This is a genomic window from Nocardioides sp. (assembly GCF_036274455.1).
In the GTDB taxonomy this organism is placed as follows: Bacteria; Actinomycetota; Actinomycetes; order Propionibacteriales; family Nocardioidaceae; genus Nocardioides.
Genome location: NZ_DASUFR010000054.1, coordinates 1 through 51,824, shown reverse-complemented (window position 1 = coordinate 51,824; position 51,824 = coordinate 1). Strand labels below are relative to the sequence as shown.

54 protein-coding genes and 1 tRNA gene are annotated in these 51,824 nt (G+C 72.0%); 17 read left to right on the top strand and 38 right to left on the bottom strand.

Going from position 1 to position 51,824, the window contains the following annotated elements; genetic code table 11:
* Positions 1–199 precede the first annotated feature (199 nt).
* The 5 genes from VFV89_RS05225 to VFV89_RS05205 form a co-directional block, all read right to left on the bottom strand.
* Positions 200–273, bottom strand: a tRNA-Met gene (locus VFV89_RS05225).
* 43 nt (positions 274–316) lie between these two features.
* The gene (locus VFV89_RS05220) at positions 317–3,373 is read right to left on the bottom strand and encodes a UPF0182 family protein (RefSeq protein ID WP_329704851.1); all 3,057 of its coding nucleotides are present in this window, start codon (positions 3,371–3,373) and stop codon (positions 317–319) included.
* On the bottom strand, positions 3,366–3,947 hold the full coding sequence (locus VFV89_RS05215; RefSeq protein WP_329704850.1) for a PPA1309 family protein: 582 nt from the start codon (positions 3,945–3,947) through the stop codon (positions 3,366–3,368). Before VFV89_RS05215 ends, VFV89_RS05220 begins: the two co-directional genes overlap by 8 nt.
* Positions 3,947–5,032, bottom strand: coding sequence for a YlbL family protein (locus VFV89_RS05210; RefSeq protein WP_329704849.1), 1,086 nt, complete (start codon positions 5,030–5,032; stop codon positions 3,947–3,949). Before VFV89_RS05210 ends, VFV89_RS05215 begins: the two co-directional genes overlap by 1 nt.
* Before the next feature lie 44 nt (positions 5,033–5,076).
* Positions 5,077–5,295 (bottom strand): hypothetical protein, encoded by a 219-nt coding sequence (locus VFV89_RS05205; protein ID WP_329704848.1) that lies wholly within the window; start codon positions 5,293–5,295, stop codon positions 5,077–5,079.
* Positions 5,296–5,326: 31 nt separating this feature from the next.
* On the opposite strand from VFV89_RS05205, the gene VFV89_RS05200 reads away from it, so the two are divergent.
* The gene (locus tag VFV89_RS05200) at positions 5,327–5,788 is read left to right on the top strand and encodes a molybdenum cofactor biosynthesis protein MoaE (RefSeq protein WP_329704847.1); all 462 of its coding nucleotides are present in this window, start codon (positions 5,327–5,329) and stop codon (positions 5,786–5,788) included.
* Positions 5,789–5,851: 63 nt separating this feature from the next.
* A complete protein-coding gene (locus tag VFV89_RS05195) occupies positions 5,852–7,159 on the top strand; it encodes a zinc-dependent metalloprotease (protein WP_329704846.1) in 1,308 nt (435 codons plus the stop codon).
* Here VFV89_RS05195 and VFV89_RS05190 read toward each other — a convergent pair.
* The 3 genes from VFV89_RS05190 to VFV89_RS05180 all read right to left on the bottom strand — a co-directional run bounded on the left by VFV89_RS05190 (position 7,156) and on the right by VFV89_RS05180 (position 9,898).
* Entirely contained in the window at positions 7,156–7,698 is a 543-nt protein-coding gene (locus VFV89_RS05190) for a M48 family metallopeptidase (protein ID WP_329704845.1), read from the bottom strand. The genes VFV89_RS05195 and VFV89_RS05190 overlap by 4 nt on opposite strands.
* A 10-nt stretch (positions 7,699–7,708) precedes the next feature.
* Positions 7,709–8,755 (bottom strand): PHP domain-containing protein, encoded by a 1,047-nt coding sequence (locus VFV89_RS05185; protein ID WP_329704844.1) that lies wholly within the window; start codon positions 8,753–8,755, stop codon positions 7,709–7,711.
* 348 nt (positions 8,756–9,103) lie between these two features.
* Positions 9,104–9,898 carry an enoyl-CoA hydratase/isomerase family protein gene (locus VFV89_RS05180; RefSeq protein ID WP_329704843.1) on the bottom strand — a complete coding sequence of 265 codons (795 nt, stop codon included), beginning with the start codon at positions 9,896–9,898 and terminating at the stop codon, positions 9,104–9,106.
* 237 nt (positions 9,899–10,135) lie between these two features.
* Here VFV89_RS05180 and VFV89_RS05175 point away from each other — a divergent pair, with 237 nt between their 5' ends.
* On the top strand, positions 10,136–10,294 hold the full coding sequence (locus VFV89_RS05175; RefSeq protein ID WP_329704842.1) for a DUF5679 domain-containing protein: 159 nt from the start codon (positions 10,136–10,138) through the stop codon (positions 10,292–10,294).
* Between the two features lie 153 nt (positions 10,295–10,447).
* Positions 10,448–11,284 (top strand): TOMM precursor leader peptide-binding protein, encoded by an 837-nt coding sequence (locus VFV89_RS05170; protein WP_329704841.1) that lies wholly within the window; start codon positions 10,448–10,450, stop codon positions 11,282–11,284.
* A 146-nt stretch (positions 11,285–11,430) separates the two neighbouring features.
* Here VFV89_RS05170 and VFV89_RS05165 read toward each other — a convergent pair whose 3' ends face one another.
* The 5 genes from VFV89_RS05165 to VFV89_RS05145 form a co-directional block, all read right to left on the bottom strand.
* Positions 11,431–11,592: a hypothetical protein gene (locus tag VFV89_RS05165; RefSeq protein WP_329704840.1), complete on the bottom strand. Its 162-nt coding sequence runs from the start codon at positions 11,590–11,592 to the stop codon at positions 11,431–11,433.
* A gap of 306 nt (positions 11,593–11,898) precedes the next feature.
* Positions 11,899–12,096, bottom strand: coding sequence for a hypothetical protein (locus tag VFV89_RS05160; RefSeq protein ID WP_329704839.1), 198 nt, complete (start codon positions 12,094–12,096; stop codon positions 11,899–11,901).
* A gap of 63 nt (positions 12,097–12,159) precedes the next feature.
* Positions 12,160–12,498 carry a WhiB family transcriptional regulator gene (locus tag VFV89_RS05155; RefSeq protein ID WP_329704838.1) on the bottom strand — a complete coding sequence of 113 codons (339 nt, stop codon included), beginning with the start codon at positions 12,496–12,498 and terminating at the stop codon, positions 12,160–12,162.
* 155 nt (positions 12,499–12,653) lie between these two features.
* The gene (locus VFV89_RS05150) at positions 12,654–12,857 is read right to left on the bottom strand and encodes a hypothetical protein (RefSeq protein ID WP_329704837.1); all 204 of its coding nucleotides are present in this window, start codon (positions 12,855–12,857) and stop codon (positions 12,654–12,656) included.
* A gap of 156 nt (positions 12,858–13,013) precedes the next feature.
* On the bottom strand, positions 13,014–15,047 hold the full coding sequence (locus VFV89_RS05145) for an ATP-dependent DNA helicase UvrD2 (RefSeq protein WP_329704836.1): 2,034 nt from the start codon (positions 15,045–15,047) through the stop codon (positions 13,014–13,016).
* Positions 15,048–15,179: 132 nt separating this feature from the next.
* Between VFV89_RS05145 and VFV89_RS05140 the strand changes: the two genes are divergently transcribed.
* Positions 15,180–15,422 (top strand): mycoredoxin, encoded by a 243-nt coding sequence (locus VFV89_RS05140; protein WP_329704835.1) that lies wholly within the window; start codon positions 15,180–15,182, stop codon positions 15,420–15,422.
* A 19-nt stretch (positions 15,423–15,441) separates the two neighbouring features.
* On the opposite strand, the gene VFV89_RS05135 is transcribed toward VFV89_RS05140, so the two are convergent.
* A complete protein-coding gene (locus tag VFV89_RS05135; RefSeq protein ID WP_329704834.1) occupies positions 15,442–15,909 on the bottom strand; it encodes a MarR family winged helix-turn-helix transcriptional regulator in 468 nt (155 codons plus the stop codon).
* Between the two features lie 64 nt (positions 15,910–15,973).
* On the opposite strand from VFV89_RS05135, the gene VFV89_RS05130 reads away from it, so the two are divergent.
* Complete coding sequence (locus VFV89_RS05130) at positions 15,974–16,342, top strand: cupin domain-containing protein (RefSeq protein ID WP_329704833.1); 369 nt, start codon at positions 15,974–15,976, stop codon at positions 16,340–16,342.
* A gap of 6 nt (positions 16,343–16,348) precedes the next feature.
* Here the strand turns inward: VFV89_RS05130 and nudC are convergent, their stop codons facing one another.
* Positions 16,349–17,257, bottom strand: coding sequence for an NAD(+) diphosphatase (nudC, locus tag VFV89_RS05125; protein ID WP_329704832.1), 909 nt, complete (start codon positions 17,255–17,257; stop codon positions 16,349–16,351).
* Positions 17,258–17,339: 82 nt separating this feature from the next.
* Between nudC and deoD the strand changes: the two genes are divergently transcribed.
* Positions 17,340–18,044, top strand: a complete 705-nt coding sequence (deoD, locus tag VFV89_RS05120) for a purine-nucleoside phosphorylase (RefSeq protein ID WP_329704831.1) — start codon at positions 17,340–17,342, stop codon at positions 18,042–18,044.
* A gap of 65 nt (positions 18,045–18,109) precedes the next feature.
* Complete coding sequence (locus VFV89_RS05115) at positions 18,110–19,168, top strand: FAD-dependent oxidoreductase (RefSeq protein ID WP_329704830.1); 1,059 nt, start codon at positions 18,110–18,112, stop codon at positions 19,166–19,168.
* Between the two features lie 33 nt (positions 19,169–19,201).
* On the opposite strand, the gene VFV89_RS05110 is transcribed toward VFV89_RS05115, so the two are convergent.
* Genes VFV89_RS05110 through VFV89_RS05100 form a run of 3 tightly spaced genes read right to left on the bottom strand, consistent with a single transcriptional unit; the run spans position 19,202 to position 26,193 of the window.
* A complete protein-coding gene (locus VFV89_RS05110) occupies positions 19,202–22,399 on the bottom strand; it encodes an ATP-dependent DNA helicase (protein ID WP_329704829.1) in 3,198 nt (1,065 codons plus the stop codon).
* Entirely contained in the window at positions 22,396–25,617 is a 3,222-nt protein-coding gene (locus tag VFV89_RS05105) for an ATP-dependent DNA helicase (protein WP_329704828.1), read from the bottom strand. Before VFV89_RS05105 ends, VFV89_RS05110 begins: the two co-directional genes overlap by 4 nt.
* A gap of 12 nt (positions 25,618–25,629) precedes the next feature.
* Positions 25,630–26,193, bottom strand: a complete 564-nt coding sequence (locus VFV89_RS05100; RefSeq protein WP_329704827.1) for a DUF3558 family protein — start codon at positions 26,191–26,193, stop codon at positions 25,630–25,632.
* Positions 26,194–26,330: 137 nt separating this feature from the next.
* Here VFV89_RS05100 and VFV89_RS05095 point away from each other — a divergent pair, with 137 nt between their 5' ends.
* Positions 26,331–26,897 carry a hypothetical protein gene (locus VFV89_RS05095; protein WP_329704826.1) on the top strand — a complete coding sequence of 189 codons (567 nt, stop codon included), beginning with the start codon at positions 26,331–26,333 and terminating at the stop codon, positions 26,895–26,897.
* Positions 26,898–26,906: 9 nt separating this feature from the next.
* Here VFV89_RS05095 and VFV89_RS05090 read toward each other — a convergent pair whose 3' ends face one another.
* From VFV89_RS05090 to VFV89_RS05055, 8 genes are all read right to left on the bottom strand, one after another.
* Positions 26,907–27,572: a lysophospholipid acyltransferase family protein gene (locus VFV89_RS05090; protein WP_329704825.1), complete on the bottom strand. Its 666-nt coding sequence runs from the start codon at positions 27,570–27,572 to the stop codon at positions 26,907–26,909.
* A 252-nt stretch (positions 27,573–27,824) separates the two neighbouring features.
* The gene (locus tag VFV89_RS05085) at positions 27,825–28,163 is read right to left on the bottom strand and encodes an MGMT family protein (RefSeq protein ID WP_329704824.1); all 339 of its coding nucleotides are present in this window, start codon (positions 28,161–28,163) and stop codon (positions 27,825–27,827) included.
* Positions 28,160–28,678: a hypothetical protein gene (locus VFV89_RS05080; protein ID WP_329704823.1), complete on the bottom strand. Its 519-nt coding sequence runs from the start codon at positions 28,676–28,678 to the stop codon at positions 28,160–28,162. Before VFV89_RS05080 ends, VFV89_RS05085 begins: the two co-directional genes overlap by 4 nt.
* Before the next feature lie 8 nt (positions 28,679–28,686).
* A complete protein-coding gene (locus VFV89_RS05075) occupies positions 28,687–29,976 on the bottom strand; it encodes a DUF58 domain-containing protein (RefSeq protein WP_329704822.1) in 1,290 nt (429 codons plus the stop codon).
* Positions 29,977–29,994: 18 nt separating this feature from the next.
* Positions 29,995–30,984, bottom strand: a complete 990-nt coding sequence (locus tag VFV89_RS05070; protein ID WP_329704821.1) for a MoxR family ATPase — start codon at positions 30,982–30,984, stop codon at positions 29,995–29,997.
* Positions 30,981–31,457: a hypothetical protein gene (locus VFV89_RS05065; RefSeq protein WP_329704820.1), complete on the bottom strand. Its 477-nt coding sequence runs from the start codon at positions 31,455–31,457 to the stop codon at positions 30,981–30,983. Before VFV89_RS05065 ends, VFV89_RS05070 begins: the two co-directional genes overlap by 4 nt.
* Positions 31,458–31,461: 4 nt before the next feature.
* The gene (locus VFV89_RS05060; protein WP_329704819.1) at positions 31,462–32,214 is read right to left on the bottom strand and encodes a DUF4129 domain-containing protein; all 753 of its coding nucleotides are present in this window, start codon (positions 32,212–32,214) and stop codon (positions 31,462–31,464) included.
* 152 nt (positions 32,215–32,366) lie between these two features.
* A complete protein-coding gene (locus VFV89_RS05055) occupies positions 32,367–33,275 on the bottom strand; it encodes a hypothetical protein (RefSeq protein ID WP_329704818.1) in 909 nt (302 codons plus the stop codon).
* Positions 33,276–33,384: 109 nt separating this feature from the next.
* Here VFV89_RS05055 and VFV89_RS05050 point away from each other — a divergent pair, with 109 nt between their 5' ends.
* From VFV89_RS05050 to VFV89_RS05035, 4 genes are all read left to right on the top strand, one after another.
* Positions 33,385–34,542, top strand: a complete 1,158-nt coding sequence (locus VFV89_RS05050) for a CoA transferase (protein ID WP_329704817.1) — start codon at positions 33,385–33,387, stop codon at positions 34,540–34,542.
* Positions 34,527–35,192: a class I SAM-dependent methyltransferase gene (locus VFV89_RS05045; RefSeq protein ID WP_329704816.1), complete on the top strand. Its 666-nt coding sequence runs from the start codon at positions 34,527–34,529 to the stop codon at positions 35,190–35,192. The genes VFV89_RS05050 and VFV89_RS05045 overlap by 16 nt, the downstream gene beginning before the upstream one ends.
* A gap of 129 nt (positions 35,193–35,321) precedes the next feature.
* Positions 35,322–36,035 carry a hypothetical protein gene (locus VFV89_RS05040; protein WP_329704815.1) on the top strand — a complete coding sequence of 238 codons (714 nt, stop codon included), beginning with the start codon at positions 35,322–35,324 and terminating at the stop codon, positions 36,033–36,035.
* On the top strand, positions 36,032–37,408 hold the full coding sequence (locus VFV89_RS05035) for a glutamate decarboxylase (RefSeq protein ID WP_329704814.1): 1,377 nt from the start codon (positions 36,032–36,034) through the stop codon (positions 37,406–37,408). Before VFV89_RS05040 ends, VFV89_RS05035 begins: the two co-directional genes overlap by 4 nt.
* A 681-nt stretch (positions 37,409–38,089) precedes the next feature.
* Here VFV89_RS05035 and VFV89_RS05030 read toward each other — a convergent pair.
* Together VFV89_RS05030 and VFV89_RS05025 are read right to left on the bottom strand one after the other, a co-directional pair.
* On the bottom strand, positions 38,090–39,193 hold the full coding sequence (locus VFV89_RS05030) for a ring-opening amidohydrolase (protein WP_329704813.1): 1,104 nt from the start codon (positions 39,191–39,193) through the stop codon (positions 38,090–38,092).
* Positions 39,194–39,227: 34 nt separating this feature from the next.
* Positions 39,228–40,163 (bottom strand): carbamate kinase, encoded by a 936-nt coding sequence (locus tag VFV89_RS05025; protein ID WP_329704812.1) that lies wholly within the window; start codon positions 40,161–40,163, stop codon positions 39,228–39,230.
* A gap of 115 nt (positions 40,164–40,278) precedes the next feature.
* On the opposite strand from VFV89_RS05025, the gene VFV89_RS05020 reads away from it, so the two are divergent.
* Complete coding sequence (locus tag VFV89_RS05020; protein WP_329704811.1) at positions 40,279–40,650, top strand: VOC family protein; 372 nt, start codon at positions 40,279–40,281, stop codon at positions 40,648–40,650.
* Positions 40,651–40,666: 16 nt separating this feature from the next.
* Here the strand turns inward: VFV89_RS05020 and VFV89_RS05015 are convergent, their stop codons facing one another.
* The 4 genes from VFV89_RS05015 to VFV89_RS05000 all read right to left on the bottom strand — a co-directional run bounded on the left by VFV89_RS05015 (position 40,667) and on the right by VFV89_RS05000 (position 43,239).
* Positions 40,667–41,104 carry a nuclear transport factor 2 family protein gene (locus VFV89_RS05015; RefSeq protein ID WP_329704810.1) on the bottom strand — a complete coding sequence of 146 codons (438 nt, stop codon included), beginning with the start codon at positions 41,102–41,104 and terminating at the stop codon, positions 40,667–40,669.
* A complete protein-coding gene (locus VFV89_RS05010) occupies positions 41,094–42,062 on the bottom strand; it encodes a zinc-binding dehydrogenase (RefSeq protein ID WP_329704809.1) in 969 nt (322 codons plus the stop codon). Before VFV89_RS05010 ends, VFV89_RS05015 begins: the two co-directional genes overlap by 11 nt.
* Entirely contained in the window at positions 42,059–42,241 is a 183-nt protein-coding gene (gene dmpI / locus VFV89_RS05005; RefSeq protein WP_329704808.1) for a 4-oxalocrotonate tautomerase DmpI, read from the bottom strand. Before dmpI ends, VFV89_RS05010 begins: the two co-directional genes overlap by 4 nt.
* Positions 42,242–42,354: 113 nt before the next feature.
* Positions 42,355–43,239 carry a LysR family transcriptional regulator gene (locus VFV89_RS05000; protein ID WP_329704807.1) on the bottom strand — a complete coding sequence of 295 codons (885 nt, stop codon included), beginning with the start codon at positions 43,237–43,239 and terminating at the stop codon, positions 42,355–42,357.
* A gap of 65 nt (positions 43,240–43,304) precedes the next feature.
* On the opposite strand from VFV89_RS05000, the gene VFV89_RS04995 reads away from it, so the two are divergent.
* The 3 genes from VFV89_RS04995 to VFV89_RS04985 all read left to right on the top strand — a co-directional run bounded on the left by VFV89_RS04995 (position 43,305) and on the right by VFV89_RS04985 (position 45,463).
* Entirely contained in the window at positions 43,305–43,934 is a 630-nt protein-coding gene (locus tag VFV89_RS04995; RefSeq protein WP_329704806.1) for an RNA polymerase sigma factor, read from the top strand.
* Positions 43,927–44,670, top strand: a complete 744-nt coding sequence (locus VFV89_RS04990) for a hypothetical protein (protein WP_329704805.1) — start codon at positions 43,927–43,929, stop codon at positions 44,668–44,670. The genes VFV89_RS04995 and VFV89_RS04990 overlap by 8 nt, the downstream gene beginning before the upstream one ends.
* Before the next feature lie 61 nt (positions 44,671–44,731).
* Positions 44,732–45,463: a hypothetical protein gene (locus tag VFV89_RS04985; RefSeq protein ID WP_329704804.1), complete on the top strand. Its 732-nt coding sequence runs from the start codon at positions 44,732–44,734 to the stop codon at positions 45,461–45,463.
* Here the strand turns inward: VFV89_RS04985 and VFV89_RS04980 are convergent.
* Genes VFV89_RS04980 through nhaC form a run of 6 tightly spaced genes read right to left on the bottom strand, consistent with a single transcriptional unit; the run spans position 45,447 to position 51,638 of the window.
* A complete protein-coding gene (locus VFV89_RS04980) occupies positions 45,447–46,127 on the bottom strand; it encodes an SDR family oxidoreductase (protein ID WP_329704803.1) in 681 nt (226 codons plus the stop codon). The genes VFV89_RS04985 and VFV89_RS04980 overlap by 17 nt on opposite strands.
* Positions 46,124–46,930 carry an isocitrate lyase/phosphoenolpyruvate mutase family protein gene (locus VFV89_RS04975; protein ID WP_329704802.1) on the bottom strand — a complete coding sequence of 269 codons (807 nt, stop codon included), beginning with the start codon at positions 46,928–46,930 and terminating at the stop codon, positions 46,124–46,126. Before VFV89_RS04975 ends, VFV89_RS04980 begins: the two co-directional genes overlap by 4 nt.
* Positions 46,931–46,950: 20 nt before the next feature.
* Positions 46,951–47,427, bottom strand: a complete 477-nt coding sequence (locus VFV89_RS04970) for an META domain-containing protein (protein WP_329704801.1) — start codon at positions 47,425–47,427, stop codon at positions 46,951–46,953.
* Positions 47,427–48,680 (bottom strand): arginine deiminase, encoded by a 1,254-nt coding sequence (locus VFV89_RS04965; RefSeq protein ID WP_329704800.1) that lies wholly within the window; start codon positions 48,678–48,680, stop codon positions 47,427–47,429. The genes VFV89_RS04970 and VFV89_RS04965 overlap by 1 nt, the downstream gene beginning before the upstream one ends.
* A gap of 22 nt (positions 48,681–48,702) precedes the next feature.
* Complete coding sequence (locus VFV89_RS04960; RefSeq protein WP_329704799.1) at positions 48,703–50,160, bottom strand: basic amino acid/polyamine antiporter; 1,458 nt, start codon at positions 50,158–50,160, stop codon at positions 48,703–48,705.
* Positions 50,157–51,638: a Na+/H+ antiporter NhaC gene (gene nhaC / locus VFV89_RS04955; protein ID WP_329704798.1), complete on the bottom strand. Its 1,482-nt coding sequence runs from the start codon at positions 51,636–51,638 to the stop codon at positions 50,157–50,159. The genes VFV89_RS04960 and nhaC overlap by 4 nt, the downstream gene beginning before the upstream one ends.
* Positions 51,639–51,824 lie beyond the last annotated feature (186 nt).

Here is a 51,824-nt window from a genome sequence, read left to right as displayed (position 1 = left end):
GCTGATCGCCCCAGGCGGCCTGAATCAGAGGCTTCAGATTCCACTCCGCGCCACCGATGTCCGTCCGGTTCTAGGACCGTCGGACGACACACGCCACGGCGATGTCTGCGGACAAGTTGCGGACAAGGGGCTTGGGGACGCAGCAGAGGCCGCCTTCGGATCTCTCCGAAAACGGCCTCTGACCTGTGGTTTCTCTTTGTAGCGGGGGCAGGATTTGAACCTGCGACCTCTGGGTTATGAGCCCAGCGAGCTACCGAGCTGCTCCACCCCGCGTCGGTGATCCCAAGGTTACGGCACCGGTGGCGGGGACCCCAAATCAGGGCGACGGCGACGGACCGGAGCCCGACGGGGAGGCCGGCGCCGACGGCGAGCCGCCGTTCTCGAGGGCGATGGCCTGCTCGACCAGCCTCTGGGCCTTCTCGATGTGCTGCTGGTAGGACGCCAGGTCGCCGGCCTTCAGCGCCTGGTCGGCGGCGAGGAACTCCTGCTGGGCCTCGTCGAGGAGCTCCTGGACCGAGCCGGGCTCGGCGGTCGAGCTGGGCGAGCCCGACGGTCCGGTGGTCGGCGAGGGCGACGGCCCGGTGGTGGGCGGGGTCGACGGCTCGCTCTCCGGGCCGGACTGGGCGTCGGCGACCGCGCCACTGAGCGTGGTGTCGATGCCGACGCCGCCCTTGTAGAAGACCAGGACGTAGCGCAGGATCGGGAAGTTCGCCTCGTTCGCCGTGGCGAGCTTGGCGTAGACCGGCTCGACGTACATAAGCTCGTCGCCCACCGGCACCGTGAGCAGGTTCCCGTAGGTGACGTTGCTGCCGGAGCGGTTGAACTCCGCGAGCTTCTCCGAGACCCCCGGGTCGGACCTGACCGCGTTGGCGACCTGGCTCGGCCCCTGTTGCTGCTGGTCGATCACGTCGATCACGCGCATCTGGCCGTAGGTCGGCGAGGTCGCGTCGGAGTCGACCGAGACGTAGGCCGCGAGGTTGCTCCGCTTGTAGGGGACGAACGTCGAGGTGAGCGACCACGTCGAGGTCGTCGGGACCGGTGGTGCGTTCTCGGGGTTGTCCGGGGACGGCACCAGGCCCGGCGGCTGGGTCACGAACATGCGGTAGGGGGGCTGAAGGGCCTTCGTGGTCCCGGTCGGGTTCGGGTCCTCGGGGACGTCCCAGCGGTTGTTGTCCTGGAACCACGCCTGCGGGTCGGTGACGTGGTAGCGCGCGAACTGGAAGCGCTGGACCTTGAACATGTCCTCCGGGTAGCGCAGGTGGTCCATCAGGTCCGGAGGGATGTCCTCCCGGGGCTTCACGGTGCCGGGGAACGCCGACGACCAGGCCTTGAGAAGCGGGTCCTGGTCGTCCCAGGCGTAGAGCGTGACCGTGCCGTCGTAGGCGTCGACGGTCGCCTTGACCGAGTTGCGCATGTAGTTGATCTCGTCGGTCGGCAGCGTGCGCAACCCGGACTCGTCCTGCAGCGTGTCGTTGGTCATCGTCTTGAACGACTCGCGCTCGGACCCGGGGAACCGGTCGGTGGTCGTGTAGCCGTCGAGCACCCACAGGATCCGCCCGTCGACGATCGTCGGGTAGACGTCGTCGTCCAGGGTCAGCCACGGGGCGACCATCTTGACCCGTTCCTTCGGGTCCCGGTTGTAGATGACCTCGGAGCCGGAGGTGACCCGACCGGAGAGCAGGAAGTTCGTGCTCCCGAACTTGATCGCGTAGAGGAGCTGGCGGAACGTCGACCCGACCGGCACCCCGCCCTCGCCGGTGTAGGTCGTCGTCGGGTCGCTGGAGGAGTCATCGTCCTCGGTGGAGGCCGCCTTGGTGAGGTCGAGCTCGACGCTCGGCGAGTTCGGGCTGGCCTTGCCCACGACGGAGTAGCTCGGGCTGTGCTCCCCGAAGTAGATCTGGGTCTTGTAGTCGCCAACGGCCTTCGCGAGGTCGTCCTGGCCGGGCTGGTTGCCCTCCGCCCACACGGTCTTGTCGGTCAGCCCCTGGCCGCTGGTGGACACCTCCTGGTCGGCGCCGTTCCGCTGGTTGGCGTAGGCCGCGATGATGTCGTTGCCGTGGGTGTAGACGGTGTGCAGGTTGAGCCAGTTCTGCACCGAGCTGTCGAGCGCGCCCTGGTCGAGCTCGCGGGCGCCGAGGACCAGCGCCCGGTCGACGCCGTTGATCTTGTAGTGGTCGACGTCGAGCACGTCGGCCACGGAGTAGTAGCCACGCACCTGCTGGTTCTGCTGGAACGCCTGCCGCACCAGCTTGGGGTCGACCAGCGGGATCGAGGTGACGCTGGGGTTGGTCGTGTCGCCGACCACCGAGATCCGCTGCGAGGGCAGCTGGAACTCCTGGACGGTGTCGATGTCGTAGGCCGCTCTTGTCGCCTCGATGTTCTTCTCGATGAACGGCGCTTCCTTGTCCGACTCCGACGGCTTGACCTGGAACTGCTGGACGATGCCGGGCCAGATCAGCCCCAGGAGGATGGCGGAGAGGACCAGCAGCGCCAGGCTCACCGACGGCAGCATCCAGGTGCGACGCCAGACGTTGGCGAAGAACAGCACCGCACAGATCAGCGCGATGCCCATCAGGATCGCCTTCGCGGGCAGCACCGCGTTCTGGTCGGTGTAGGTGATGCCGGTGAGCAGCGACCCGGACTGGTAGGCGAGGTCGTAGCGGTCGAGCCAGTAGTCGACGGCCTTGGCGAGCACGAAGACGCCCAGCAGCACCGACAGCTGGGCCTGCGCGGCCCCGGACAGCCGGTCCCCCGGGGTCTGCAGCCGGATGCCGCCGTAGAGGTAGTGGACGACCGCGGCGGCGAGCAGCGCGACGACGCTGACCGCCATCACGAAGTCGACGAGGTAGTGGTACCAGGGCAGGTCGAAGACGAAGAAGCCGATGTCCCTGTGGAAGTACTCGTCCTCGCGCTGGAACGGCACGCCGTTGCGCCACAGCATGTAGGTGCGCCACTCGCCGGCGCCAGACGTGCCGGCGAAGATGCCGAGCAGCACGCCCAGGCCGGCGACCAGCCAGGTGCGGATCGGCGTCACGGCCTGGCGGTAGCGGTCGAGCCCGGTCTGTTCCGGCGACTGCGGATGGAACAGCGGCCGCATCCGGAAGGCGATGACCATGTTGGCGACCACCGCGACCGCCATCAGCAGCCCGAAGACGAAGAACAGGATGATCTTGGTCCAGAGCAGGCGGCTGTAGACCGCGCCGTAGCCGATGTCGCGGTACCACAGCACGTTGGTGTAGAAGTTCGCGAACGTCGTGAGCGCGAAGAAGGCGATCACGAGGACGACGGCGGTGATCACCAGCGCGCGCGAACGCCGCGACGGCGGGCGGGCGGGCGGTTCTTCCCGCTCCTCCTCGTCGAAAAGCTCACTCACGCGGGTCGTCCTCTGGTTCGTCGTCGACAGGCTCGAGCGTCGCGCCCAGGAGGGCGATCAGCTCGGGGACCAGGTCTGCGCCACCCACGACGGACTGGTCGTCGTCGTGTGCACGCAGCCGGAGGGCACAGTATGACGACCCGGTCCTAGTGACACCCACCACCATCCGGACCTCCTGCCGATCCGGGTGCTCGGCGGCGTACGTCGCGGCCTCGGCTGGGTCGTCAGGCATTGCGTCGTCGGCCGCCGGCGGCAGCACCAGCCGCTCGACCACGGCCGCGCAGCCGCTCACCTCCGGGCCCCAGGCGATCGAGGCCAGCGTCGACTCGAACCGGTCGGGCGGCAGCTGCTCCTGCTCGACCGGCGTCAGGGACCCCTGCGCGGACGCGTCGTCGAGCCCCATCGCCGATGCCAGGGCCGGCTCGCGGCGTACGAGCGCGGCCGTGTCGACCAGTGCGTAGAGCCGCCCGGGCTGGTCCCAGCCCGCCTCCGCGCTGTGCGACTCGATCTCGAGGACCGCCGCCGCCAGGGCGGGGTCCACGGCGGGGTCGAGGGTGGGTAGGTCGTTGTCCATCAGCAGCTCGGCAGCTTCGCGTCGTGGTCCTTGGCCCAGGTCTCGATCGCCGACCTCGCGGTGTCGAAGGTGTCGACCTTGACCAGCCGCATGTCGCCGTTGTGGGCGCCCTTGGCGTCGTCGCAGTTGTCGGCCGGGACGAGGAAGAGCTGCGCGCCGTCCTCGCGCGCGCCGACGATCTTCTGCTGGATGCCGCCGATCGCCCCCACCGTGCCGTCCGCCGCGATCTCGCCGGTGCCGGCGACCCGGCCGCCGCCGGTGAGGGGGCCCGGCGTGAGGGTGTCGTAGATCGCCAGCGAGAACATCAACCCGGCGCTCGGGCCGCCGATCCGCGGGTCGATGGTGACCGTCACCGGGAACGGCAGGATGAACCCCTGGCCCAGGAAGATGCCGAGCTGGGGCGAACCGGTGACCTTGACGACGCCGAACAGGTCGGTGCTGGGCTGCTCCGGCGTGAGGGGTACGTCGACCTCCTTGCCGTCGCGCAGCACCGTGAGCGTCACCTGCTGGCCCGGCGGGGTCGCCTTGATCGCACTGCGGAGCTCGTCGGAGGCCTTCGAGATGTCGTCACTGAGCGGGACGCCGTTGACCTTCCGGATCAGGTCACGCACCGCGAGCGCACCGTCGGCCGGCGAGCCGTCGCTGATCAAGGTCACCTCGAGCGAGGGAGTCACCGGGTAGCCGAGCGCCTTCTCCGCGACCGCCACGGCGGTGTCCTGCGAGGACACCATCTGGACCTGGCCCTCGTCGCGCACCTCGTCGGCGGTCTTGTCGTCGGGGTAGACCGCGTCCTTGGGGTAGACCGCGTCGTTGCGGTTGAGCCAGGCGGCCATCACCTCGAACAGGTTGAGGTTGCTGTCCTTGGGCGTGACCGAGACCGTCGTCATCCGGAGCTGGCCGTCGTCCCGGTAGGTCTTCTGGTCGCCGCCGACCTGGATGATCTCCTTGCCGTCCGGGGCGCCGAGGACGTCGATCGTCGGTCCGGGGGCATAGGTCGTGTAGGGCAGCGGCTTGAGCAGTGCCACCACCGCCAGCGCGGCAACGAGCACCACGGCCGCGGCCGCGGCCGGGGTGCGCTGGTTCATGCCGAAAACTCTCTCAAACCGGTGGTAGCCGGGCCGCGCGCAGGTCAGCCGCGGCGTACGGCGACACCGGTGGACCGCTCGCGACGGTGCGGGAGCGGGGCCTGCTTCCGGGTCGGCCGCGGCCGCTGCAGCGCAGCACCGAGGCGGCGCAGGGACTCCTCGCGGTCGACCTCGCCGCGAGTCTCCCGCCCCACCCAGCCGACCCAGGCCATCGCGACGAGCGTGACCACGACCGGCGGCACCAGCCAGAGCAGGATCTGCACCCTTGTGAGGGTAGGGACTAACTTGAGCGACATGTCGGAGCCCACGCCAGCGCGGACGCAACAGTCGGCCCAGTCGGCACTGAGGCTCGTCGACCTGCGCGAGACGCCGCTGGACGTGGGCGAGGTGGTCGCCGCGCTCGACGACGATGCTTCGGGCGGGCTGACGCTGTTCGTCGGCCGGGTCCGCGACCATGACGACGGCCAGGGCGTGCTCGGCCTCGACTACACCGCACACCCCTCCGCGCTCGACCGGCTGCGCGAGGTGTGCGAGAAGGTCGCCGCCGACTTCGACGTGCACGCACTGGCCGCCGTGCACCGGGTCGGCACCTTGGCCATCGGTGACGTGGCCGTGATCGTCGCGACGTCCTCGGCCCACCGCGGCACGTCGTTCGACGCCTCGAGGGCGCTGATCGACACGCTCAAGGCCGAGGTCCCGATCTGGAAGCACCAGCGGTTCAGCGACGGCTCCGAGGAGTGGGTGGGGTCTCCCTGAGCGGTCCCTGATTTCGCGCGCAGCGGATCTGGTTCTGACCGTGAGCCGCGTACGGTTGTCGGTATGGCAGACGAGCCCGAGGAGCCCCAGAACCCGTTCAAGGGCACTCCGTTCGAGCAGTTCTTCGCCCAGGGCATGGGCGGGCAGGGCATGCCCGACCTCAGCCAGCTCTTCGGGCAGCTGCAGTCGTTGCTCCAGCCCTACGACGGCCCCCTCAACTGGGACGTCGCCCTGGACCTCGCGCGCAAGACCGCGGCGCAGTCCCCCGACCCCACCCCCACCAGCGCCCAGCAGAACGCCGTCGCGGACGCGCTCCAGCTGGCCGACCACTGGCTCGACGACGCCACCGGCTTCCCCTCGGGTGTGACGTCGACGACGGCGTGGAGCCGGGCGGAGTGGATCGTCAACACGCTCGACGTCTGGAAGGTCCTCGTCGAGCCGGTCGCCCTGCAGTCGGTCGGCGCGCTCGGAGCCGCGCTGCCCGAGGAGGCGAAGGGCCAGGCCGGACCGATCCTCGGCATCCTCGGCCGCGCCATCGGCGCCCTCCTGGCGAACCAGGTCGGCTCCGGGCTCGGCACCCTCGCCGGTGAGGTGCTCTCGGTCTCCGACATCGGGGTGCCGCTGGCCCCGGCCGGCAAGGCCGCGCTCATCCCCGCCAACGTGGCGGCGTTCGCCGAGGGTCTCGACGTGCCGGCCGACGACGTGATGCTCTACCTCGCCCTCCGCGAAGCCGCCCACCAGCGTCTCTTCGCCGGGGTCCCGTGGCTGCGCGAGCACCTCGTCGGCGCGGTGACGGCCTACGCCGAGGGCATCGAGGTCAACGTCGAGGGCATCCAGCAGCGGGTGGAGGAGCAGATGCGCGGCATCGACCCCACCAACCCCGAGTCGATGCAACAGCTGCTCGAGGGCGGCATGTTCGAGCTGCCAGACTCCCCCGCCCAGAAGGCCGCGCTCTCGCGGCTCGAGACCACGCTCGCGCTGGTCGAGGGCTGGGTCGACGAAGTGGTGGGCCAGGCGACCGAGGGCCGGATGCCCAACGCCGGGAAGCTGCAGGAGGCCGTACGCCGTCGGCGGGCCGCGGGTGGCCCGGCCGAGCAGACCTTCGCGACGCTCGTCGGCCTCGAGCTCCGGCCGCGCCGGCTGCGCGACGCCTCCACGCTGTGGGGGTCGCTGCGCACCCGGCAGGGCACCGAGGCGCGCGACGGGGTGTGGATGCACCCCGACCTGCTGCCGACCGCCGCCGACCTCGACGACCCCCTCGGCTTCCGCGAGGGCGCCACCGCGCCGGAGTCGATGAGCGAGGACGACTTCGACGCCGCCCTGCGCGAGCTCCTCGAGGGGCCGAGCGGGGACGAGCCCGAGGGTTCCTAGACGAGCTCCTCGCCTGGCGGCGGGTCGACACGCGCGGCGGCCGACCAGCCCAGCAGGTAGCCCTTGGCGCGCTCGGACTGGGGGTAGCGGTCCACCCAGCTCCAGAACGCCGCGTCATGACCGGGCTCGATCAGGTGCGAGAGCTCGTGAACCAGCACGTAGTCGATCACCCACAGCGGCATTCCCTCGAGCCGCACCGACAGCCGGATGGTCCGGTCACCGGGGGTGCAGGAGCCCCAGCGCTGCTTCTGGTTCTGCACCCACCGCACCGAGCCGGGGACCGCGAGACCACCGAGGTAGCGGTCGTTGAGCATCAACGCGCGCTCCATCAGCTCCGCGTCGGTCAACGGCTCCTTGCTCTCGGACTTCAGGACCCGCGCCACCATCGTCTCGACCCACTCGGCCTCCTCCTTGCGGGTGAGCGAGGCGGGGACGAGCACGACGACCTTCTCGCCGTCGCGGTAGGCCGAGACCGTCCGCCGGCGCCGCTTGCTGCGCCGCACCTCGACCTCGGGTGCCGGCTCGGACGCCACCGCCATGGGACGAAATCTAGCCGTTGGCCCACTCCAGGAGCCGCTCCTTCGGCCAGGTGTTGACGATCCGGTCCGGGTCGATCCCGGCCTTCTCGGCCCGCTCCGCGCCGTACCAGAGGAAGTCGAGCTGGCCGGGCGCGTGGGCGTCGGAGTCGATCGAGAAAAGGCAGCCGAGGTCGCGGGCGAGCTCGAGCAGGTGGGTCGGCGGGTCGCGCCGCTCGGGGCGCGAGTTGATCTCGACGGCGGTGTTGCCATCGACGCAGGCGCTGAAGACGGCCGTGGCGTCGAACTGGGACTGCCCGCGCACACCGCGGGCGCCCATCACCATCCGGCCGGTGCAGTGCCCGAGCACATTGACCCGGGGGTTGCGGACGGCGGCCACCATCCGCCGCGTCATGTCCGCCTTGTCCATCTTGAGCTTGGAGTGGACGCTGGCCACGCGCAGGTCGAGCCGGTCGAGCATCTCGTCGGTCTGGTCGAGGCTGCCGTCGTCGAGGATGTCGACCTCGATGCCCTTGAGCAGCGTGAACGCGCCGTCCGCCCGGGACGACAGATGCTGGTTGACCGCGTCGACGACGACCAGCTGCTTCTTCAGCCGCTCGACGCTCAGCCCGTTGGCCACGGTCAGCCGCGGCGAGTGGTCGGTGAGGACCTGGTAGTCGTGGCCGAGCTCCATCGCGGTGAACGCCATCTCCTCGATCGGCGAGCCGCCGTCGGACCAGTCCGAGTGGGAGTGCAGGTCGCCGCGGAGCCTGGCGTGCATCTCGCGGCCCCCGTCGACGAGCGGGCCGCCGTGCTCGGCCTCGAGCGCGGCCAGCCGCTCCGGCAGCTCGCCCCGGGCCGTCGCGGTGATCACCTTGGCGGTGCTGGCGCCCACTCCCGGGATCTCGGTGATGGTCCCGGCCTCGACGCGCGCGCGGACCTCGTCCTCACCCAGGGGCAGGATCGCCGCGGCGGCGTTGCGGTAGGCCCTGACCTTGTAGGTCTCCTCGCGCCCCCGCTCGAGCAGGAACGCGATCCGGCGAAGCGCCGCGACCGGTCCACCGTCGTACGCCTCCGCCACACCAGTCACCCTAGGAGGCCGCGCCGACGAAATGTGGCGGGTCAATTTTCGTCCACAGCACGTGCACTCTCATTTGCGCAGGTCAGCACCGGAAACGGAGGCGGCATCCACCTGTTGTCCACAGTGTGGTGCACGCTCCCACGGCGTGTCCTCCACGTGTCCACCGGGTTGTCCACAGCTTTGTCCACACGGTCATCCACAGGGGCACCCCCCGAGGCATTGCCCCGGCCGGCGCCGAGTGCCTAGCGTTCCCCTCCAGACGAGGCCCCCGGGCCTGTCGGAGAAGATCCGCAAGGGGAAGGCGGGTCTCCACCGGCAGACACGGGGGCTCGTTTCACGTCGTGCTCGTCAGTGACCGCGGAAGGTCGGGGCGCGCTTCTCCTGGGCGGCGCGGATGCCTTCCTGGAGGTCGTCGGTGGCCAGGGTGATGGGCTGGGCCATCGCCTCCCACTGGAGCGCGGTCTCGAGGTCGCGGTGGCCGCCGTCGAGGAGTGCGAGCTTGGTGAGCCGGCTGGCGATGGGGGCGGTGGCGGCGATGCCGTCGGCGATCGCGAGGACGTCGGCGAGGAACCTCGCCGGGTCCAGGACCCGGGAGACCAACCCGATGCGGAGGGCCTCGTCGGCGTCGACGACCCGGCCGGTGAGCAGGAGGTCGCGCGCGTGCGCCTCGCCCACCACCTCGGGGAGCAGGAAGGTGCCGCCCATCCCCGCGTGCATGCCCAGCTTCACGAACGGCGCCCCCAGCCTGGCGCCGGCCGCGGCATAGCGCAGGTCGCAGGCGAGCGCCAGGCACAGCCCGGCGCCGATCGCGGCGCCGTTGACGGCCGCGATCGTCGGCACCTCGAGCGAGCGGATCGACAGCCAGGCCCGATAGAACGGCAGCATCCGGCTGCGGAGCTCCTCGACCGTGGCGTCGGGCTCGCTCGCGATCCAGGAGGTGTTGCCGCCCGAGCAGAAGGCCGAGCCCGCGCCGGTCACCACGACGGCACGCAGCGAGCGGTCCGCCGCCAGCTCGGCCACGGCGGCCACCCACGACGAGGTCATCTCGTCGGACATCGCGTTGCGCATGTCGGGGTTGTCGAGGGTCAGCAGGGCCACGCCGGCGGAGGGCCGCTCCAGCCTCAGGTGCTCGTAGGCGGACATGGGCGCACCCTACTGAGCCTCGTTCGCGGCCGCCCCGAGCGGATTCACCGGCCAATAGGCCTGACAAAGACCGAAATTCGGCGCGCCGAGCGCCTGACACGGGTTGAGGCGGGGTTGCAGTACGGTCGAAACGGCTCGAGGGCCTGTCCCGAGAGCCTCCGGCGGGCTTCCCCCTTCCCGGGGAACCGGAGAGTCCCCGCCGCGACGACCGAACGGAATACGAGCAAGGAGGCCGTCATGGCGGAGACCTGGAGCGGCGAGTTCTACTGCGTGAAGTGCAAGGAGAAGCGCGAGGCCTCGGGAGAGGTCCGGGTCAACGACAAGGGCACCCGGATGGCTCAGGCGTTGTGCCCCGTCTGTGGGACCAAGCTCAACCGCATCCTCGGCAAGGCCTGAGCAAGGCTCACCGCCACGACTTCGGCCTGCTGCCCCGGGCGGCAGCAGCGACTGCACACGACGGCGCCTCGGCTCCCAGCCGGGGCGTCGTCCCATGTCCGGGCCTGTGGAGAGCCGGCGACGCCCGGCCACGATCCGTGTGACCGTGGCCGGATGACCACCACCCCACCGAAGAACGCGCGGGGCGCGCGGACCCGCGCGACCTGGGCCCTGCGCCCCGGAGTGGGCCTGGCCCGGCGCGACGCCGGGCTCCTCCAGCTCGGCGTGGACCCGCCGTTGGCGGCGGTCGTTCCCGACTCCGACGCCGTCCGCCTCCTGCTGGTCGAGCTGGCGCACGGCGGCCCGCTCACCACCCTCGGCCCGCTCACCGCACCGATCCTCGATGCGTTGGTGGCCGCGGGGCTGGTCGTTGCCCACGACACCGACTCCGAACGTCGTGCGCGGCGCACCAGGTGCATGCTGCGCGTGGACGCGCCGGACGACGTACTGTCCGAGCTCGCCGAGCTCGTGGAGGCGGCCGGACTGCGGCTCTCCCCCGCCTCGTCCCGGGCGACAGCGGCGCTGCTGTGGACCGAGGGCGAACCCTCGCGAGACCGGGTCGACGGGTGGGTGCGGTCCGGCACGCCGCACCTGGTGGTGCGCGAAGGTGCCGGCGGAGTCGTGGTGGGCCCCTACGTCGTCCCGGGCCACACCGCCTGCCTGCGCTGCGTGGACGCCCATCTCGGGGAGCACGACCCGCGCCGGGCGCTCGTGGTCGAGCAGCTGGCGACCACCCCTCCCCTGCGGCCGGCGGTCCCGGACCCGGTGCAGCGCGCCCTGGCCGTCGCCTGGGCGGTCCACGACCTGGCCGCCGCGGTGGACGGCGACCCCCCGTCGACCTGGTCGGCCACCGTGGCGCTGGCGGCCCTGCCGCCGGTGGTCACGACCTACCGCCGGCACCTGCACTGTGGCTGCGCCTGGGGCGATGGGCTGGTCGAGCGGGTGGGGTGAGTGAGCACGGCCCGGTGGGGTTCGGTCCCGGCCTCAGTTGCGGAGCTTTCGACACGCTCCGTCGGAGCCGACCTCGTTCGTCGGTCGGCTCCGGTCGCTGCTCAACCACCATCGATCTGTCGGAGCTCGTTCCTCGCTCCGACCGATCACCAATACTCGCTGTCGAGCTTGCCCTCCATCGACCGGAGGTTCTCGCGGGAGCAGGTGTCACAGAAGGTCCGCGGCCGACCGTTCTCGACCGCGGTGCTCCACGTGAGCGTCTTGGCCTCATCGGTCTCCTGCCGCCCGCAGAAGTCGCAGGTCTTCACGGCTCGAACCTAGCGGGCACCGGGGCAGCGGTGACCTGTCAACCTCCATGCAGGCGGTGTGGTTGCCGATCCACCGCCGCCTCGGCGTGTCGGCGGGACAGCCCGGGGGGCGGTGACCTCTGAACGCCTGGACCGTGGCGACCGGTTGACAGCTCACCGCCGCCAAGAGCGGAGCGGGGAGTCACAAGAGCCTGAAATGCGCAGGAGCCGGGCACGACCATCGGTGGTCGTACCCGGCTCCTGGTTGGCACCCGCGATCAGGGTGTCCCTGCAGAGGGCCGCTGACGGCGGCATCCCATTCGGGTCTTACAGAGCGCGGGCGAGGGCGAGACGCGCCTGCTGCGCAGCCTGCTCGGCCTTGCGGCTGAGCCGGCGGGCGCGGACCAGCTGGTGGCCGCGCCGCAACTGTTGCGCCTCTCCCAGGCGCGCGGACATCTGCGCGCGCGCCAGGTTCTCGTTCATGAGATTCATCTCGGTGCTCCTGGTCTTGAAGGTCTGGCTCATTTGGTGTCTTGGTCTTTCTCGGAAAGGGACGCGGCCGTCGGATGACGGACGCCTCGTGGCTGCCTACGCGGCCACCTCGTTCTTGCGGGGGCGGCCACGCGGACGCTTGCGGGGGACGACGACTCCGTGGATGAAGAGCTGTCCACCCCAGACGCCCCACGGCTCACGGCGCTCGAGGGCGCCGTCGAGGCAGAGCGAGCGCACCGGGCAGTCGACGCACAGGGCCTTGGCGTACTCCACATCGCTCGGCGACTCGGCGAACCACAGCTCCGGGTCGTACACCCGGCACGGCAGTGTCGCCTCGTCCGCCTTGCCGGCCTTGTCGTGGAGGTTGCCCAGACTCGGCTGGTCGGCGCCAAGACCTCGTGAGTCCGCTGTGCGGTCGAGAACGCTGATGGTCATGTCCTGTTTCACCTCCTCTGCTCACCTTGATCGCGGATGTTCGGGTCATCTGGTCTGCGATGGGATCCCGGCGCGGTCTCTCTGGTTGTGAGAAACAGAAAGGCCGCGGATCCCTTGTCGGGTTCCGCGGCCTGGAGGCTGCCGATCAGTTGCTCTCAACTGGACGGTGGACTCCAGGCACTGGTCCCCGGGACGTAGCCGGCAACGAGGCCCATGTCGCCCTTGGGGGCGGCCTGGCGCTCGCGCACGACGAACGTCGTGCCGAAGCCGGCGAGGGACACGTCGGAGGCGTGGCCACAAATGGGCGCGCCAAAGTACGACGGGATGATCGCCGGCATCTGGTTCGAGCTGAACTTCATGTCCACACCTCCTTCTGGTTCCTCGGGCGCTGGGTTTGTCAGACCCGATGTGCGCGCGTCTTCGACTGGACGGACAACGTACCGCCGCGCTCCGGTAAGGAGCAATTGATTTTATGGGTATTTCTCGACAATTTTCTGCCATCGCGCCCGATCGGGTCACCCGACGAGCTCGAGCAGCTCCTCGCCGTACTTGTGGAGCTTCTCCTTGCCGACCCCGCTGACCGCGAGCAGCTCGCGGGTCGAGCGCGGGCGGCGCGTGGCGATCTCCTCGAGGGTCGCGTTGCTGAACACCATGAACGCCGCGATCTCCTCCTCGCGGGCGCGCTCGGTCCGCCAGTGGCGCAGCCGCTCGTAGAGCTCCTCGTCGTAGGGAGCAGGGCAGTCGGCACACCGGCGGCGGGCCTTGTCGGCGGCGGTCTGCAGTGGGCGACCGCACTCGAGGCACATCCGCGCACCCTTCGCCTTGCGCGACTTGGGGAGCGGGAGCGTCTCCTGGGGCAGCAACGGCGTCAGGAACCGGGACGGCTGGCGGGAGGCGCGGCCCCCGGGGTTGCGGGCCATCGCCCAGGACAGTGCGAGGTCGCGCCGGGCCCGGGTCATGCCGACGTAGAGCAGTCGGCGCTCCTCCTCCAGCTGGGCGGGCGTCTCGGCGTAGGTGATCGGCAGCGTGCCGTCCTGGAGGCCGCAGAGGAACACCGAGTCCCACTCCAGCCCCTTGGCGGCGTGGAAGGTCGCCAGCGTGACGCCGTCGGCAACAGGGGCGTGCTGCTCGGCCGCCCGGCGGTCGAGGTCGTCGACGAACTCCGCGAGCGTGCCCCCCGCCGCCGAGAACTCCAGCGCCTGGTCCATGAGCGCCTGCCACGACTCCCAGCGGTCGCGGGTCTGGCCGCGCGCGGACGGCGCCTCGGGGGTCCAGCCCATGCCGGCCAGGATGCCGCGGACGGTCTCGAGGACGTCCTGCCCCTCGCCAGAGCGGGCCGCGCCGCGTATCCGGGTCACCGCTTCGCGCACCTCGGGCCGGTCGAAGAACCGCTGGGCGCCGCGGACGACGTAGGGGATGCCGCGCGCCGAGAGAGCCTCCTCGAACGCCTCGGACTGGGCGTTGATGCGGAACAGCACGGCGATCTCGGTTGCCTCACGGCCCTGCTGGCGCAGCCGGAGGATCCGCGCGGCGACCGACTCCGCCTCGGCGACCTCGTCGGGGTGGGCGTCGTAGGTGACCTCCGGGCCCGCCAGCTGTTGGGCGCGGAGCTCGACACCCTGGCTGGGCGTGCCCTCGAGCAGGGTGTTGGCCGCCCGAACCACCTGGGGGCTGGAGCGGTAGTTGCGGACCAGCTCGACCGAGGTGGTGCCGGGGAACTTGGCCGGGAAGCCGCGCAGGTAGTCGGCGTTGGCGCCGGCGAAGGAGTAGATCGTCTGGGCCGGGTCGCCGACCACACACAGCTCGTCACGCCCACCAAGCCACAGGTCGAGCAACGCGGACTGGAGCGGTGAGACGTCCTGGAACTCGTCGACGACGAACCATTTGTACTGCCGGCGGACCTGGGCGGCCACCCGCTCGTCGTCGGCCAGCATCCCGGCGGTGAGGAGGAGGACGTCCTCCATGTCCATGCGGCGCTGCTCGCGCTTGACCTCCTCGTAGGACTCGAAGACCCGGGCAACGACCTCGGGCGTCTGGCCGGCCACCGAGCGGCCGCGCGCCGCGGCGACCTCGGCGTACGACGACGAGCCGACGTTGCTGACCTTGGCCCACTCGATCTCCGAGGCCAGGTCGCGCAGCAGGGCCTGGTCGGTGGTGAGCCCCTGTCGCCTGGTGGCGGCGGCCAGGAGGCCGAGCTTGGACTCCACCAGCTGGGGCAGCTCGGTGCCGTGGACGTGCGGCCAGAAGTAGCGGAGCTGTCGCAGCGCCGCGGAGTGGAAGGTGCGGGCCTGGACGCCGCCGGCGCCGAGGCCGCGCAGCCGGCTGCGCATCTCACCGGCCGCGCGGGTGGTGAAGGTCACTGCCAGCACCTCGGCCGGTGCGTAGACGCCGCTGGCCACGCCGTAGGCGATGCGGTGCGTGATCGCGCGGGTCTTGCCGGTGCCGGCGCCGGCCAGCACCCGGACCGGGCCGCGCAGGGCCTCGGCGACCTGGCGCTGCTCGGGGTCGAGCGCGGACAGCAGGTCCTCAGCGGCACCCTGAGACGACAAGGAACAACTCCGGGGGGTGGGTGGTTGAAAGATGTACGGCGGCGGATACCGTCCGCACGCGATCACGATAGAGCCCGGAGGCGACAGTCCCTGATGTCCGACAGCAGCACCACTCATGACGCGGGTGTGACCATGTACAGCACGCAGTGGTGCGGCTACTGCCACCGCCTCAAGAGCCAGCTCGACCGCGAAGGGATCGCCTACGACGTCGTCGACATCGAGGAGCACCCCGAGGCGGCGCTGATCGTGGAGTCGGCCAACAACGGCAACCAGACCGTCCCGACGCTGGTCTACCGCGACGGCACGTCGCAGACCAACCCGTCGCTCGCCCAGGTCAAGGAGAAGCTCGCGTCGCTCGACGCGCTTGCCTCCTGAGCTGCGGCTCTGCGGTGGCTCAGAGGTAGAGCGCCCGGATCCGCGGGTCGCGGAGCGTGTCCTCGCCAGCCATGTGCTCCAGGCAGGTGATCAGCCCATCGACCGGGGCCGCGCCGAGCTCGGAGACCAGCCGTCGCTCGAACTCGAGGTGGAACGCGCGCGCCGTGCGCAGCGCCCGCTCCCCCTCGTCGGTGAGTGACACCAGCCGGGCCCGCCGGTCGTCGGGGTCGGGCCGGCGTACGACCAGCCCGCGACGCTCCATGTCGTCGACGATCTGGGCCGCCCCCTGCTTGCTGATCTCGAGCCGGCCGGCCAGCGCGCTCACGGTGCACGGCTGGTCGGCCAGCGCCCGGAAGACGTAGCCGTCCGACCGGCCCAGCGCGTCGACTCCCGCGTCGGCCAGGGCCTCTCGGAGCTCCTCGACGAACCGCTGGTAGGCCAGCGCCAGCAGGATCCCGAGGTCATGGCCTTGCCGGATGTGGGTCACGGCTCCATGATAGACAAGCACGCTTGTTCAAGCGTGCTTGTCTATCATCTCAGGGAGTCAGTCCATGACCGTCATCCGCGCCACCGAGTCACGCACCTTCGAGCTCCCCGGCGTCCGCTTCTCGGCGTACGCCGCTCCGAGCCGGGGCTGCCGGGAGCTCTGCACGTGGCAGATCACCGTGGCCCCGAACCACGACGCCGCGCCACACACCCTGGACCGCGACGAGACCTTCCTCGTCCTCTCCGGTCGTCTCCGCGTGACCCCGGACGGCGAGCTCCTCGAGCCGGGCGACGTGGCGATCGTCCCCGCGGGCGAGCCCATCTCGGTGGTCAACCCGGGGCCGGAGGACGCGGTCGCCTACGTCGCGATCGCGGCCGGCTTCACCGCGACCACCGCCGAGGGCGAGCGGCTCCAGCCGCCGTGGGCGCAGTGAGCGCCCTCACCACTGGCCGGGCAGCGGCCCGCCGTACCAGTGCTCGACGAGCGACCTGCTGATCGAGACACCGCCCGGCAGCACGAGTGAGCCCGCCTCGGCCTCGGCCTTCATCTGGGCGCGGGTGAACCACCGCGCGTCGTCGAGCTCGACGTTGTCGACCTGGATCTCGGTCGAGACCGCGCGGCCGATGAAGCCCAGCATCAGGCTGGCCGGGAGTGGCCAGGGCTGGTTGCCGAAGTAGTCGACGTCGCCGACGACGACACCGGTCTCCTCCAGCACCTCGCGGCGTACGGCGTCCTCGAGCGTCTCCCCCGGCTCGCAGAAGCCGGCCAGCGTCGAGTACCGCCCCTCCGGCCAGACCGCCTGGCGGCCGAGGAGGCAACGTTCGTCGTCGCTTCCGGGCTCGCCCGAGGTGACGACCATGATCACCGCGGGATCGGTGCGCGGGAACTGGACGTGGTCGTTGGGACAGGCCAGCTCGTGGCCCGAGGCCCGTGGCCTGAGCGGCTCACCGCAGCGCGGGCAGAACCGCGTCACCCACATCCACTCGGCCAGTCCCAGCGCGTGGAAGACGAGCGGAGCGCTGGCCAGGGTGTCGTCGGCCAGGTGGGGCAGGAGTCCGCGCAGCGGGAGCCACTCGTCCTTCGCCTCCACGGAGGCCTCCGGACCGGTGATCACGGCGAACCACGAGCGGCCGTCGTGCTCGCCCAGCAGGACCCGCAGCCCGTCCGGTGCGTCCTGCGGGGACACCCACGGGATCCGGCCATCGACGGGGTGGACGCGGGTCCCGGCGACGACCAGCACCTGGGTGTCCGGATCGGCCCACCGGTCCTCGAGCCACGCCTCGTCATGACGACGGGCGGCGAGTCGGTCGTGGGCGCCGCTGGCCAGACGCAGGTGCTGGTACTCCACCCGTACGACGCTAATGGGCACCGCCGGACCTCCGTCGGGTGGCCCCGACGAACCTCCAGCGGCACCCACTAGTCTCCGGCCGGTGAGCATCCACATCGGGGCCGCGGCCGGCGACATCGCCCCGCTCGTCCTCATGCCCGGAGACCCACTGCGCGCGAAGTGGATCGCCGATACGTTCCTCGAGGACGCGCGTTGCTACAACGAGGTGCGCGGCATGCTCGGCTTCACCGGCACGTGGCGGGGCCGGCCGGTGTCGGTGCAGGGCTCCGGGATGGGCCAGCCGTCCCTGGCGATCTACGCCACCGAGCTGTTCCGCGACTACGACGTGCAGTCGATCATCAGGGTGGGCTCGGCCGGCGGCCTGCGCGAGGACGTCAGGCTGCGCGACATCGTCATCGCCTCGGGCGCGTGCACCGACTCGAGCATGAACCGGATCCGCTTCGAGGGGCTCGACTACGCCCCGGTCGCAGACTTCACGCTGCTCTCCGCCGCCGCCACTGCAGCCGGTGCTCGCGACGACGTGCACGTGGGGCTGGTCTTCAGCGCCGACTCGTTCTACGCCGCTCGCCCCGAGCTGCTGACCAGGATGGTCGAGCACGGCGTGCTGGCCATCGAGATGGAGGCCTCAGCGCTCTACACGATCGCCGCCGGCCACGGCCGCCGAGCGCTGGCGGTCTGCACCATCTCCGACCATGTCGTGACCGGGGAGGCCACCCCCGCCGAGGAGCGCGAACGAACCTTCGGCGACATGGTCGAGATCGCCCTCGAGGCCGGCCTCTCGGTCTGACCCGGCCACCTCCCCGCCGGCGGGTCGGCATGGACTAACCCGGTGGCCGCGCGTGTTCACCTCACGTGGAGGTCCTCGACGCGGTGGTGATCGGAGCCGGGCAGGCGGGGCTCTCGGCGTCGTACCACCTGCAGCGCCGGGGCATCGCGCACGTCGTGCTGGACGCCGACGAGGCGCCGGGTGGTGCGTGGCAGCACCGCTGGGACTCGCTGACCATGCGCGACGTGCACGGCATCGCCGCGCTGCCGGGATCCGCGCCGCCCGAGCTCTCGGGTGAGCGGGCGAACGTCGCGGTGCCTGCCTACTTCGCCGACTATGAGCACACCCACCACCTGCCGGTCGTTCGGCCGGTCCACGTCGACGCCGTCACCGAGGCCGGCGACGGGCTCCTCCAGGTGCGCGCCGGCGTCCGGCGGTGGCTCACGCGCACCCTCGTGAACGCGACGGGGACCTGGTCGCGGCCGTTCGTCCCGTCCTACCCGGGAGCACGGAGGTTCCGCGGCCGGCAGCTGCACACGCACGACTACCCCGGTCCGGAGCCGTTCCGCGGTGCGCGGGTGGTGGTCGTGGGCGGGGGTGCGTCGGCCGTGCAGCTGCTGGGAGAGATCGCGCCGGTCACCGACGACACGCTCTGGGTCACCCGCCGGGAGCCGGTCTGGCGGACCGACGACTTCACCCCCGAGGTCGGCCGCGCGGCGGTCGCGCTGGTCGAGGAGCGAGTACGCCGCGGCCTCCCACCCGCCAGCGTCGTGAGCGTGACCGGACTGAAGCTTCGCGACCAGGAGCGCGAGGCGGAGCGGCTCGGCGCCTACGAGCGGCACCCGATGTTCACCTCCATCGAGCCGGACGGCGTGCGCCTGCCGGACGGTCCGCTGTGGCCGGCCGACGTGATCTTGTGGGCGACGGGCTTCCGGCCCGCCGTGGGGCACCTGGCTCCCCTGCACCTGACCTCGGAGCACGGCGGCATCCAGCTCGACGGCACCGCGTCGGTCACCGACCCGCGGATCCAGCTGGTCGGATACGGACCGTCGGCGAGCACCATCGGCGCCAACCGCGCCGGCCGGGTCGCGGCCCGTGGCGTGGCGGCGTGGCTCGATCGCGAGGCCGAGGCGATCGGAGCCTGACGACTCGTCTGTTGGCTGCCTCGGACCCTGCTCTCAGTGGCCCAGACGAATCGCCGACTCCAGCACGGCCCGGTCGGGCAGGTCGGGCGGCTCGACCGTCGTGCCCGTCCGGACGTAGTGGAAGGCGGCCCGCACCGTGTCGAGCGGCACGCCGCGAAGCTCGGACCAGGCCAGCCGGTAGAGCGCGAGCTGGAGCGGGTCGGCGTCCTCGTGACGGTTGGTCTTCCAGTCGACGAGGAGGAAGCCGGTGGCTCCGTCAGGGGCGGGGTCGTCGTAGACCGCGTCGATGCGGCCCCGCACCACCTGGCCCGCCAGGACCAGCGCGAAGGGCGCCTCGACGGCGAGCGGGACGCGGTCGGCGAACGGGCCCTTCTCGAACGACTCGATGACCGCGTCGAGGTCGGCGTCGTCGTCGATGCCGGTGTCGTAGCGCCCGGGCAGGTCGTCGGGGTCGAGCAGCGGCTGCTGGCCGAAGCGCGCCTCCACCCAGGCGTGGAAGGCGGTCCCGAAGCGGGCGGACCGCGACGGCGGCCGCGGCATCGGCCGGGCGAGCTCCTGCGCGAACGTCTCGGGGTCGGACTGCAGCCGCAGCAGCGCGGTCGCCGACAGGCTGCTGGGCAGCGGCACCGCGATCGACGTGCTGCGCTCCGCGCGCGCCTCGGCCAGGAGCCGCTCCAGCTCGGCGTCCCACTCGGCAACCCGCGCGGCTTCCTCGAGGTCGAGGTCGTGGTCCTCGGCCGTCGGGTCCGCGGCCCGGACCAGCTCGGCGGCCTCGAGCCGGCGCAGTGCCTCGACACCCGGGCCCCCCGGTGGCCAGGGGCGCGACGGGTCCTCATCGAGCAGTGGGTTGGTGACGCCCTTGGCCGGCTTGTCGAGCCACACGGGAGCCGGCTCGCCCCACTCGGCGAGCAGGTCGCGGACGACGGTCTGGTAGTCGGACGGGCCGTAGGCCGTGGGGCGCGTGCCCCAGCAGTAGGAGGTGACCGACAGCCGGTGCGCGGCCCGCGTGAACGCGACGTAGCCGAGCCGCAGCTCCTCGGTCGCGTCGTGGGCCCGGGTGTCGGCGCGGTAGGCGTCGAGCGCCTGCTTGTCGTGGCCCTCGAGCTGCGGCAGGTCGGCGGCGTCGCCGCGCAGTGGTGCGGGCAGCACCGCGGGCGAGGAGGTCCACAAGGTGCGCGACCGGTTGGACGGGAACCGGGTCTCGCAGACGCCGACCAGGAACACCGAGTCCCACTCCAGCCCCTTGGACCGGTGCACGGTCAGCAGCTTCACCGAGTCGGCCGCGGTGGGCGTGGCGATGTCGAGGCCGTTGCCCTGGTCGTCCTCAGCGGTGAGGTAGGCCAGCAGGGCGGCCAGCGACACGTCGCCGTCGACCGCCTGGAAGTCGGCCACCGCCCGCACGAACAGGTCGAGGTTGTCGCGCCGCGCCGCCGCGGCCGGGCTGACCGCCGAGGCCAGCTCGACGTCGGCGCCGGTGGTGTCGATGATCCGCCTGACGATGTCGAGCAGCGGCTCACCTACGTGGGCGCGGAACATCCGCAGCTCGCCGGCCAGCAGCGCGAACCGCTCGAGCGCCTCGGGCGAGTAGGGGTAGTCGGCGGGGTCGCCGGGATCCACCATGGCGTCGTCGAGGCACGGGATCTCGGCGGGGTCGATCCCGTCGGCGATCTGCACCAGGTGCGCGTCGAGCGTGGCCGGCTCCGGACCCCGCCCGCGCTGACCGGCCAGCTCCGCGGCGCGCAGGCTGAGCAGCCGCAGGTCGCGCGGCCCGATCGCCCAGCGCGGCCCGGTCAGCAGCGTGAGCAGCGCGTCGTTGCGGGTGACGTCGTGCATCAGGTGGAGAACGGCAACGATCTCGGCCACCTCGGGCAGCCGGAGCAGGCCGGAGAGCCCGACGATCTCGACCGGGACGCCGGCGCCGGTCAGCGCGTCGAAGACCTCCTCCGCGTGCGCGTTGTCGCGGGTCAGCACCCCGATGTCGGACCACTTGCCGGTGTGCGCCTCGATCACCGCGGACACCAGCGCGGCCAGCTCGTCGCGGTGGGTATCGAAGACCGCGGCGGTGACGACTCCCTCGAGCGCCTCGGGCTTGGCCTCGAGCCCGGCGACCGCGGCGTGCCCGGCGTAGAGCGGCTCCGCGAGCCGGTTGGCGGCCTGGAGGATCCGCCGGTCGGAGCGGCGGTTGACCGTCAGCGGATAGGTCGGGACCCGCCCCGACCGGGCGGGGAAGGTGTCGGCGAAGTTGAGGATGTTGGACACCGAGGCGCCACGCCAGCCGTAGATCGCCTGGTTGGGGTCGCCGACAGCCGTGACCGGGTGGCCGCCGCCGAACAGGCGGCCCAGCATCGTGGCCTGGGCGACGGAGGTGTCCTGGTACTCGTCGAGAAGGACCACCTTGAACCTCGAGCGCTCCAGGGCGCCGACCTCGGGCTGGTCGCTGGCCAGCCGGGCGCCCAGCTCGATCTGGTCGGAGAAGTCCATGACCCCGAGGTCGGACTTCATCCGGCGGTAGGCCTCGACGAGCCCGAGCAGCTCGCGGCGCCGGTCGATCGCATTGACGGCCTTGGCCACCGCCTCGAGGTAGGTCTTGCGGTTGCGGCCCGCCTGCTCGGCCTCGAGCGCGCGCACGAACCCGGCCCGCTCGCCCTCGTCGAAGGCACGCACGTCGTCGGGGGCGACCAGGTGCTCGCTCATCGCCGAGTCGAGGGCGAGGAGGTTCTGGATAACGGTCTCGGGGTGGTCGCTGAGCAGCACGATCTCGCCGGTGTAGCGGTCGACCACCCGGGCGCCGAGCTGGTAGCGCGCCGCATCGGTGATGACCCGGGTGTCCGGCTCGTGGCCGATCCGCAGACCGTGGTCGGTGAGCAGGCTCGCGGCGTAGGCGTTGTAGGTCGCCACGGTGGGCTCGAGGACGTCCTCGCCGTCGTCGCCGGTCTCCTCCAGCGCTCCCGCGTCGCGCAGCGCCTGCCGGATCCGGGTGCGCAGCTCACTGGCCGCCTTGGTGGTGAAGGTGAGCCCGAGCACCTCCTCGGGCCGGACCTGGCCGGTGAGCACGAGGTAGACGACGCGCGCGGCCATCAGCGTCGTCTTGCCCGAGCCCGCTCCCGCCACCACCACCGAGGGCCCGAGCGGCGCGGTGATGGAGGCCCACTGCTGGTCGCTGGCCTCCCACGGCGTCTTCATCGCGGCGGCCAGGTCGGCCGGCGACTCGATGGGGCGTACGGCGGTCACTGGCGCACCACCGGCCCGGCGCTCTTGATCGGGCAGACCGGCACGAAGGCGCAGTCGCGGCAGTGGTCGCCGGCGATCGCCGGGAACTGCTCGGCCCGCACCTGGGCGGCCGTCCAGTCCAGCCGCCGGCGCAGCTCGTCGCGCTCGGGCCCGTCGTCGGGCTGCTCGGGCTGGGCCTGCACCTCGGCGTCCGGGCCGCCGTCGGTGAGCCCGAGCTGGACCAGCTCGGCACCACCGGCGCGCGCCCCACCCGGAGGCAGCCCCTCGAGGCCGTCGATCGCACCGTGGTCGACGGCCAGCTGGTAGAGGCCGAGCTGCACGTTGCCCCGGACCTGGGGACCGCTCGGCTTGGTGCGACCGGTCTTGAGGTCGACGACCACCACCCTGTCGTCGGACCCGAGCTCGAGCCGGTCCGCGAAGCCCGTCAGCCGGACCTGCTCGCCGGTGGGCAGGTCGAGCACGGCGTGGAAGCTGCTCTCGACGCCGATCACCCGTCGTGGGTTGGTGTGGTGCCAGTGGAGGAACCGGCCGAGGGCCGCCTGGACCCGCTCGAGCTCCCGGGCCCGCGCCCATGGCGTGCGGAACTCCATCCGGTCCCAGACCGCCTCGACGTGCTTCATGAGCACGGGGACGTCGGAGGGACCGGCCTCGAGCTCGCCGGCGGCGATGCGCTGGGCGATGGCGTGCACGATCAGGCCCATGTTCTGGGACTGGTGGGCGCGGACGACACCGCCGGCCTCCCGCGACAGGAACCACCGCGTCGGACAGATCGCGAACGCGTCGAGCAGGCTGGCAGAGACCGGCACCGGGGCGTCCGGGTCGCGCACCGGCCTCACCGACCGGCTGGCCGCGCGGGTGCCCCACCAGGACGACGGGTCGGCGATCACGACCTCGGGCGCGAGCCGGGCAAGCCGCCGGGCGGCCGCGGCCCGGAGCGCGTCGCTCGCCGACGGGTCGGCGGCGGTGCGCCGCAGATCGCTCACCAGCCCGGCCATCGACAACGTCCGGGCCGGCCTGCCCTCGATCTTCTCGACGGTCACGCCCAGCTCGTCGAGGAACCGCGAGGGCTGGTCGCCGTCGTCATCCGGGGAGGCCACGGCGGTCACGACGAGCCGTTCGCGGGCCCGGGTGCAGGCGACGTAGAAGAGCCGCCGCTCCTCCATCAGCGTCTCTCGCGCGGTGGTCTCGGGCACCAGGCCGTCGGACCCGATCCGGTCGGCGCCGAGCAGGGACGAGCGCCGCCGCAGATCGGGCCAGCCCTCCTGCTGCACGTGCGCGACCACGACCAGCCGCCACTCCAGCCCCTTGGCGCGGTGCGCGGTCAGAAGGCGTACGGCGGCCCCGCGCGTCCCTCGCTCGGCGAGCGTGTCGGCCGGGATCTGCTGCGCCACGAGCGTGGCGAGGAACTCGCGAACGCCGACGTGGTCGCGGGTCTCCTCGGCCCGCGCGGCCGACTCGAAGAGCGCGCAGATCGAGTCGAGGTCGCGGTGCGCCCGGCGGGCGGACCCGCCGCCCCGCTCGACGGCTCGCCGCAGCCGGACCGGCCAGCTGGTGCCCGACCACAGCGTCCACAGCAGCTCCTCGGCGCTGGCGCCCGCGTCGAGCTGCTCGCCGGCGCGCCGCACGAGCTCGGCGAGGGCGCGGGCGCGCTGCGCCTCGGGACCGTCGAACCCGACGAGCCGGGCGGGGTCGAGGACCGCCTGGCGCACCAGCTCGCGCGAGGGGGTGGGCAGCCGCTGCTCGGCCTGGGCCCGCTCCTTCTCGCGCTGGCGGAGCAGGCGCGCCAGCCGGCGCACGTCGCCCGCGTCGAGGCCGCCCAGCGGCCCGGTCAGCAGCGCCTCCGCGCGGGCCGCGTCGACGTGGTCGACGTGGTCTGGGTCGTCGTCGTCGAGACTGAGCACTGCCCGGAGGGCCTCGATCAGGGGCAGTGCCGCCGGGTCGCGGACCAACGGCAGCTCGTCGCTGGTCACCTCGACCGGGACGCCGGCGGCCCCGAGCGAGCGGCGCAGCGGCGGGATCGACTGCCGGCCCGACCGCACCAGCACCGCCATCTCGTCCCACGGGACGCCGTCCTCGAGGTGCGCCCTACGGAGCAGGTCGGCCAGGTGCTCGGCCTCGGCCCGGTCGCTGTCGAAGGTCTTGACGACCACCCGCCCCTCGCCGTGGGGCCCGGCCTCGGCCGTTGGCGAGAGGAAGGCGGCCCGGGCCTCGTCGCCGATGCTCCCGGGCAGGCCGATCCGGCCGGCCACGCGCTGGGCCGCGGTGAGCAGCCGTGGCCCGAACCGCCTGGTGGTGCCGAGCGCGACCACGTCGGCCGGCCGGCCGTCCGCGTGCGAGAACACCGCGGGGAAGTCGAGGATGCCGCGGACCTCGGCGCCGCGGAAGGCGTAGATGGACTGGTGCGGGTCGCCCACCGCGACCAGGTGGCGGCCGTCGCCGGCCAGCGCGCGCAACAGCGCCACCTGCCCGGAGTCGGTGTCCTGGTATTCGTCGACGAAGATGTGGCTCAGCTCGGCGCGCAGCTCGTCGCGATGGGTCCAGGCCTCGATCGTCGCTCGCCGGATGAGGTCGGCGTAGTCAACGGCACTGCGGCTGTCGAGGATGTCGAGGTACTGCTCGAGGAAGGCACCGGCCGCGACGAACTCGGGCAGGTCGTGCTCCTCGCCCAGCCGGCGCAGCGCGTCACCGTCGAGCCCCTTCTCCCGCGCCCTCGACAGGACCGCGTGCACCTCGCCGGCGAAGCCTCGCGTGCCCAGGGCCAGCCGGAGCGAGTCCGGCCAGCGCACCGACTCTGGGTGGTCATGGAGCAGCTCGCGCAGCACGACGTCCTGCTCCGGCGCGGAGAGCAGCCGCAGCGGGCCGACATAGAGCTGAGCCGGGGCGTAGCGGCGGATCAGCCCATAGGCGAAGGAGTGGAACGTCGAGCCGATGCTGACCGACATGGTGCGGCCGACCCGGGCGGCGACACGGTCGCGGAGCTGCTCGGCCGCCTTGCGGGAGAAGGTGAGCGCGAGGATCCGGTCGGGATGGGTTCCCTCGTCGATGCGCCGGACGATCGCCTCGACCAGCGTCGTGGTCTTGCCGGTGCCGGGGCCGGCCAGCACGAGCAGCGGCCCGGAGGCGTGGTCGGCGACCCGCTGCTGCTGCTCGTCGAGGACCGGCGGTGTGACGGTGTGGGAGGACCGGACCAGGTGGTAGGTGGTCGCGGTCTCCGTCACCGGGCTACTTCATCACAGGGCATCGACAACCGCGGTGGCCAGCGCCTGGCTCTTGGGGAGGTTCTCCTCGTCGCTGCCGGAGAACGCGTACCACTGGGCGAAGAAGGACCTGTCCCCGATGTAGACCCACATGCTCGCGAACGAACCGCTGAACGCCCGGTCGCCGATCCCGGGGACGTCCTGGGAGCTGTCGTCGCGGGCCGAGTCCGCGGCCGCGGCGTTGGGGTAGATCGTGACCGTTGCCGTGTCGGCGGGGTTGTCGGGATCCTCGGACTGCCAGACGCAGCTGGTGAACGAGCCGCCGGTGATCGCGGGTCCGGAGCTGGGCATCCCCTGCTTGACCGGGCTGCCGACGGCGGCGGCGACCTGGTCGGTGGTGAGCAGGTCGCAGGCCGCGACGTCGCCGTCCTCACTCGCGTCCGGGGTGGTGCTCGCGGTGGTGCTCTCAGTGCTGCTCGGGGTGACGCTCGGCTCGCCCCCGGCTGACGATCCGCTGTCGGAGTCGTCACCCCCGCACGACGTGAGAGCGACGGTGGCGACGAGGACGAAGGGCACGAACGCGCGACGAATGCTCACGGCCCGGAGACTATGTCGCCGCGCGGGGTCGGGCCGCGGCTCTCGTCCCGGTCCGGTCCCGAGTCTTGTCCGGTCTTGTCCCGCGTGTTGTCCCGGGTCGCGCCCGTCCCGCCCTCCGGCTCTGCCACAGTGCTCCCATGAGCGCGGGGACCGCCCAGCCCGTTGGCACGACGCGGCGTACGGGCTGGTGGGTGGCGGTCACCGCAGTGAGCGTGGTGGTCATCGGGATCACCATCACCTGGGCGTTCTTCGTGATGCGCTCGGTGATGGACGTCGGCGGGGCGTGTGCCGACGGAGGCCCCTACGTGAGCGCGCAGCCGTGCCCCGACGCCGCGTGGCTGCTCCCGGTGGCCGTCCCGGTCATGCTGCTCACGGCCATCTTCGGTTCGATGGCGGCGACGACGGTCAACGCGCCGAACCTGCTGATCCCGATGTGGGCCCTGCTGTTCGGCTCGCTCGGCTGGAACTTCCTCGAGTACGCCTTCATCGGCCCCGACGTGGTCTGGGGCTGGCTGGTCTGCGGGGTGCTGTTCTGGCTGATGGCCGCGCCGGCCGTGTTCCTGATGCTGGTCGCGGTCAAGAACGCCGTGGTCCCGCCGCGGGAGGAGCGGTCCTCCGGTGCGCGCTGGTGGGTGCCGGCGTACTCGGCGCTGTTCGCGGTGGGCTTCCTCATCGGGGCGTGGAGCTACGACGCGATCAGCTGACCCGGAGGGTCAGTCGATCGGTCGCTCGTTGTAGACGCCCGCCTCGACTTGGCCGGTCAGCCCCTGGATCTCCGTCATGACCTCGTCGGTCACCTCCCGCCGGGCCCGGCCCAGCGGAACGCCCTCGAACCGGCCGGCGACCTCGATCGGCTTGCCGAACGCCACCGTGATCGGCACGATCCGCGGCCGGCTGGACCCCACCGGCTGGACCTTCTCGGTGCCCTTGATGCCGACCGGCACGACGGGCACGCCGGCGGTCAGGGCCAGGTGAGCGACCCCGGTACGGCCGCGGTAGAGCCGGCCGTCACGCGACCGGGTCCCCTCGGGGTAGATGCCGAACGCCTCGCCGCGGCCGAGCACGTCGAGAGCGATCTCGAGGCTGGCGATCGCGGCCTTGGTGTCGTCGCGGTCGACCGGCAGCATCCCGAGCCCCTCGAACCAGACCCGCGAGGCGAGCCCCTTGACGCCGCTGCCGGTGAAGTAGTCGGACTTGGCCAGGAAGACGACCTTCCGCGGCACCACCGAGGGTATGACCACGGAGTCGACGAAGCTGAGGTGGTTGCTGGCCAGGATGACCCCACCGGAGCGGGGCACGTGCTCGAGACCGTGCACCGTGGGCCGCCAGATCGCCCGGAGCGCCGGTGGCAGCACCGCGTGCATCACGTCGTAGAGCACGATGAGAGTCTGGCCGCTCCGAGGCCATCCGCCAATGATTCGTCTGTCGAGCCGAGCGAGAGGCTCCCGGTGGGCGGAGGAAAGGCGAAGGGCCCGAACAAGTATGAGTTGTTCGGGCCCTTCTTGCGCTTCCACCGAAGTGGCTGCGCAGAAGAAGTTGTATGCCCCCCGGATCCCACCGCGCAAGGGGGCGGCCGAACATTCTTCCGGTTCCACAGGTTCCTCCACCGACGGCGGCCACTTGTCCACCGATCAGCCGGACTTGTCCACAACCTCGGGCAGGACGGCGGGCTCCGGCTCCCAGAACGCCCGGGCCATGTCGACCGCGCCGGAGGGTCGCAGCGGGGTGCCTTCGTCGAGGTAGTGCGGACGCGCGTTCTCCTCGTGGCTGGGCGGCAGCGACCCGTCCGCGCGCACCACCCGCCACCACGGCACCGGCCCGCCGTGCCGGGCCATGACCGCGCCGACCTGGCGTGGGCCGCCACCGACCACGGCCGCGATCGCGCCGTAGGACGTCACCCGGCCCCACGGGACCGACTCGACGACCGAGAGCACCAGCTCGACGTACTCCTCCGGGTCGGTCCGGCTCATGGCTGCTCCTCCCGGACCGTCACCGCGACCGCGGCGACGATGCAGACCACCACCGCGCACACCAGCCCGGAGACCCAGATCCCCGGGGGTTCCGGGCGGCCGTCGACCGCGAGCGCCACCAGCCAGACCAGCGGCGCGGCGACCCCGACGCCCGCGGCGCGGCGCAGCCAGCGTCGCAGCAGCTCGACGCCGACCGGGAGCCGCGCCGGGCCGTAGGAGAGCAGCACCGATGCGACGTGGGCCGCGAGGAGGAGGAGGGCTGCGGGGACCGCGCCGACCGGTACGCCGTCGTCGGCGGCCAGCATCCACCAGAACACGACCAGGCCCAGGCACATGGTCCCCAGCGCGGACTCGGGCATCGCGGCGAACCCGATCGAGAGCACCACCGTGAGGGCGAGGAACCAGCCGCTCGGGCCGTCGTCCGGTCGCGCGGCGAGCATGGCCAGCACCGGCGCAACGAGGACGACGCCGCGCAGGACGAACCGGGCGGGGGTCTCGCGGGAGAGCAGCTTCACCAGCCTCCTCACCGGGCCACCACCTGCGGAACGCCACGGCGACGGCTCAGCCGGCGCAGCACGTCGTCGAGGGTGCCGGCGCCGCGCCAGGCGATCACGGGGCAGCCGAGTGCGGCCAGCCCGGCCAGCACCTGGTCGCGCTCGAGCTTGCGCATCCGCCAGGCCAGCTCGGCCAGCCGCGGGTCGACCCCGTCCGGCACCATCGGGCTGACGCCGGGCGGAAGCGTGTCGACGACGACCACCGGCAGCCCACGCTGGACCAGGCTCGCCGTCGCGGTGACGATCGCCTGGCCCAGCATCGGCGAGAACACGAACACGACGCTGCCGCCGGTGACCCGGAGCTGCAGCCGGTCCACGACGCCGCGCGGCAGCTCACCGGCGCGTACGCCGGCCAGCACGTCGAGCAGGCACCTCAGGTGACGAGTGCCGGCGCCGTACCCCAGCAGCCCGCCGTCCCCGCCCACCACGCGCAGGCCGACCCGGTCACCGGTGCGGATGTGGTGCTCGGCCACCGCGGCGGCGGCGCGCACGCCCTGGTCGAGGCTGCTGGCCGTCCCGTCGAGCCCGTCGGAGCTGCCGTGGTCGCCGAGCGCGTCGACGACGAGCAGGACGCCGCTGTCCTCCTCGGCCGGTGAGGTCGTGACGTGCAGCTCGCGGCTGCGCACCGAGACGCGCCAGCTGATCCGGCGGAGCCGGTCGCCGGGACGGAACGGCCGGATGTCCGCGAACTCCACCCCGGCTCCCAGCCGCGGGGATCGGTTCACGCCGACGAGCCCGACCGGACGGGGGGTGTCGGCGCGCGAGTCGAACCGGCGGGTCTGCGGCAGCACCCGCAGGGTCTCGCCTGGCAGTCGCACCGGCCCCCACCGGTAGCCGGCCCACGGGGCGGTCAGGCACACCTGCTCCTCCCCCAGCGCCCGGCGGCCCCAGCGCCGCGGCCCGATCTCGATCGTGGGGGGTGCGTGCGTGAGCCCGGCGGCCAGGCCGGTGGGTGGGTGCAGTGCGATGTAGGGAGTCGGGGCCATCAGCCGGGCGACGTGCTCGACGTCGTCGTCCTCGTCGAGGACCAGCCGGGACGTGGTGCCCTGCCCCTCGTGCAGCCAGCGGTGGTCGAGCATGGCGCGGACCGAGGGGCTGGAGTCCGGCCGGTGCAGGAGGCCGAAGCAGGCGAGCACCACGAACGGCGCCCCGAGCACCATCACCGCGGGCGCGGCGCCGATCACCGACGTGACGACCGCCAGGGCCCCGACCACGACCGCGCGGGCCAGTGCTGGGGTCGGCCGCCAGCGCCCCGTCACCACTGCGTCACTGCGGCGTCACCGCGTCTCGAGCGTGGTCGGGGTCGGGACCTGGACCAGCACGGCGTCGACGATGGACCGGCCGGTGGTCTGGGTCATCCACAGCTCCGGGCGGACGGTGACCCGGTGGGAGAGGACGGCGCGAGCCACCGCCTTGACGTCCTCGGGGATGACGTAGTCGCGGCCGCGCAGCACGGCGAACGCGCGCGCGGTCAGCACCAGCCCGAGCGAGCCCCGGGGTGATGCGCCGGTGAGCGCGTCGCGGTGCTGCCGGGTGGCTGCGGCCAGGGCGACGCAGTAGCGCCCGACGCTCTCGTCGATGCGCACGGTCTCCACCGCCTCCTGGAGCCCGCGGAGGCCGGCCGGGTCGGTGACCGGGCGCAGGTCGACCTCCTCCTGGCGCCGCTCGACGCGGCGGGCGATCACGTCGTACTCCTCGCTGGACGACGGGTAGCCGAAGCTCACCCGGAGCAGGAACCGGTCGAGCTGGGCCTCCGGGAGCGGGTAGGTGCCTTCGTACTCGATCGGGTTGGCGGTCGCGAGCACGTGGAAGGGGTCGGGGAGGGGGAACGTCTCGCCCTCCACGGTCACCTGGCGCTCCTGCATCGCCTCCAGCAGGGCGGACTGGGTCTTGGGCGGCGTGCGGTTGATCTCGTCGGCAAGCAGCAGCCCGGTGAACAGCGGGCCGCGGCGGAACTCGAAGGCAGCGGTGCGCTGGTTGTAGAGGAACGAGCCGGTCAGGTCCGAGGGCAGCAGGTCGGGGGTGAACTGGGCCCGGGCGAAGTCGAGCCCGAGCGCGCGGGCGAACGAGCGGGCCGCCAGCGTCTTGCCCAGCCCGGGGAAGTCCTCGAGCAGGACGTGCCCCTTGGCCAGGATCGCGCAGAGCACGAGGCGCAGCGCCTCCTGCTTGCCCACGATGGCCTTGCCGACCTCGTCGAGCACCCGGCCGGCCACCTCCGCGGTCTCCTCGATCGTGGGCGTCCGTGGGGTGTCCGATGTCGCGGTCACAGCTCCTCGATCCTCTTCACACAACGCTCGATCTGGTCCGGATGCAGCCTGGTGGGTGCCTCGCCGAGGACGCGGCTCAGCTCGTGGCCGAGCAGGTCGTCCGCACGCGGGTCGTCGACGGTGAGGTCGTGGCGGGCGCGCAGGGTCTGGTCGGCGAGCTGACGCAGCCGGTTGCGCAGGCCCGCATCGACCTCGCGGGCGGAGAGGTGGCTCTCGATGATCCGGAGGTAGGACGCCGTGCGCGGGTCGAGGCCAGCCAGCCCGACCTCGGGGTCGGCGTGGTCGGCCCACACCGCCGGCTGGACCGGGCTGGCGTCGACCAGCAGCCCGCTCGCACACACGACGAGTGCGACCACGAGCGCCAGCCGCAGCTCGTCCGCGCGACCGTGGATCACCCTGAGGGCGACCTCGATCCCGGCGAAGGCCAGGACGCCGCCGCCCACCCGCCACCACCACCGTCGCGGTCCGGTCATCGCGTCACCTCAGCGCTCTCGACCGCAGGCTGCGGTGGATGGCGTCGAGCGACTCCAGGGCCCGACGCCGGTGCGCGTCGGTCATGGGGTGGTCGGAGAACCGCGCCTCGCGGTAGAGCTCGGCGAGCTGGGCGACTGCCCCTTGGTCGGCTCCCACCAGGTCGAGCAGGCCCAGGACGAACTCCGAGGTGGTCTGCCACGGCCGGCGTTCGACTCCGGCGCGCTGGGCCTGCTGCTCGAAACGGTGCCAGCACTCGACGATCGCGTTGCGGGGCTCGCCCCCGACCTCCAGCAGGCTGCGCTGGTCGTCGGCGTCCTCGGCGATCACCTCGGTGACCTGCGCGGCCGAGCCCAGCACCTCGAACTCGACCTCCCCCTCGACCTCGCGCCGCCGTCGCCACCGGCGCGCCATCCAGGCCTGCTGGAGTCGGTGCAGCAGCCGGACGGCGAGGAAGAGCACCACAGCGGCGGTCAGGACCTCGAGGCCGAACGCGACCGGCCCGACCCAGCCCGGTTGTTCGTTGCCGAGGTGGCGCCGGGCCTCCTGCAGCGGGTTGGGCGGCGGCGGAGCCGACGTCGTCGCGGTCGGCAGGGGGTTGACCGGTTCGACGTGGCCCCCCGAGACGACGCGGTCCGGGCCGATGGAGGCCGCCCACGTGACCAGCACCAGCAGCAGCCCGACCGCGCAGAGGACCGCGGCGACCGCGGACGTGCTTGCTCGGGCCGGGCTGGTGCCGCGTTCCGGACGGACACTCACCCCCGGAACGTAACCTCAGCCACCGACCCAAGACGATCACGTAGCGGTCACGATGCGGTGGGCAGGCCGAGACCCCGCCCGGGCCGGCGCAGGGCCTCAGGGCGGGGTCCGGAGTGGTCCGCCGAGCCGGACCGTTGCTCCCCGGGGGTTGGTCAGAGGATCGGGCTGAACGGCTCGGTGCCCGGGACCAGGGACAGCCCGGCGATGCCGGAGTGGGCCTGGGCGAAGGCGAGCTCCTTGCTGAGGTCGCCGATGTTGTTCGACAGCGGAAGCGGGGCCAGGCCGAGGGTGGACAGGACACCGACCGCCTTGCCGTCGGCCGAGACGAACCCGGAGCCGGAGTCGCCGGGGATGCCCGGGCTCACCGTGTAGAGCGGGTGCGACCAGCCGCCGTCGGCCGCGTCGTCGCCGAGGCTCAGGCCGGTGTGCGGTGAGAGCTGGGTGATGCCGGCGCGGAGGCTTGAGTTGCCGTAGGTGTAGACCCGGTCGCCCGCGGCGGTGCCGTCGGTGTCGATCCCGGTCGGGCCGCCCCAGAAGGGGATCGACGGGTTGACCTTGCCGGCGTCGGCCGCGTCGACCTTGACCAGGGCGAGGTCGTTGTAGGCACAGGTGTTGGCGTCGGTCGTGCCGAGCGCGTGCATCGTGACCCACGAGGAGTAGACGAGCGTGCCGTGACCGACGATCGTGCCCTCGCTGAGGAGGTTGCCGTCGTTGGTGAAGTCGACAGGTGTCCCGAGCGGCACCGAGCCCGTGTCGCACCCGTTGGTGTCGGTCTGTCCGCCGGTGCCCGCGCAGTGTGCGGCGTACCCGACGTAGACGTTGCCCGCGGAGTCGGTGTAGACGAAGTTGGCGGTGCACTGGGCGCCGTCGGTGTACATCATCGTGCCGGGGTGGATCGGGGCGCTCGCGGCGGGAGCCCACTGGACCGCGGTGGCTGCCGAGCGAGCGGGCACGGAGCGTGCGGCCTGTGCCGGAGCGGCGGCCACGGCGGCGGCGCACAACAGCGCGGTCGACACGAGGGCGAGGACGGCGCCGGCTCGGCGCAGGATCGAGTGGGTCATGTCTCCCCCAACGAGAGGGGGTCCGGCCGGGTTACGTCGGCCGGGTCGCGCGGGCATGGTCAGCGCTGACCTCGACGGCCGGGTGCGCGAGGTCTGGGAACATCGGCGCATGGCTGACGGTCCCCTCTCCGACCTGCTCGTCCTCGACCTCACCCGGGCGCTGGCCGGGCCGCACGCGGCGATGATGCTCGGCGACCTCGGCGCGCGGGTGATCAAGGTCGAGCCGCCCGCCGGTGACGACACCCGGTCGTGGGGGCCGCCGTTCGTCGGACCGGAGGACGCACGCGAGTCGACGTACTTCCTCTCCGCGAACCGCAACAAGGAGTCGCTGGTCCTCGACCTCAAGGACCCGGCCGACGGCGAGGTGCTGGCCCGGCTGGTCGAGCGGGCCGACGTGCTGATGGAGAACTACCGGGTCGGCGTGCTCGACCGGCTCGGCTTCCCGGTCTCGCGGCTGCACGAGCTCAACCCGGGGCTGGTCGTGCTGTCGATCACCGGCTTCGGCCACGACGGACCCGAGGCCACCCGCGCCGGCTACGACCAGATCGCGCAGGGCGAGGGCGGCCTGATGTCGATCACGGGCACCGCGGTGCCCACCAAGGTCGGCGTGCCGGTCGCGGACCTCATCGCCGGCATGAACGGCGCCTTCGGCGTGCTCGCCGCGCTGCACGAGCGAACCCGGACCGGCCGGGGTCGGGTGGTCCGTACGTCGCTGCTGGCCGGGATGATCGGCGTGCACGCGTTCCAGGGCACCAAGTGGACGGTGGCGGGCGAGGTGCCCGGTCTGTCCGGCGACCACCACCCGTCCATCGCTCCCTACGGCATGTTCGCGACCGGCTCGGCGCCGATCCAGATCGCGTGCGGCTCCGAGGGGCTCTGGCGGGCGCTGTGCACGGCACTCGGGTGGGATCCGGCCGAGGAGGGCTTCGCGACCAACCCCGAGCGCGTCGCGCACCGGGACGCGCTGGTCGAGAAGCTCGAGTCGAGCTTCGCCTCCGAGGACGCCGAGCACTGGCTCCAGCTGCTGGCCGGCGCCGGCGTACCGGCAGGGAAGGTGCGGTCGATGGACGACGTCTACACGTGGGAGCAGACGCTGTCCCAAGGCCTCCTGCTCTCGGTGGAGCACCCGACCCTCGGCTCGGTGAACCTGCCCGGCTCGCCCCTCCGCTTCGACGACAACGCCTTCTCGGGCGGCCGCGCGACGCACCAGGCACCACCGACGCTCGGCCAGCACAACGAGTCGATCCGGGAGTGGCTGGGCTCGTGACCCGCGACTGGCACGAGTGGTACCGCGACTACGACGACCCGGCGTCCTCGCTGTCCGCGCGGCTGGCGGTCGTTCGCTCGCAGCTCGCCGCGCTCCTGGCGGCAGCGGCTCCCGGGCCGGTCCGGCTGCTCAGCCTCTGTGCCGGAGACGGCCGCGACACCCTGCCGGTGGTCGCCGAGTCGGGAGCCGAGGTCTCGGCTGTGCTGGTGGAGCTGGATGGCGAACTGGCCTCCGCCGCTCGTCGGTCTGCCGCGCAGCTCGGCCTGGCCGGTGTCGAGGTCCGGACCGCCGATGCCGGCGACACCACGTGCGCGGCCGGCGGCGTACCTGCCGACGTCGTCATGGCCTGCGGGATCTTCGGCAACGTCACCGACGACGACATCGCGCGGACCGTCGACACGCTCCCCTCCTTGCTGGCGCCCGGCGGCGTGGTCGTCTGGACCCGAGGCTGCCGGAGCCCCGAGGACCCGAGCGATTGGGAGGGCGACCCCGCCGAGCACGTCCGCTCCCTCTTCGCCGCCGCCGGTTTCGAGGAGGTCGAGTTCGTGCGCCCCGAGGAGCGCTCGTTCCGGGTCGGCGTGCACCGCTGGCCCGGCCCGCCGGCGGCGTACCGGCCGGGGACGCGGATGTTCGAGTTCGTCGGGTCGTGAGGGCCGTGGGCGAAGGTCCCGCGGCCGCGGGGCCGCCCGGCGCCGGGTCACCCGATCCGGGTGGTGTCGTGCCGGGCGCAGCCCGGGAACGCTGAATCGACACCAGGAGCGTCAGATGGCAGAAGACGGATGGCCCACGGCAGCGGTCAGGTGACCCCGGCCGGCCTCAACGCTGCGATCTCACTGCTGTTCGTGGCCGGATCAGCGTGCTTCGTGGTGGGGTCGTTCCCCGGCTACCTCGACGCGGTCGGCGGGACCGCCGACGGGGTGACCTTCTTCGTGGGGTCGGTGTTCTTCACGACTGCGTCCGCCTCCCAGCTCCTCCAGGCCCAGACTCCCGCACTGGCCAGCGCGTCCGCCGACACCCAGCACCGCTCGGCGCGGCCGCGGTGGTGGGCGTGGCTGCCCGGCGACAAGGCGTGGGTGGCGGCGGTCACCCAGTTCCCGGGGACGCTCTTCTTCAACGTCAGCACCTTCGCCGCGCTCGCCCACAACGCCACCGTCGAGTTCGAGGACCAGCACGTCTGGCGACCGGATGTGTTCGGCTCCACGCTGTTCCTGGTGTCCAGCTGGTACGGCGTACTCGCCGTCCGCGGCATCGCGGCCCGGTCAGGAGATCGGCTACCCGCTGGGATCGCGTGGCTGAACATGCTCGGGTCGGTCCTGTTCATGTGGTCGGCCATCGCCGCCTACGTCCTCCCCGACGGGCAGGACCTCAACTCCGGCGCCGCCGTGGCAGGGACGCTCCTGGGCGCCGCCTGCTTCCTCGTCGGCGCAGCCCTGATGTTCCCGGCATGGCATCGGGCCGTGCACCACACCGCCCTTCAAGGAGAGACCACATGACCAGCACACGCGATCTCGAATCTGCCGCCGCACTGTTCGGCAACCGGTTCGCCGTCCAGGACACCCCGGACCGCTTCTTCCCCGAGGAAGGGATGACCGCGGTGGACGCCATGCGGCTGGTTGCCGAGGACCTGGCGATCGAGGGCGACCCGGGCCGCAACCTCGCGACGTTCGTGACGACCTGGATGGAGCCCGAGGCCCAACGGCTGATCGCGGCGAACCTGCATCGCAACTTCATCGACCACGCCGAGTACCCGCGGACCGCGGAGATCGAGCAGCGGTGCATCCGGATGCTCGCAGACCTCTTCCACGCCCCGGGCGAGACGACCGGCGCGCGCACCCAGGGCTCGTCCGAGGCGATCATGCTTGGCGCGCTGTCGCTGAAGTGGAAGTGGCGCCAGCGTCAGCAGGCCGCCGGGCGCTCGTCGGATCGTCCGAACCTGGTCTTCGGTGCCGACGTGCACGTGGTGTGGGAGAAGTTCTGCCGCTACTTCGACGTCGAGCCGCGGATCGTGCCGCTCGAGCCGGGCAAGTACACCATCGGACCGGACGACGTCCTCCCCCACCTCGACGAGAACACGATCGGCGTCGCCGCCGTGCTCGGCACGACGTTCACCGGGCACCGCGACGACATCGTCGGCATCAACGACCTGCTGGTGCAGGTCCGCACCGAGCGGGACCTCGACATCCCGATGCACGTCGACGGTGCGAGCGGCGGGTTCGTCTGGCCGTTCCTCTACCCCGACTCGCTCTGGGACTTCCGGCTCGAGCAGGTCCACTCGATCAACGTCTCAGGGCACAAGTTCGGGCTCGTCTACCCGGGCATCGGCTGGCTGGTGTTCCGGGAGCGGTCCGACCTGCCCGACGAGCTGGTGTTCAAGGAGAACTACCTCGGCAAGACCGACGAGACGTTCACCCTCAACTTCTCGACCGGCTCGGCCATGGTCATCGCGCAGTACTACAACCTGGTGCGCTACGGGCGTGCCGGCTACCGCTACATCATGGGCAACATGCAGCACAACGCGCACCGGCTGGCCGACAAGCTGGAGGAGATCGGTCGCTTCGAGATCATCGGCCGCGGGGAGGAGCAGCTGCCGCTCGTGGCGTTCCGGCTCGCGGGACCCGAGCCGTTCAACGAGTTCGACGTGGCCTGGCAGGTCTCGGCCGAGCGCGGATGGATGCTGCCGGCGTACACCTTGCCGCCGGACGCCCAGGAGGTGACGATCATGCGCGCCCTTGTGAAGGAGACCCTGAGCCAGGAGCACGTGGACACCCTGGCCCGTGACATCCACGAGGCGTGCGACACCCTGGAGAAGAAGGGCGGCGCCCACGAGTCCGAGCGGGCCAGGATGGTGGTGGGTTCCGGCCACTGACCGGATGCCTTCCGGGTCGCCTCGCGCGTGCCCACACCTGGAGGGCCTACTTCTGTGGCGACCCATCCGGTTCTGTGCCGAGATCTCGGCACAGAAGCGCAGGGGTCACCGGATATCCGGGGACCGTGACGGATCCGTGGGCGCCTGCGCGCCTACCAGCCCCGTCGGTGGGATTGCGGAGGGAAATCGGCACCTGGTGCCGGAGATCCTCGGCAAAGCCGGGTCCGGCGGATTTGCACCGCATCTCGGCGTCCTGGGCGGTGCAGATCGCAGAACACGCCCCGGGCGGCCGCGCATGCGGGGCGGAGCTTGCTCCGCCCTTGCGCGCCCCAAAGCGCGCCGCTGGGGACCCGCGGTCAAGGACGCCGCAGGCGCCGCGCAGCGGTGCCGAAGGCATCCTTGACGGCGGGTTGCGGCGTGCTACGCGCGCGGCCGCCCACCCACGGATAAGTCACAAGCCCGGATACCCGGTGTCCCTGACGGATCAGTGGGCGCCACGCGCGCGGCCGCTCGCCCGAACCCACACCTTGGGCGGCATGGTTCTGTGGCGACCCATCCGCTTCTGTGCCGAGATCTCGCTACAGAAGCGCAGGGGTCACCGGATATCCGGTGACCCCGTCACCCCGCTGGCGGCAAGCGGCCCGCCACGCGCGTGAGGAAGCCCACGCCCCCGGCAGAGCCTCAGCCCAGGTCGACGATCGCGGCGACCGGGCCGCCGCCGTCCGGGCCCTGGTGGGCCGCCGAGACCGAGACGAACACCGCCGGGTCGCCGGTGACTGCCGCGGTGACGCCACCGACGCAGGCCTTGATCTGGCGGTGCCAGTGCACGTCGGAGTCGTCGAGCATGGCGTTGCGACGGCCGCGGACCTCCCCGTCCGCGGAGGCCTCGCACTTGAGGAAGACGTTGACCAGCTTGCCGTCGAGGTCGGAGAAGTGCGGGCGCTCCGGCAGGTCGAAGCCGGCGTCCTTGATGGCGTCCCAGATGCCGTCCTGGTCGAGGGCGTCCTTCATCACCGAGTGGCCGATCCGGTAGCGGCCCCCGACGCCGGGAGCGTTGCCCACGACCACGACCTGGGCCCGGTCGAGCTCGACGCCGGACGAGCACGAGGCCACCGAGGAGTAGAGCGACCGGTTGTGCATCACGTCGGCATCGGTGGGCATGTCGATCTCCCCCAGCGCGACGGCGATGCCGAGGGCGGTGCAGCCGTTGGAGAGGTCCATCGACAGGTGCGTCTCCTCGGTCCACACGGTCTTCCCGCGCGACTTGGCGTCGCGGATGGTGTGGATGGTGAGCAGCGGCGTCTTGGTCTGGACGTAGTGCACGTCCTTCGGGTCGGTGATGCCGGCCCGCTCCATCGCGACCTTCACCGCGTCGGCGACCTTGGTGACCATCGCGGTGCGCCCGATGTCCTCTGGCAGCAGCTGCTCGCTCATCGCGAACCCGACGGTGAGCCGCGGCTCGTCGGTCGGGACGACGTCCTCCGGCGGCACGGTCGCGAAGATCGTGGCGTGCGGGCTGATCACCCCGTCAGTGCCGCCCGACCAGACGATCGGGATCTCCTTGACCTGGTCGGCCGGTGCGCCCTTCTCGACCAGCACCTCCCGGAATGCCCGGTCGGCGATGATCCGCGTGTAGTCGTTGACGCCGCCGTTGCCCTCGGTCTTGCCGATGATCGCGATGACGCGGTCGGCGTGCAGGACCCCGTCGTCGATCAGCTTCGCCAGCTCGCTGGCGTCGGCGACGGAGTGGATCGGGACCTTGCGTACTTCGATGGCGTCGGGCATGGGGCCACTCTCTCCTAGATCAGTCGGGCCTGGATCAGTCGGGTACGACGACGGTGCCACCGTCGCCGCGAACGGCGGTGCTCAGGTTGGCGAGGTCGGTGATGATGGCGCGGGAGCCGCCGCGCTCGACGAACCGGCAGACGGCCTCCACCTTCGGCCCCATCGAGCCGCTGGCGAAGTGGCCCTCCGCGGCGTACGCCCGCAGCTGGCTGACGCTCACGGTGCCGATGTCGGAGGCCTCCGGGGTGCCGAAGTGCAGCACCGCGTGCGGCACGTCGGTGGCGATGACCAGGACGTCGACCTCGACGGTCCGGGCCAGCAGCGCCGCGCCGAGGTCCTTGTCGATCACGGCCTCGACGCCGCCGAGGTTGCCGTCTGCGTCGCGCACCACCGGGATACCGCCGCCGCCGTTGGCCACGACCACGAAGCCGGCCTCGACCAGCGCCTGGATCGCCGGCGCGTCCACGATCTCCAGCGGCTCAGGCGACGCGACGACCCGCCGCCAGCCCTTCTCCCCGCGGTCCTCCCAGGTCTCGCCATGCTCGACCAGCAGCTGGGCCTCCTCGGCGGGCAGGAACCGCCCGATCGGCTTGGTCGGCCGGGTGAAGCCGGGGTCGTCACGGTCGACCAAGGCCCTGGTGACCACGGTCGCCGTACGCCGGAGGATGCCCCGCCGCACCAGCTCCGCCTCCAGGGTGTTCATCAGGACGAAGCCGAGCGTGGCCTGGGTCTGCGCGCCGCACCAGTCGAGCGGGACCGGTGGCACGACGGTCGCGGCGAGCTCGTTCTTCACCAGCAGGTTGCCGACCTGGGGGCCGTTGCCGTGGGTGATGACGACCTCGACGTCCTCCGACAGCAGCTCGGCCACGGCAGCCATCGCGACCTGCGCGGCCGCGATCTGGTCCTCCGGCCGGGCCCGGCCGTCGGCGTTGGTCATGGCGTTGCCGCCGAGCGCGAGAAGGACCCTCATGGGCTGCAACCTAATGGGTGCCGGTTGCGGCCGACGAACCTGCCATTGCGGCCAGCCCGTGTCCGCTTGGACTCCTAGCGTGGAGCCACTCTCACCCGACGACGAGGAGACTCCCGTGGACTTCAGGATCGAGCTCATTCCGCTTGCCGTGCAGGACGTGGACCGGTCGGTGGACTTCTACGGCAACCGGGTCGGGTGGAACATCGACTTCGACCAGACGGTCGGCCCCGAGCTGCGCTTCGTCCAGGTGACCCCGCCCGGGTCGGCCTGCTCGATCTGCTTCGGCGTCGGACTCGACATGATGCCGAGCGGCTCGTCGCAGTTCATCCAGGTGGTGGTCGAGGACGCCGACGAGGCGCTCGCCCACCTCCGCGAGCGCGGGGTCGACTGCGAGGGCGTCGACGAGCAGCCCTGGGGCCGCTTCGTCCGCTTCACCGACCCCGACGGCAACCGCTGGGCGGTCCAGCAGCTCGTCCGGCCCTCCTGAGCGCCTCCGACCGGTCTCACCCGAGAAGCGGCGCCTGCGCACTGAAGAGCACTCGGCCGGCGTACGCCGTGTCGAAGTACTCCCGCACCGCCGCAATCTGGCCCTCCCTGACCTCGAAGACCACCGCGTAGTCGTTCTCGTAGGCCCGGCCCGACGTCGTGGTCGCCCGGCTGGTCCACTCCGCGACGGCGGTGCCGCCGTCGACGACGAGGCCGGTGACCTCCTGGGTGAGTGGCCGGTCGGTGTCCAGGCGGGCGACCATGGCGGCCAGGAAGCCGTCGATGATCCCCTCCGGCCCGGTCCAGGTCCCGGAGACCGGGAGTGCTCCACCCAGCGACCAGGTGGCGTCGGTCGTGAAGCTGGCGCGCAGTGCGTCAAGGTCACCGCGCTGCAGCGCGTCGAGGTAGTCGCGGACCACCCGGCGGGTCTGCTCGGTCTGCTCGTCATGCGACATGGTCGGTCGTCCTCTCGTGGTCGAGGCGCGCGGGCGGCAGGGTGAGCACGGCGTTGCCCCGGATCTGACGACCGCGGAGCATCGCGATGACCTCGGGTGTCTCGGTCCAGGGCCGGACCACGCCGAGCTCGGGATGGAGCCGGCCGGTCGCGACGAGGTGCACCAGCGTGGCGAGGTCCTCGCCGTAGGAGCGGTCGCCCCTGGTGTAGTCGAAGTGCGTGATCGTGGCCTGGACCGGCCCGTTCCAGAACTCGAAGAAGTCGAGGGTCGCGGGTCGGCGGCCGGCCTGGCCGAACCAGAGGAGCAGCCCCTCCTCGCGCAGCAGCGCGAGCGCGGCGCGCAGGTGCTCCCCGCCCACCGACTCCATGACCACGTCGAACGGCCGGCCCTGCGCGGGCAGATCCGCACGGACCTCGGCCGCACCCAGCACGAGCAGCCGTTCGCCACGCTCGGCCGAGGCGCTGATCGCGGTCACCTCGGCGCCCGCGGCGGCCGCGAGCTCGACCACGTAGTGGCCGACCCCGCCGCTGGCCCCGGTCACCAGCAGGCGCCGCCCGGCCAGCGAGCCGGCCCGCCGGACCAGCCGGAGGGCGGTGAGGCCGGCCAGGGGCAGCGCCGCGGCGACGGTCGCGGGCAGGGACGGCGGGAGCACGGCGAGGTCGCCGGTGGCCACCGGGACGAGCGTGGACCAGCCGCCGTACGGCGGGTGGCCGACGACGCGGGTCCCCGGCGCCGGTCCGGACCCGTCGGCCGCGGCCCGCACCACCGTGCCGGCCACGTCCTTGCCCGGCCGGTGGCCGGGTCGAGGGCGCTCGAGGAGCAGCGTCTCGCCGCGGTTGACCGAGAACGCCTCCACGGCCACGAGCGCCTGGTCCGGCCCCGGGTCGGGCGCGGCCACCTCGGCCAGCCGGACCAGGCCGTCCTGGCCGCCGGCGGGGAGCCAGGCCTGGACGCTCACCTGTCCGCGGTCAGGGTGCCGCCCTGGCCCCAGCTGTCGGGAGCCGTCTCCTGGATCCAGACCTGGACGGTCTCGGCCGGGACACCGAGGGTGTCGACGAAGGAGTCGGTGATCCGCGCGACGAGCTGGCGCTTGAGCTCGACGGAGCGCGGACCCTGCAGGACGGTGACGGTGGGCATGGTGACCTCCGGTTGGGGTGCGGCGGCCCTGTTGCCGCCGTACCCCCGAGTCCACCGGGAGCCGTCGTCCTGAACCAGACGCAGATCGCACCTGCAGCGATCACGCCGCGTGATCAGTCCGCCGCGGCGGAGCACGCCTTCAGCAGCGGCGCCAGGGTCGTCGTGGTCGCGTCGAGGGGTACGGCGAGCGAGGTGGTGAGCGCGAGTGGCGGGTCGGTGGGCCGGAACACCACCCGGTCCGCGCTGAGCATCCGGGCGTGCGGCTCGTAGATGACCGACCACGACGGCGGCCCGGAGGCGACCGCGGCCAGGATGTCCTGCACCGACTCGGGGTGCGACTCGAGCCGGGGACTGAAGCCTGCCGCGGCACAGGCATGCATGACGAGGTCGACGAGCGGGGGGTTGGCCCGGCGGGCGACGATCCGCAACGGCAGGGCGGACAGCTCGCCGACGGCCACCACCTCCCGGCGGGCGAGCTCGTGCCGAGCGGGCAGGACCACGAGGAGCCGGTCCTCCCAGACCTCGACCAGCTCCACCCCGGCAGCGTGGGTCGGACCGCGCACGAAGGCGGCGTCGAGCTGGCCCGCGGCCACCCGCTCCAGCCGAGCGCGGGTCGGGGCTGTCACCAGCTCGGCCATCACCGGAGGGTTCATCGCATCGAGCTCCGCGAGCACTCGCCCGAGCCGCGCGCCGAGCCCGGCGCTGCTGCCGATCCGGAGGCTCCGGGGCCGGCCGTGCGCCCCGGGCTCGGTGGCCCGCTCACGCGCCAGCTCGACCGCGGCGAGCACCGCGCGCGCCTCGGGGAGGAACCGTGACCCCGCCGCCGTCAGCCGGACATGGCGCGACGAGCGGTCCAGGAGCCTCACGCCCAGCTCCCGCTCGAGCCGGGCGAGCTGCTGGCTGACCGCCGGCTGCCCGATGCCCAGGGCCTCCGCCGCCCGTCCGAAGTGGAGCTGCTCCGCGACGGCGACGAAGCTCTCGAGCTGACGCAGCTCCACGCGGTCAGCCTGCCACGCGGGCAGGTGAGGCATGCAGACGGGCCGGAACCGTCTCGCACACGGTGGTGTACACAGATTCGAACGAGGGAGGACACCCGAAGCTGGACACCGGCCCGGACGACAACGAGCTGCTGGCCCGGGTGCGCCGCGGTGACCGCGGGGCGTACGCCGAGCTGGTTCGCCGCCATGCGCCCATGGCGATGCGAACAGCGGCCCTGCTCGGCGCCGGTGGAGAGGCGGAGGACATGGTGCAGGAGGCCTTCGTCAAGGCGTACGCGGCGCTGGACCGGTTCCGGCCCGGGGCGCCGTTCCGGCCGTGGCTGCTCCGGATCGTCGCCAACGAGACCCGGAACCTGCACCGCGCCTCCGGACGGCGCGCGGCCCGCGAGCGGCGGTCCTGGGAGCTGGCCGAGCGCCTGCTGCTGACCCCCGCCGAGGACCCCGTCGAGGTCGCGCTGTCGCTGGAGCGGCGGGAGGCGCTCGTCCGGGCGCTGGCGATGCTCTCCCCGGCGCACCGTCAGGTGGTCACGTGCCGCTACCTCCTCGACCTCGACGAGGTGGAGTCCGCCGCCGTCCTGGGCTGGCCCAGGGGCACCGTGAAATCCCGGCTGCACCGCGCGCTGGCCCGGCTCCGGGAGGTGCTGGACGCCGACCCCCAGCAAGCACCGGCGAGGGAGGCGGCGCACGATGACTGAGCACGACGTCGACGACATCGCGCGCGACCTGATCGCGTTGGGGCGAACCGTCGACGTACCGGCCCCCGGGCCGGGCCTCGCGGCCGCCGTCCTCGACCGCCTGCCCGAGGCGCCGTCCGCTCCCGCGGTCACCGCGAGGGCACGACGCCGGCGGATCGTCGTCGCCGTGGCGGTGGCGGTCGGTCTGCTCGCGCTGCTGGCGACGCCGCCGGTGCGCGCGGCCGTCTCGGACTGGTTCGGCTTCGGCGGCGTGCGAGTCGAACGCGGTGGGAACGAGGCACCGGCCTCCGACGTGGCACCGCCGGGGGTGCCGCCGAGCCTGTCCCTGACAGAGGCCGCGGCGACGGTGGACTTCCCCGTGTCGGCGCCCGACGCGCTGGGTGATCCCGATGGTGTCGAGGTGTCGGACGACCGGCGGATGGTCTCGATGAGCTGGGACACCGATGAGGAAGGCGTGCTCCGCCTCGACGAGTTCGACGCGACGCTGGACTTCTCAGTCGTCAAGGTCGCTCCCGACGTCCAGCATGCAACGGTGAACGGCACCGACGCGCTGTGGTTCGACGAGCCGCACGAGGTCGCGCTGCTCGAGCCCGACGGGACCCGTGTGACCCACTCGGCCCGGCTCGCCGGCCACACCCTGATCTGGATGACCGACGGCGTCACGCTCCGGCTCGAAGGGGACATCGAGCAGCACCGGGCGGAGGAGATCGCGGAGTCGGCAGTCGCCGTGGACTGACCGGAACTCCACCCGCGTGCGGCGGTGTACCACCACCGAACCCGTCCTCCTGGAGGTAGTCGTGGCCGCAATCCGCGCTCTCACCGTCGTACTCACCGCCTGGGTCCTCGTCCTGCTGGCGCCCGCTGGTCCCGCAACCGCCGGTGGGCCGACCAGCGTCCTGCTGTCCGTGCCGGGCGAGGGCCGGACCGCCTCGCTCTACTACACCGATGCCTCCTACGACGAGCTCGCCCACCTGGTCGGCGTGGACGGCGGCTCCGGCACGACGGACGACGCGGGCCGCAGCCACGAGGCCGGCACCGGCGTGAACGTGACCTGGCTGATCCACGACGTGATGCCGTGGCGTGTCGACCGCATCTACCTGCAGGGGGAAGGCGCACCGTGGATCGCCACCCAGGTCGTCGAAGGCGACACCGACAGCGTCTGGGACAGCCCTGTGGTCTGGCACCAGCCCGAGGACGGCAAGGCACTCACGCGGCTGCTGAACAGCCTCGGCGTGGGACAGCCGGGCGCCGCCGCCGGATCGCTGACCTCGGCCGAGCCGGGCGGCATCGTCCCGCCGTCGGTGGAGCCTGCGGCTGCAGGGACCACGCCGGCCGACGACACGTCCGACACCCCGGCCGGGCACGGGGTCCGGTGGGGGCTCGGCGGGCTGGCCGTTGGTGTGCTGCTCGCCGCGGGCTGGATGCGGCTCCGCTCGGTACGCCGTCCCGCGCCCGACGGCGGCCGGGACCCGGACGCGGAGCGCCCCGACGCCGGCCCGAACGCGGAGTGGCTCAGCGTCGGGCGGTGACCGGCCGCTCGAGCAACGCGTCCATGGTCCGCGTCCCCACCGGCAGCCCGTAGCGGTCGTAGTAGTCGAACATCGCACCCAGCCAGCCGTCCGGCCGGTCGCCGGTGCGCATGGCGGTCACCCCCGCCTCGGCGGCCAGCTCGGCGACGGTGGCCACCCGCGACGCGAGCTCGTAGGTCGCACCGGAGTGCCCCTCCTCGGTGAGGACCAGCGCGGCCACCGCGGCGACATCGGCCAGGTCCGCGAACCCGAAGACCGCGTCGACGTCGTAGGGCACCGCGATCGGGCCGCTCAGGTCGAGGTTCTGCAGATAGGCGCCCGGTTGCAGGATCGTCCAGGTCAGCCCGGACCGCCGCACCAGATCCTCCGAGACCGCCTTGCCGAGGTGGTGCGGCATGTCCGGCGCGTACGGCGAGGCCACCGAGTGGTAGACCACCCGGCCCACGCCGGCCTCGGTCAGCGCGGCCAGGGCCGCGGCGACGTACGCCGGCTCGTCGGGGTGGAGGTTGGGCGCGATGAGGTAGGCCGCCTCGCAGCCGGCCACCGCCTCCGCCAGCCCCGGCCAGTCGGCCCGCCCCAGCGGCCGGGCCTCGACGCCGCGCCCGGACAGTGCGGCGACCACGGCCCGGCCGGTCTTGCCGTGGCCGCCGAGGACGGTGATCAACCGCCGTCCTGCGAGAAGCGACGCTGGAGGTCGGCGTAGGAGACCGCGCCGTCGAGGAAGCCGAGGGTGCCCGTGTCGAGCAGCTCGCGTCCGGCTCGCTCCACGGCGCTGAGCGCGGCCCGCGCGAGGCTGCCGCCCACGCTGACTCGCTTCACGCCGAGGGAGAACAGCGTCGGCGCGTCGATGAGGTTGGAGAGCCCTGCGACCAGGTTGAGGGGTGCCGGGATCGCCTCGGCCAGCCGGCGGATCTCGTCCTCGTCGTTGACCGCCGGCACGAAGACGCAGTCCGCGCCCGCCTCGACGTAGCGCGTCGCACGGGCGACCGTCTCGGCGAAGACGTCGCCCGTCACGCCACCGAAGTAGGTGTCGGTCCGGGCGTTGATCACGAACGTGCCCGCGGGCGCGGCCGCCCGGGCCGCGGCGATCCGGTCCGCCGCCTCGTCGATGCCGAAGAGAGGTCCGCCGGCCTGGTCCTCGAGGTTGCCGCCCACGGCGCCGGCCTCGACGGCCCCGCGGACCGTCTCGCCGACCTCGCCGTAGCCGGACTCCAGGTCGGCGGTGACCGGCACCTCGACGGCGGCCACGATGCGCGCGACGTGCTCGAGCATCGTGTCGCGGTCAAGCCGCCCGCCGTCGGGGACGCCGCACGACCAGGCGATGCCCGCGCTCGTGGTGGCGATCGCCGGGAACCCGACCTGCTCGAGGATCCGGGCGGACCCCGCGTCCCAGGCGTTGGGGATCACGAACCCTGGGCCCGAGTGCAGGGCCAGGAAGGCGGCCGCAGTGGTGGGGTCGGTGCTCACCGCACCACCGTAGAGCGGCCTCAGTGCGCGGAGCCGTCCAGGCCCAGCTCCATCGTCACCTCACCGGCGGTGAGGGTCCCGCCGTCCTCGGTCACGGTCATCTCGGCGCCGTCGGTGAACAGGCCGGTCAGCCACAGGTCCTGCTCGTGGAGCGGGTCGGGGCACGCCATCATCGTCGACGCCGGCGGCCCGGACCACCTCAGGGTGGAGGCGTCGACCGTGTACTGCGCGGTCTGGGTGTTGCACCCGGCCTCGACCGCCAGCCGGCCCTCGTCGAAGACCAGTCGGACCGTCGTCCCCTCGACCAGGTCGTGGCCGCTCACGCTGGTCGAGACGAACGTCTTGCCGTCGAGCCCCTCCTGGGTCGCAGCGTCGCCCCTTGCTTGTGGGGGAGTCGCGGAGGAGCCGTCGTCGGTCGCCGAACCGTCGTCGGAGTCCCCGCAGGCGGTGACGCAGAGCAGCAGTGCGGCGGCGCCGCCCCAGACCCGGGCCGACATCAGAAGTCGACGGGGTCGCGGCTGATCGGGCACGTCATGCAGTGGCCACCGCCGCGACCGCGGCCGAGCTCGGCTCCGACGATCGTGATGACCTCGACGCCGGCCTTGCGGAGCAGGGTGTTGGTCAGCGTGTTGCGGTCGTAGGTGAAGACCACTCCCGGCTCCAGCGCGACCGCGTTGTTGCCGCTGTCCCACTGCTGCCGCTCCGACTGGTAGACGTCGCCACCGGTCTCGATCACTCGCAGCGACGACAGCCCGAGGGCCCTGGCCACCACGTCGGTGAACGGCGTGGACCCCTCGTCCACCACCTCGATCCCCGGGTCGCGGTCCGAGGGCAGCAGCGTGAAGGTGTGGACCGCGTTCATGATCTCGGGATAGAGCGTGACGATGTCGCGGTCGGCGAAGGTGAACACGGTGTCGAGGTGCATCGCGGCGCGCAGCTTGGGCATCCCGGCGACGATGACGCGTTCGGCGGCGCCCTGGGCGAACATCGCCGCGGCGACCTGGGTGATGGCCTGGCGCGAGGTGCGCTCGCTCATCCCCATCAGCACGGTCTTGTTGCCCACCGGCATGATGTCGCCGCCCTCGAAGGTGGCCTGCGCCCAGTCCTGCTCGGGGTCGCCCCACCAGACCGTCGCCCCGACGTAGTCGGGGTGGTGCAGGTAGATGGCCTTGTAGATGAGGGTCTCGTCCTTGCGCGCCGGCCAGTAGAGCGGGTTCATCGTCAGGCCGCCGTAGAGCCAGCACGTCGTGTCGCGCGTGTAGAGGGTGTTGGGCAACGGGGGCATGAGGTACTCGCGGGCCCCGGTCGACTCGCGCGCCAGGGCGACGTACGGCGTGCGGTGCTCCTCCGGCAGGTCCTGGACGGCCATCCCGCCGATCAGGAGCTCGGCGAGCCGGCGCGAGTCGAGGGACTCGAGGTAGGCCCGGGTGGGGTCGACCATGCCGAGCCCGACCCGGTTCGGGACGATCTTGCGGTCCAGCAGCCAGTCCCGCGCGCCGGGCACGTCCATGGTCTGCGCGAGCAGGTCGTGCAGCTCCACCACCTCGACGCCGCGCTGGGACATCTTGTTGGCGAAGTCGGCGTGGTCGCGCTGGGCGTTCTCGACCCACATCACGTCGTCGAACAGCAGCTCGTCGTTGTTGCTCGGCGTGAGACGGCGGTGCGCGAGGCCGGGCGCACACACCAGCACCTTGCGCAGCTTGCCCACCTCGGAGTGGACGCCGTAGGTCGCGGAGACGCTCTCGGTCATGCCGGTTTCCTTTCTGTCGAGCTCAGAGGGTGATGCGGCCGGTCCAGAGACCGACCGCCCCGATCACACCGCCGACGGCGATCAGCACGAACAGGCCGATCTCCGCAGGGGAGAACAGTCGGCGCCCGTGCTCGCTGCGCGCCTTGACGTAGAGCAGCGAGGCAGGCGCGAGGATGACGGTCATGAGCAGCAAGAACTTCATGCCGGCCGCGTCGAAGAGGAAGATCGTGTACGCCGTCGCGGCGCCGGCGAAGATCGTCTCCTTGCGGCGTACGCCGGACGTCACGCCGTCGTAGGCCTCACCGGTGAGTCCGAGCTTGAGCGCGTAGGCCGCCGCGAGCAGGTAGGGCAGCAGCGCCAGGCTCGTGGACAGGTCGAGCATGAAGTTGAGGGCGTCCGAGACGAACAGCGTGAGCGCGAGGAGGCCCTGGACCGCGAGGGAGGTCACCACGAGCGCGGTGATCGGGGTGCCGTTGCTGTTCTCCTGGCCCAGGAACTCCGGGAAGTCGTCCTGTCGCGCCGGGATGTACATGACCTCGGCGGCCATCAGCGTCCACGCGAGGTAGGCGCCGAGCACGGAGACGATCACCGCGACACTGATGAAGACCTCGCCCCAGTCGCCGACCACCGACTCGAACACCCCGACCATCGACGGCTGCCTCGTGTCGGCGAGCTCGGGCTGGGGCACCACCGAGTAGCTCGACAGCGTCACCAGGGCGAAGATCGACAGGACGCTGAGGAAGCCCAGCACCGTCGCCTTGCCGACGTCCTCGCGGCGCTTGGCGTAGCGCGAGTAGACGCTGGCCCCCTCGATCCCGATGAAGACGAACGTCGTGATCAGCATCGTGTTGCGGACCTGCTCGTTGAGGCTGCCGAGGTCGCCGTAGCCGTAGGCGGTCCAGTTGTCGGAGAAGACGCCGGCGTCGAAGTAGAAGAACAGCACGACGATGAAGACCAGGATCGGGAGGATCTTGAAGATCGTGACGATCCGGTTGACGACGGCCGCGTCGCGGACCCCCCGCGCGATCAGGTAGTGGAACAGCCAGACGCCGGCGGTGCCGAGCGTGACGGCGAGGACGGTGTCACCGTCGCCGAAGCTGTCGAAGAACGCACCGAGCGTGGAGCCGATGAACACCCAGTAGAAGGTGTTGCCGGCCACCGCGCTCGCCCAGAAGCCGATGGCGGAGTTGAAGCCGGCGTAGTCGCCGAAACCGGCCTTGGCGTAGATGAACACCCCGGAGTCCAGCTCGGGCTTGCGGATCGCGAGGTTCTGGAAGACGAAGGCGAGCATCAGCATGCCGGCGCCTGCCACGGCCCAGGCGATCAGCGAGCCGAGGATGCCGGTGGCCACACCGAAGCGGGCAGGCAGCGAGAACACGCCCGCACCGACCATGGAGCCGACCACCATCGCGGTCAGCGTCGGGAGGCTCATCTTCGCGGTCGAGCCCCCGGTCCGGGTGGTCTCGGTGTCTGTGCTCATGGCATCTCCTGTGCGGGGCTGGTCTCGCTCGGGTCGACCTTCTCGATGCGGAAGCCGGTCACGCCGTAGAGGACGCTGAGGGCAGGACTGGCATAGCAGAAGACTGCGTAGGGCAGGTAGAGCAGCGTCGAGACGCCGAGCGTGGCGCTCATGAACGCCCCGCACGAGTTCCACGGCACCAGGGGCGACGTCACGGTCCCGCTGTCGGCGGCGAGCCGCGAGAGGTTCGTCGGCGCGAGGCCACGTGCGGCGAACTCCGCCTTGAAGATCCGGCTCGGCAGGACGAGCGCGATGTACTGGTCGCCGGCGACCACGTTGAGGCCGAAGCCGCAGGCGAAGACGGTGAGGAAGAGCCGGCCGGTGCTGGTGGCCGCGGCGATCATCGGCTGGACCAGCCGGTCGATCAGCCCGAACTCCTCGAGGATCGCCCCGAACGTCACCGCGCCCAGGATCAGCCAGATGGTGAGCAACATGCTGTCGACGCCGCCGCGCGAGAGCAGCCGGTCCACGTCCGGGATGCCGGAGTCGATCGAGAAGCCGTTGGCCATGGCCAGCCAGACCGCCTTGATCGACTCGACGACGACGTTGCCCGCACCCGCGACGAAGTCGGCATAGACGTCGGGCTGCAGGAACGCGCCGAGCACTCCCGCGAACAGCGTCGAGGAGAGCAGCGCCAGGGAGGCCGGGATCTTCTTGATCGAGAGGATCACCAGCAGCACCAGCGGCAGCAGTGCCAGTGGGGTGATGTTGAAGATCTCGTTGAGCTTGTCCAGGTCGGAGGTCGTCTCGGCGCCGGTGACGGTGTCGTCACCGGTCAGGCTCAGGACGAGGAAGACGACGGCTGCGATCACGAATGCCGGCACCGACGTCCAGATCTGGCGCTTGATGTGCTCGTAGACGTCGACCCCGACGATCTGGGCGGTGAGCACCGTCGTCTCCGACAACGGGGAGGTCTTGTCCCCGAGGTAGGCCCCCGAGATCACCGCGCCCGCGGTGATGGTGGGCGACACGCCGATCAGCCCGGCGATGCCGACCAGGCCCACCCCGATCGTGGCCGCGGTGGTCCACGAGCTGCCGATGCTGAGCGCGACGATGCCGCAGATGATCGCGGCGGCGGCGTAGTACCACCCCGGCGAGAGCACCTGGATGCCGTAGTAGACGAGCGTCGGGATGGTGCCGCTGAGGTTCCAGACGCCGATCAGCGCACCGACCGCGAAGAGGATGAAGATCGCGCTGGTGACCGAGGCGATGGCGCCCCGGCCGGCCTCCTGGACCGCGGTGAACGAGTGCCCGTTCTTCATCGCGATCAGCGCTGCCACCGCACAGCACAGCAGCAGCGCCACCTGGATCGGGCCGTCCAGGGCGTCGAGGCCGAACAGCGCCAGCGCGCTCGCGATGAGCGCAGCCAGCACCACCAGTGGGACTATCGCGTCAGCGAGGGAGGGGCGCCGGAACTCGCTCCCGAGCTCGCCGACCACGTTGTCACCCTGCCACGGTTGGACACCGGCGGCTAGATGACTGACTCCAAGGGATCGTGCAAGCGAGCGGCGCTCAGCGCCGCGCTGGCAAGGCGCGGGCGCGATGTCGTCCTTGGTGGTCCAACGAGCGTCCGCAACGCCGCCAGCGTGGATGCTGAGCATCGCGTAGCGTGCGAACCCTTGGAA

Coding starts and splice junctions, on each gene's coding strand:
- dmpI (WP_329704808.1), bottom strand. CDS start 42,241: ATGCCCACCGTCACCGTCCTGCAGGGTCCGCGCTCCGTCGAGCTCAAG.
- VFV89_RS05195 (WP_329704846.1), top strand. CDS start 5,852: ATGGCAGACGAGCCCGAGGAGCCCCAGAACCCGTTCAAGGGCACTCCG.
- VFV89_RS05175 (WP_329704842.1), top strand. CDS start 10,136: ATGGCGGAGACCTGGAGCGGCGAGTTCTACTGCGTGAAGTGCAAGGAG.
- VFV89_RS05160 (WP_329704839.1), bottom strand. CDS start 12,096: ATGAGCCAGACCTTCAAGACCAGGAGCACCGAGATGAATCTCATGAAC.
- VFV89_RS05085 (WP_329704824.1), bottom strand. CDS start 28,163: ATGAGCCGGACCGACCCGGAGGAGTACGTCGAGCTGGTGCTCTCGGTC.
- VFV89_RS05190 (WP_329704845.1), bottom strand. CDS start 7,698: ATGGCGGTGGCGTCCGAGCCGGCACCCGAGGTCGAGGTGCGGCGCAGC.
- VFV89_RS05200 (WP_329704847.1), top strand. CDS start 5,327: ATGTCGGAGCCCACGCCAGCGCGGACGCAACAGTCGGCCCAGTCGGCA.
- VFV89_RS05170 (WP_329704841.1), top strand. CDS start 10,448: ATGACCACCACCCCACCGAAGAACGCGCGGGGCGCGCGGACCCGCGCG.
- VFV89_RS04965 (WP_329704800.1), bottom strand. CDS start 48,680: ATGACCGAGAGCGTCTCCGCGACCTACGGCGTCCACTCCGAGGTGGGC.
- VFV89_RS05015 (WP_329704810.1), bottom strand. CDS start 41,104: ATGTCGCATGACGAGCAGACCGAGCAGACCCGCCGGGTGGTCCGCGAC.
- VFV89_RS05210 (WP_329704849.1), bottom strand. CDS start 5,032: ATGAACCAGCGCACCCCGGCCGCGGCCGCGGCCGTGGTGCTCGTTGCC.
- VFV89_RS05065 (WP_329704820.1), bottom strand. CDS start 31,457: ATGACCGGACCGCGACGGTGGTGGTGGCGGGTGGGCGGCGGCGTCCTG.
- VFV89_RS05140 (WP_329704835.1), top strand. CDS start 15,180: ATGTACAGCACGCAGTGGTGCGGCTACTGCCACCGCCTCAAGAGCCAG.
- VFV89_RS05150 (WP_329704837.1), bottom strand. CDS start 12,857: ATGAAGTTCAGCTCGAACCAGATGCCGGCGATCATCCCGTCGTACTTT.
- VFV89_RS05130 (WP_329704833.1), top strand. CDS start 15,974: ATGACCGTCATCCGCGCCACCGAGTCACGCACCTTCGAGCTCCCCGGC.
- VFV89_RS05180 (WP_329704843.1), bottom strand. CDS start 9,898: ATGTCCGCCTACGAGCACCTGAGGCTGGAGCGGCCCTCCGCCGGCGTG.
- VFV89_RS04990 (WP_329704805.1), top strand. CDS start 43,927: ATGACTGAGCACGACGTCGACGACATCGCGCGCGACCTGATCGCGTTG.
- VFV89_RS05215 (WP_329704850.1), bottom strand. CDS start 3,947: ATGGACAACGACCTACCCACCCTCGACCCCGCCGTGGACCCCGCCCTG.
- VFV89_RS05025 (WP_329704812.1), bottom strand. CDS start 40,163: ATGAGGGTCCTTCTCGCGCTCGGCGGCAACGCCATGACCAACGCCGAC.
- VFV89_RS05040 (WP_329704815.1), top strand. CDS start 35,322: ATGGCCCACGGCAGCGGTCAGGTGACCCCGGCCGGCCTCAACGCTGCG.
- VFV89_RS05155 (WP_329704838.1), bottom strand. CDS start 12,498: ATGACCATCAGCGTTCTCGACCGCACAGCGGACTCACGAGGTCTTGGC.
- VFV89_RS05035 (WP_329704814.1), top strand. CDS start 36,032: ATGACCAGCACACGCGATCTCGAATCTGCCGCCGCACTGTTCGGCAAC.
- VFV89_RS05055 (WP_329704818.1), bottom strand. CDS start 33,275: ATGACCCACTCGATCCTGCGCCGAGCCGGCGCCGTCCTCGCCCTCGTG.
- VFV89_RS05030 (WP_329704813.1), bottom strand. CDS start 39,193: ATGCCCGACGCCATCGAAGTACGCAAGGTCCCGATCCACTCCGTCGCC.
- VFV89_RS04970 (WP_329704801.1), bottom strand. CDS start 47,427: ATGTCGGCCCGGGTCTGGGGCGGCGCCGCCGCACTGCTGCTCTGCGTC.
- VFV89_RS05095 (WP_329704826.1), top strand. CDS start 26,331: ATGAGCGCGGGGACCGCCCAGCCCGTTGGCACGACGCGGCGTACGGGC.
- VFV89_RS05050 (WP_329704817.1), top strand. CDS start 33,385: ATGGCTGACGGTCCCCTCTCCGACCTGCTCGTCCTCGACCTCACCCGG.
- VFV89_RS04960 (WP_329704799.1), bottom strand. CDS start 50,160: ATGAGCACAGACACCGAGACCACCCGGACCGGGGGCTCGACCGCGAAG.